The organism is Campylobacter concisus (genome assembly GCF_002913545.1).
Lineage (GTDB): Bacteria > Campylobacterota > Campylobacteria > Campylobacterales > Campylobacteraceae > Campylobacter_A > Campylobacter_A concisus_AV.
This window is the reverse complement of sequence record NZ_PPBR01000124.1, coordinates 1-57,671: the sequence shown is the minus strand read 5'-3', so window position 1 is coordinate 57,671 and position 57,671 is coordinate 1. Positions and strand designations below refer to the sequence as shown.

Annotated in this window: 60 protein-coding genes (1 of these 60 running past the window's edge); 41 read left to right on the top strand and 19 right to left on the bottom strand. The window is 39.0% G+C overall.

The genetic code is table 11. The features are described 5' to 3' along the window. The 4 genes from ppa to aspS all read right to left on the bottom strand — a co-directional run. A protein-coding gene (gene ppa, locus CYP05_RS08895) for an inorganic diphosphatase (protein ID WP_103642667.1) crosses the window boundary here: on the bottom strand, positions 1-123 show its start. 396 nt of this gene lie to the left of the window's left edge; 123 of the gene's 519 nt are visible here — the first part of the coding sequence; it begins with the start codon at positions 121-123; its stop codon lies beyond the left edge, outside the window. 69 nt (positions 124-192) lie between these two features. Then, complete coding sequence (locus tag CYP05_RS08890; RefSeq protein WP_103642666.1) at positions 193-531, bottom strand: NirD/YgiW/YdeI family stress tolerance protein; 339 nt, start codon at positions 529-531, stop codon at positions 193-195. Positions 532-637: 106 nt separating this feature from the next. Next, positions 638-1,207, bottom strand: a complete 570-nt coding sequence (locus CYP05_RS08885) for an adenylate kinase (RefSeq protein ID WP_004317610.1) — start codon at positions 1,205-1,207, stop codon at positions 638-640. Between the two features lie 184 nt (positions 1,208-1,391). Further along, a complete protein-coding gene (gene aspS / locus CYP05_RS08880; RefSeq protein ID WP_103642665.1) occupies positions 1,392-3,149 on the bottom strand; it encodes an aspartate--tRNA ligase in 1,758 nt (585 codons plus the stop codon). A gap of 92 nt (positions 3,150-3,241) precedes the next feature. Between aspS and CYP05_RS08875 the strand changes: the two genes are divergently transcribed. The 13 genes from CYP05_RS08875 (at position 3,242) to mrdA (ending at position 14,842) form a co-directional block, all read left to right on the top strand. Then, positions 3,242-4,117, top strand: coding sequence for an NAD(+) kinase (locus tag CYP05_RS08875; RefSeq protein ID WP_103642664.1), 876 nt, complete (start codon positions 3,242-3,244; stop codon positions 4,115-4,117). After that, positions 4,110-5,630, top strand: a complete 1,521-nt coding sequence (locus CYP05_RS08870) for an AAA family ATPase (protein ID WP_181001200.1) — start codon at positions 4,110-4,112, stop codon at positions 5,628-5,630. The genes CYP05_RS08875 and CYP05_RS08870 overlap by 8 nt, the downstream gene beginning before the upstream one ends. An 88-nt stretch (positions 5,631-5,718) precedes the next feature. After that, entirely contained in the window at positions 5,719-6,975 is a 1,257-nt protein-coding gene (locus tag CYP05_RS08865; RefSeq protein ID WP_103642663.1) for a diguanylate cyclase, read from the top strand. Further along, entirely contained in the window at positions 6,972-7,757 is a 786-nt protein-coding gene (locus tag CYP05_RS08860) for a TatD family hydrolase (RefSeq protein ID WP_103568613.1), read from the top strand. Before CYP05_RS08865 ends, CYP05_RS08860 begins: the two co-directional genes overlap by 4 nt. 65 nt (positions 7,758-7,822) lie before the next feature. Further along, the gene (locus tag CYP05_RS08855) at positions 7,823-9,034 is read left to right on the top strand and encodes a lytic transglycosylase domain-containing protein (protein ID WP_103642662.1); all 1,212 of its coding nucleotides are present in this window, start codon (positions 7,823-7,825) and stop codon (positions 9,032-9,034) included. Continuing rightward, complete coding sequence (locus CYP05_RS08850) at positions 9,021-9,881, top strand: septal ring lytic transglycosylase RlpA family protein (protein WP_009294185.1); 861 nt, start codon at positions 9,021-9,023, stop codon at positions 9,879-9,881. Before CYP05_RS08855 ends, CYP05_RS08850 begins: the two co-directional genes overlap by 14 nt. A 15-nt stretch (positions 9,882-9,896) precedes the next feature. Further along, complete coding sequence (gene hisB / locus CYP05_RS08845; RefSeq protein ID WP_181001203.1) at positions 9,897-10,472, top strand: imidazoleglycerol-phosphate dehydratase HisB; 576 nt, start codon at positions 9,897-9,899, stop codon at positions 10,470-10,472. Then, positions 10,469-10,957: a KdsC family phosphatase gene (locus tag CYP05_RS08840; RefSeq protein ID WP_103642660.1), complete on the top strand. Its 489-nt coding sequence runs from the start codon at positions 10,469-10,471 to the stop codon at positions 10,955-10,957. The genes hisB and CYP05_RS08840 overlap by 4 nt, the downstream gene beginning before the upstream one ends. Further along, on the top strand, positions 10,948-11,475 hold the full coding sequence (gene lptC / locus CYP05_RS08835; RefSeq protein WP_103642659.1) for an LPS export ABC transporter periplasmic protein LptC: 528 nt from the start codon (positions 10,948-10,950) through the stop codon (positions 11,473-11,475). Before CYP05_RS08840 ends, lptC begins: the two co-directional genes overlap by 10 nt. Next, positions 11,448-11,924: a lipopolysaccharide transport periplasmic protein LptA gene (lptA, locus tag CYP05_RS08830; protein ID WP_103615407.1), complete on the top strand. Its 477-nt coding sequence runs from the start codon at positions 11,448-11,450 to the stop codon at positions 11,922-11,924. The genes lptC and lptA overlap by 28 nt, the downstream gene beginning before the upstream one ends. After that, complete coding sequence (yihA, locus tag CYP05_RS08825; protein WP_103642658.1) at positions 11,921-12,532, top strand: ribosome biogenesis GTP-binding protein YihA/YsxC; 612 nt, start codon at positions 11,921-11,923, stop codon at positions 12,530-12,532. The genes lptA and yihA overlap by 4 nt, the downstream gene beginning before the upstream one ends. Before the next feature lies 1 nt (position 12,533). Beyond that, positions 12,534-13,025 (top strand): hypothetical protein, encoded by a 492-nt coding sequence (locus CYP05_RS08820; protein WP_103642723.1) that lies wholly within the window; start codon positions 12,534-12,536, stop codon positions 13,023-13,025. Next, entirely contained in the window at positions 13,022-14,842 is a 1,821-nt protein-coding gene (gene mrdA, locus CYP05_RS08815; protein ID WP_103596699.1) for a penicillin-binding protein 2, read from the top strand. The genes CYP05_RS08820 and mrdA overlap by 4 nt, the downstream gene beginning before the upstream one ends. A 760-nt stretch (positions 14,843-15,602) precedes the next feature. Here mrdA and lon read toward each other — a convergent pair. Together lon and CYP05_RS08805 are read right to left on the bottom strand one after the other, a co-directional pair. After that, positions 15,603-18,020 carry an endopeptidase La gene (gene lon, locus CYP05_RS08810; RefSeq protein ID WP_103638760.1) on the bottom strand — a complete coding sequence of 806 codons (2,418 nt, stop codon included), beginning with the start codon at positions 18,018-18,020 and terminating at the stop codon, positions 15,603-15,605. A gap of 8 nt (positions 18,021-18,028) precedes the next feature. Beyond that, positions 18,029-18,676 carry an outer membrane protein assembly factor BamD gene (locus CYP05_RS08805; protein WP_103642657.1) on the bottom strand — a complete coding sequence of 216 codons (648 nt, stop codon included), beginning with the start codon at positions 18,674-18,676 and terminating at the stop codon, positions 18,029-18,031. A gap of 112 nt (positions 18,677-18,788) precedes the next feature. On the opposite strand from CYP05_RS08805, the gene fliW reads away from it, so the two are divergent. From fliW to hpf, 6 genes are all read left to right on the top strand, one after another. After that, on the top strand, positions 18,789-19,190 hold the full coding sequence (fliW, locus tag CYP05_RS08800) for a flagellar assembly protein FliW (protein ID WP_103587027.1): 402 nt from the start codon (positions 18,789-18,791) through the stop codon (positions 19,188-19,190). A 360-nt stretch (positions 19,191-19,550) separates the two neighbouring features. Further along, positions 19,551-23,387, top strand: a complete 3,837-nt coding sequence (locus CYP05_RS08795; RefSeq protein WP_258031552.1) for a hypothetical protein — start codon at positions 19,551-19,553, stop codon at positions 23,385-23,387. After that, positions 23,381-24,022: a type II secretion system protein gene (locus CYP05_RS08790; RefSeq protein ID WP_103642655.1), complete on the top strand. Its 642-nt coding sequence runs from the start codon at positions 23,381-23,383 to the stop codon at positions 24,020-24,022. Before CYP05_RS08795 ends, CYP05_RS08790 begins: the two co-directional genes overlap by 7 nt. Further along, a complete protein-coding gene (locus CYP05_RS08785; protein WP_103642654.1) occupies positions 24,019-24,987 on the top strand; it encodes a prepilin-type N-terminal cleavage/methylation domain-containing protein in 969 nt (322 codons plus the stop codon). The genes CYP05_RS08790 and CYP05_RS08785 overlap by 4 nt, the downstream gene beginning before the upstream one ends. Further along, positions 24,987-25,421, top strand: coding sequence for a hypothetical protein (locus tag CYP05_RS08780; RefSeq protein WP_021084452.1), 435 nt, complete (start codon positions 24,987-24,989; stop codon positions 25,419-25,421). The genes CYP05_RS08785 and CYP05_RS08780 overlap by 1 nt, the downstream gene beginning before the upstream one ends. Positions 25,422-25,501: 80 nt before the next feature. Then, the gene (hpf, locus tag CYP05_RS08775; RefSeq protein ID WP_004317788.1) at positions 25,502-26,029 is read left to right on the top strand and encodes a ribosome hibernation-promoting factor, HPF/YfiA family; all 528 of its coding nucleotides are present in this window, start codon (positions 25,502-25,504) and stop codon (positions 26,027-26,029) included. A 426-nt stretch (positions 26,030-26,455) separates the two neighbouring features. Here hpf and rpsR read toward each other — a convergent pair whose 3' ends face one another. The 6 genes from rpsR to CYP05_RS08745 form a co-directional block, all read right to left on the bottom strand. Next, positions 26,456-26,716: a 30S ribosomal protein S18 gene (gene rpsR / locus CYP05_RS08770; protein ID WP_004317775.1), complete on the bottom strand. Its 261-nt coding sequence runs from the start codon at positions 26,714-26,716 to the stop codon at positions 26,456-26,458. 16 nt (positions 26,717-26,732) lie between these two features. Next, positions 26,733-27,260, bottom strand: coding sequence for a single-stranded DNA-binding protein (locus tag CYP05_RS08765; RefSeq protein ID WP_103642653.1), 528 nt, complete (start codon positions 27,258-27,260; stop codon positions 26,733-26,735). Positions 27,261-27,273: 13 nt separating this feature from the next. Next, positions 27,274-27,693, bottom strand: coding sequence for a 30S ribosomal protein S6 (gene rpsF / locus CYP05_RS08760; RefSeq protein ID WP_004317779.1), 420 nt, complete (start codon positions 27,691-27,693; stop codon positions 27,274-27,276). Positions 27,694-27,770: 77 nt separating this feature from the next. Next, positions 27,771-28,769, bottom strand: coding sequence for a DNA polymerase III subunit delta (gene holA / locus CYP05_RS08755; protein WP_103642652.1), 999 nt, complete (start codon positions 28,767-28,769; stop codon positions 27,771-27,773). Next, positions 28,762-30,681: an RNB domain-containing ribonuclease gene (locus CYP05_RS08750; protein WP_103642651.1), complete on the bottom strand. Its 1,920-nt coding sequence runs from the start codon at positions 30,679-30,681 to the stop codon at positions 28,762-28,764. Before CYP05_RS08750 ends, holA begins: the two co-directional genes overlap by 8 nt. Then, a complete protein-coding gene (locus CYP05_RS08745; protein WP_103642650.1) occupies positions 30,678-31,496 on the bottom strand; it encodes an HDOD domain-containing protein in 819 nt (272 codons plus the stop codon). Before CYP05_RS08745 ends, CYP05_RS08750 begins: the two co-directional genes overlap by 4 nt. Before the next feature lie 143 nt (positions 31,497-31,639). Here CYP05_RS08745 and ilvC point away from each other — a divergent pair, with 143 nt between their 5' ends. The 4 genes from ilvC to ruvX are packed head-to-tail and all read left to right on the top strand — an operon-like array spanning position 31,640 to position 35,261. Further along, the gene (ilvC, locus tag CYP05_RS08740; protein ID WP_103642649.1) at positions 31,640-32,662 is read left to right on the top strand and encodes a ketol-acid reductoisomerase; all 1,023 of its coding nucleotides are present in this window, start codon (positions 31,640-31,642) and stop codon (positions 32,660-32,662) included. 3 nt (positions 32,663-32,665) lie between these two features. Then, positions 32,666-34,114: a divergent polysaccharide deacetylase family protein gene (locus tag CYP05_RS08735; RefSeq protein WP_103642648.1), complete on the top strand. Its 1,449-nt coding sequence runs from the start codon at positions 32,666-32,668 to the stop codon at positions 34,112-34,114. After that, positions 34,111-34,881, top strand: a complete 771-nt coding sequence (locus CYP05_RS08730) for a DNA-processing protein DprA (RefSeq protein WP_103607183.1) — start codon at positions 34,111-34,113, stop codon at positions 34,879-34,881. The genes CYP05_RS08735 and CYP05_RS08730 overlap by 4 nt, the downstream gene beginning before the upstream one ends. Next, a complete protein-coding gene (gene ruvX, locus CYP05_RS08725) occupies positions 34,878-35,261 on the top strand; it encodes a Holliday junction resolvase RuvX (protein WP_103642647.1) in 384 nt (127 codons plus the stop codon). Before CYP05_RS08730 ends, ruvX begins: the two co-directional genes overlap by 4 nt. Here the strand turns inward: ruvX and CYP05_RS08720 are convergent. The 6 genes from CYP05_RS08720 to CYP05_RS08690 all read right to left on the bottom strand — a co-directional run bounded on the left by CYP05_RS08720 (position 35,256) and on the right by CYP05_RS08690 (position 40,269). Further along, positions 35,256-36,050: a hypothetical protein gene (locus CYP05_RS08720; protein WP_103642646.1), complete on the bottom strand. Its 795-nt coding sequence runs from the start codon at positions 36,048-36,050 to the stop codon at positions 35,256-35,258. The genes ruvX and CYP05_RS08720 overlap by 6 nt on opposite strands. Further along, complete coding sequence (queA, locus tag CYP05_RS08715) at positions 36,047-37,069, bottom strand: tRNA preQ1(34) S-adenosylmethionine ribosyltransferase-isomerase QueA (RefSeq protein WP_103642722.1); 1,023 nt, start codon at positions 37,067-37,069, stop codon at positions 36,047-36,049. Before queA ends, CYP05_RS08720 begins: the two co-directional genes overlap by 4 nt. Further along, on the bottom strand, positions 37,062-37,817 hold the full coding sequence (tatC, locus tag CYP05_RS08710; RefSeq protein ID WP_103642645.1) for a twin-arginine translocase subunit TatC: 756 nt from the start codon (positions 37,815-37,817) through the stop codon (positions 37,062-37,064). The genes queA and tatC overlap by 8 nt, the downstream gene beginning before the upstream one ends. Then, the gene (gene tatB / locus CYP05_RS08705) at positions 37,817-38,215 is read right to left on the bottom strand and encodes a Sec-independent protein translocase protein TatB (protein WP_012140063.1); all 399 of its coding nucleotides are present in this window, start codon (positions 38,213-38,215) and stop codon (positions 37,817-37,819) included. Before tatB ends, tatC begins: the two co-directional genes overlap by 1 nt. A gap of 67 nt (positions 38,216-38,282) precedes the next feature. Beyond that, positions 38,283-39,329, bottom strand: a complete 1,047-nt coding sequence (hemW, locus tag CYP05_RS08695; protein WP_103642644.1) for a radical SAM family heme chaperone HemW — start codon at positions 39,327-39,329, stop codon at positions 38,283-38,285. A gap of 55 nt (positions 39,330-39,384) precedes the next feature. Further along, complete coding sequence (locus CYP05_RS08690) at positions 39,385-40,269, bottom strand: helix-turn-helix domain-containing protein (RefSeq protein ID WP_103642643.1); 885 nt, start codon at positions 40,267-40,269, stop codon at positions 39,385-39,387. Between the two features lie 107 nt (positions 40,270-40,376). Between CYP05_RS08690 and CYP05_RS08685 the strand changes: the two genes are divergently transcribed. The 18 genes from CYP05_RS08685 to CYP05_RS08605 all read left to right on the top strand — a co-directional run bounded on the left by CYP05_RS08685 (position 40,377) and on the right by CYP05_RS08605 (position 55,179). Next, positions 40,377-42,335, top strand: coding sequence for a TonB-dependent receptor domain-containing protein (locus CYP05_RS08685; RefSeq protein WP_103642642.1), 1,959 nt, complete (start codon positions 40,377-40,379; stop codon positions 42,333-42,335). Position 42,336: 1 nt separating this feature from the next. Beyond that, the gene (locus tag CYP05_RS08680; protein WP_103642641.1) at positions 42,337-43,428 is read left to right on the top strand and encodes a PepSY-associated TM helix domain-containing protein; all 1,092 of its coding nucleotides are present in this window, start codon (positions 42,337-42,339) and stop codon (positions 43,426-43,428) included. Between the two features lie 65 nt (positions 43,429-43,493). Then, positions 43,494-43,958 (top strand): RNA pyrophosphohydrolase, encoded by a 465-nt coding sequence (locus tag CYP05_RS08675; protein WP_009294160.1) that lies wholly within the window; start codon positions 43,494-43,496, stop codon positions 43,956-43,958. Next, entirely contained in the window at positions 43,958-45,157 is a 1,200-nt protein-coding gene (locus CYP05_RS08670; protein WP_002939482.1) for an aspartate kinase, read from the top strand. Before CYP05_RS08675 ends, CYP05_RS08670 begins: the two co-directional genes overlap by 1 nt. Beyond that, positions 45,157-45,696 carry a HobA family DNA replication regulator gene (locus CYP05_RS08665; protein WP_004317778.1) on the top strand — a complete coding sequence of 180 codons (540 nt, stop codon included), beginning with the start codon at positions 45,157-45,159 and terminating at the stop codon, positions 45,694-45,696. Before CYP05_RS08670 ends, CYP05_RS08665 begins: the two co-directional genes overlap by 1 nt. Beyond that, complete coding sequence (locus CYP05_RS08660; protein WP_103642640.1) at positions 45,697-46,317, top strand: DNA polymerase III subunit delta'; 621 nt, start codon at positions 45,697-45,699, stop codon at positions 46,315-46,317. Next, positions 46,314-47,453: a dihydropteroate synthase gene (gene folP, locus CYP05_RS08655; RefSeq protein ID WP_103642639.1), complete on the top strand. Its 1,140-nt coding sequence runs from the start codon at positions 46,314-46,316 to the stop codon at positions 47,451-47,453. Before CYP05_RS08660 ends, folP begins: the two co-directional genes overlap by 4 nt. Positions 47,454-47,477: 24 nt before the next feature. Then, on the top strand, positions 47,478-48,338 hold the full coding sequence (locus CYP05_RS08650; protein ID WP_103642638.1) for an NADAR family protein: 861 nt from the start codon (positions 47,478-47,480) through the stop codon (positions 48,336-48,338). A gap of 41 nt (positions 48,339-48,379) precedes the next feature. Further along, the gene (ligA, locus tag CYP05_RS08645) at positions 48,380-50,323 is read left to right on the top strand and encodes an NAD-dependent DNA ligase LigA (RefSeq protein WP_103642637.1); all 1,944 of its coding nucleotides are present in this window, start codon (positions 48,380-48,382) and stop codon (positions 50,321-50,323) included. After that, positions 50,313-51,026 carry a 23S rRNA (cytidine-2'-O)-methyltransferase TlyA gene (gene tlyA, locus CYP05_RS08640; protein ID WP_103642636.1) on the top strand — a complete coding sequence of 238 codons (714 nt, stop codon included), beginning with the start codon at positions 50,313-50,315 and terminating at the stop codon, positions 51,024-51,026. The genes ligA and tlyA overlap by 11 nt, the downstream gene beginning before the upstream one ends. Next, entirely contained in the window at positions 50,992-51,885 is an 894-nt protein-coding gene (locus tag CYP05_RS08635) for a bifunctional riboflavin kinase/FAD synthetase (RefSeq protein WP_103642635.1), read from the top strand. Before tlyA ends, CYP05_RS08635 begins: the two co-directional genes overlap by 35 nt. Further along, positions 51,882-52,586, top strand: a complete 705-nt coding sequence (gene cmoA, locus CYP05_RS08630) for a carboxy-S-adenosyl-L-methionine synthase CmoA (RefSeq protein WP_103642634.1) — start codon at positions 51,882-51,884, stop codon at positions 52,584-52,586. Before CYP05_RS08635 ends, cmoA begins: the two co-directional genes overlap by 4 nt. Before the next feature lie 90 nt (positions 52,587-52,676). Then, complete coding sequence (locus tag CYP05_RS10030; protein WP_181001199.1) at positions 52,677-53,009, top strand: hypothetical protein; 333 nt, start codon at positions 52,677-52,679, stop codon at positions 53,007-53,009. Positions 53,010-53,043: 34 nt separating this feature from the next. Then, positions 53,044-53,319 (top strand): hypothetical protein, encoded by a 276-nt coding sequence (locus CYP05_RS10025; protein ID WP_181001198.1) that lies wholly within the window; start codon positions 53,044-53,046, stop codon positions 53,317-53,319. A gap of 10 nt (positions 53,320-53,329) precedes the next feature. Further along, positions 53,330-53,974 (top strand): hypothetical protein, encoded by a 645-nt coding sequence (locus CYP05_RS08620; protein WP_103642633.1) that lies wholly within the window; start codon positions 53,330-53,332, stop codon positions 53,972-53,974. A 4-nt stretch (positions 53,975-53,978) separates the two neighbouring features. Continuing rightward, positions 53,979-54,398 (top strand): hypothetical protein, encoded by a 420-nt coding sequence (locus CYP05_RS08615; RefSeq protein ID WP_103642632.1) that lies wholly within the window; start codon positions 53,979-53,981, stop codon positions 54,396-54,398. Continuing rightward, entirely contained in the window at positions 54,398-54,676 is a 279-nt protein-coding gene (locus CYP05_RS08610) for a hypothetical protein (protein WP_103642631.1), read from the top strand. Before CYP05_RS08615 ends, CYP05_RS08610 begins: the two co-directional genes overlap by 1 nt. Next, entirely contained in the window at positions 54,676-55,179 is a 504-nt protein-coding gene (locus CYP05_RS08605; RefSeq protein WP_103642630.1) for a toxin-antitoxin system YwqK family antitoxin, read from the top strand. Before CYP05_RS08610 ends, CYP05_RS08605 begins: the two co-directional genes overlap by 1 nt. Before the next feature lie 91 nt (positions 55,180-55,270). On the opposite strand, the gene fdhF is transcribed toward CYP05_RS08605, so the two are convergent. Next, complete coding sequence (fdhF, locus tag CYP05_RS10295; protein WP_346311065.1) at positions 55,271-57,547, bottom strand: formate dehydrogenase subunit alpha; 2,277 nt, start codon at positions 57,545-57,547, stop codon at positions 55,271-55,273. Positions 57,548-57,671: the final 124 nt, after the last annotated feature.

The following is a 57,671-nucleotide window of genomic DNA, read 5'->3' as shown; positions in this document are numbered from 1 at the left end:
ATCAACTACGACTGCACCGCTATCTTTGTCGATCTCGTATTTGATATTTGAGCCATAAGGTATTTCGATTACGGCATTGATTTTGTCTGGGTTTGAGCCAAATTTGATCTTTGAAACGTTCATATATTTGTCCTTTTTATTAGAAATTTTCGTGATTTTAGTATTTTTTGCATTAAATACTCGTAAATTTAACTACTTTACAACCTCTACGCTATCTACGTCGATCTTCGTTTTTGTAAGCTCTTTATCCACCTCTCCTCTTATCCTTAAAGGCGTATCTTCGTTAGATGTTACATTGCCCCACTTGTTATTGTTAATCTCAACAATGATAGTGTCGCCATTTTTATCAATAAATTCATATTTGTCTGATTTTATTTGTGACTTTATCTTGCCCTCAAGCACGACTTTGGCATCGTCATTTAGTTTTAAAGCCTCTTTTACGCTTATAACATTTTCGCTTTTGTGATTTGAGACAAAGCCTCCAGCCATTGCGATGCTAACAGCCAGTGAAGCGATGAAGATTTTTTTCATTTTTATCCTTTTTTGGTTGGTTGTTAAATTTAAAGGATATTACATTTTTGGTGTTAATAAATGGTAAGTTTTAAGACCTTGCACCTTTTGATGCAAGGTCTGTGAATTATATAAGTTTAGCTAGTAAATTTTTGATGTCAGCTACGATCTCGTCGATGCCACGCTCGCCATTTACCACGTGAAGTAGCTCTTTTTCGCTGTAAAATTTGCGGATAGGTTTGATCGGATCAAGATAGACTTTCATGCGGTTGTTAAAGACTTCGTTGTTATCGTCAGCGCCTCTTGCACGGCCAAGCACTCTAGCTCTTGCCACATCTTCGCTGACATCCACTTCGATGACGCCTTTTAGAGAAATTTCATCTTGCTCGCTTAAGACTTTGTCAAGCTCGGTCATTTGCTCAACGCTTCTTGGGTAGCCGTCGATTATGATGTTTGATTTATTTGAGCTTTTGATGGCTGAGACGATAGCATTTACGACAACGTCAAGTGGGACCAAATTTCCTTTTGAGATAAAGCCGTCTATTAGTTTGCCAAGCTCGCTACCACTTGCGACTTCAGCTCTTAAAAGATCGCCAGTTGAAAAGTGTGCAAATTTCTCATCATGCTGTGCAATGATAGATGCGTCTGTTGTTTTGCCGCTGCCTGGAGCGCCGATGATTAAAAATAAATTCTTCATTTTTTCCCTTTTTTATATTTTTTGAGCGCCTTTGAATGAGTTTGAAAATTTCACCCAGCAGCAGACTATATGTCTAGCTTTGGGATGAAATTTTCTGCACAACATCCAAAATCATCTCAAAAATTTAAATTTTTAAAATAACTCAAATTTAGACACCTAAAAGTCTAAATTTATTGCAAAAATTTTAATTCTTTTGCTCTTTTTCTCTTATCCTTAGTCCTAGCTCCCTAAGCTGTTCGTTGCTAGCGTAGCTTGGTGCCTTTGTGAGTGGGCACTGAGCGCGCTGTGTTTTAGGGAAGGCTATGACGTCGCGGATCGAGCTTGCTTTATTCACAAGCATATTTAGTCTGTCAAAGCCGATCGCGATACCACCGTGTGGAGGCGCACCAAATGTCAAGGCATCAAGCAAGAAGCCAAATTTCTCACGCTGCTCGGCTTCATCTATGCCAAGAAGCTTAAAGACTTTTTGTTGGATGTCGTTTTTGTGAATTCTTATACTTCCGCCGCCAAGCTCAAAGCCGTTTAAGACGACGTCGTGAGCGATAGAGAGGATATCTTCAAGATCAGGCTCGTCTATATTTTTTGGCATTGTAAATGGGTGGTGCATCGCAGAGTAGCTGCCATCGTCATTTTGCTCAAACATTGGGAAGTCAAGCACCCATAAAAACTCAAGTCTATCTTGATCGATGATGCCCATTTGCTCAGCTAAGAAAATTCTAAATCGTCCCATATAATCAAGCACGATTTTTTTCTTGCCAGCACCAAAGAATACGACATCGCCAACCTTTAGCTCACATCTTGAGACTATCTCGTCAAGATCGCTTTGCTCGAAAAATTTGCAAAGCGGACCTTTTAAACCATCTTCTTTCATCTGGAAGTAGCCAAGGCCTTGCGCGCCAAATTTACGTACAAATTCCTCAAATCTATTCATCTCGCGCTTACTAAAGATATTATCGCCATTTGGCACTTTTAGCGCTTTTATGCGGTTTTTCTTCTTATCTTTTGCGATAGAGCTAAAAATTTCATTGCTTGAGCGCTCGAAAATATCGATCACATCGATCATTTTTAGATCATATCTAAGATCAGGCTTGTCTGAGCCGTAAGTCTCAGTCGCCTCTTTGTAGCTCATGCGTCTAAATGGCGTTTTGATATCGTGTCCGCAGGCTTTAAAGATATCTTTTAGCATCGTTTCAGCCATATTTATGATATCTTCTTGCTCGACAAAGCTCATTTCGATATCTATTTGAGTAAATTCTGGTTGGCGATCAGCCCTTAAGTCCTCGTCGCGGAAGCATTTTGCTATCTGAAAATACTTATCAAAGCCAGAACACATTAAAAGTTGTTTAAATAGCTGTGGGCTTTGCGGAAGCGCATAAAATTGACCTGGATATACGCGGCTTGGCACTAGGTAGTCTCTCGCACCTTCTGGAGTTGCGCGTGTTAAAACTGGAGTTTCAAACTCGATAAAGCCCATTTTATCTAGGCTATTTCTAGCTGCGATCGCAGCACGAGAACGAATTTTAAAGATATTTTGCAAGCGCTCGCTTCTAAGGTCTAAAAAGCGGTATTTTAGCCTGATGTCCTCATTTACGCTCTCATCGCCTATCATAAATGGTAGTGGCTCGCTTGGATTTTCGATGATTAGCTCGCTTACTATCACCTCTATCTCGCCAGTTTTTAGCTTTGGATTGGTTAGTCCTTCGCCTCTAGCTCTTACTTTTCCTTTTGCTTTTAAGACATATTCATCTCTTACTTTTGCAGCCACGTCGTGTGCTTCTTTGCTGTCAGCAGGGTCACAAACTAATTGTATAAGCCCGCTAACGTCTCTTAAGTCGATGAAAACAACGCCGCCGTGGTCTCTATATGTGTTTGCCCAGCCACAAAGTATTACTTCTTTGCCGATATCAGCTTTACTAAGATCGGTGCAATAATGACTTCGCATAAAATGCTCCTTTGCAATGTTTTTTAGGCAATTATAATCGCTTTTTTCTTTTGAAAAGCTTTGTTAAAATAAAATATGTTACAATCATTTCTATGAAAAATGAACAAAAATTTAATACCACAAACGCCAAAAAAGTGGGACTTATCGCGAAAGATTATCCATTATTTAAGCAGGATTTAGCAAAGCTAGAAAAAATTTTAAAAAAGTATAACGCAGAAATTTTGCTTGAAAAAAACTGCGCAAAGCAGGTAGAAAAAAGTGGCTTTGAGCTGATAAAACTAGCCAAAGAGTGCGAATTTCTTATCACACTTGGTGGAGATGGCACGATCATCTCAACTTGCAGAAAGCTAGCTCACATCTCGCCACTAATCCTTGGCATACACGCTGGCAAGCTCGGCTTTTTGACAGATATAACGATAAATGAGAGTGAGAAGTTTTTTAAAGACTTTTTTGATGATAAATTTGAGGTAGAGACGCCTTTTATGCTTGATGTTACGCTTCATAAAAATGATGGCAAATGTGATCAAAAGATAGCATTTAACGACGCAGTCATCGTTAGTAAAAATGGTGGCTCGATGACGCATATCGAGGCACTTTTAAATGAAAAGTATTTTAACTCATATTTTGGAGACGGCGTCATAGTGGCGACACCTGCAGGAACTACGGCATATAATATGAGTGCAAATGGTCCTATCATATATCCACTAAGCGAGGTCTTTGCGCTAACTCCCATCTGCTCGCACTCGCTCACGCAGCGTCCAGTCGTGCTTACGAAAAACCACACGGTTAAATTTAGAACAAATAGCGACGCCATTTTAGTCATAGACGGACAAGACCGCTTTGATATGAGTAAAATTTCAGCCGTTAGCATGAGTCTGAGCGAGAAAAAAGCGAGGCTGATACGCCATATCGGTAGGGATTATTTTCAAATTTTAAAAGAGAAACTTCACTGGGGTTATAATGATTGATCGAATTTTGATTAAGGATTATCTAAATTTTAAAAATGTCGAGCTAAATTTCAAAGAGGGTCTTAGCGTATTTACGGGCGTTAGTGGCGCTGGCAAGTCGGTGCTGATGGGCGCGATAATGGCTGTTTTTGGGCTAAAAGATAGCGAGGCAAGGCTGATAGAAGCTGACGTGGAGCATAAATTTGAGCTTGATGAGTTTGGCATAGAAAACGAAGAGGTCAATATTTTCAAGCTTTTAAAAGACAAGAGCACGAGATATTTTATAAACCAACAAGCCATCTCAAAGAAAAATTTAGCCCAAGTGGCGCGCGAGCACATCAAATATCTCTCGGCAAAAGAGGCAAATGAATTTGAAAACGAGAAATTTCTAAATTTGCTTGATAGGCTTGAAATTTCAAAAAATGAGAAATTTAAAGAGATAAAGCAGGAATTTGAAGAGGCGTTTTTAGAATTTTCTAAAATTTCAAAAGAGCTAGCCACTATAAAAGAGGAAGAGAAAAAGGTCGAGGAGCTAAAGGAGCTTGCTAGCTTTGAGATCGAGAAGATAAGAAGTGTCGGGCCTAAAAAAGGCGAGTTTGAAGAGCTTATGGAGACTAAAAAAAGGCTTAGTAAAAAAGACAAGATAAATGAAGCGTGGGCTAGGGCTGAGCGGATATTTGAGCTAGAGCACAGCGTAAATGAGGCGCTAAGTATCAGCGACCTTGACAACGGCTTTTTTGAAGATGCGATGAATGAGCTAAGGGTCGCAAGAGATAGCCTAAATATGGAGGAGCTTGACGATATCGACGTAGAGAGCGTGCTTGATAGGATAGAAGCTCTTAATGCCATCATCAGGCGCTACGGCAGCGAGGAGGAGGCGTTAGAAGCGCTTGCTAAAAAGGAAAAAGAGCTTGCCAGATATGAAAATTTAAGCTTTGAAAAGAGCGAGCTAGAGAAGAAATTTGAAACTTTAAGCAAAAAGGCAAATGAGCTAGCCAGCACTTTAAGCAAGGCAAGGAGCGTAAATTTAAAAGAGCTTGAGGCGATGATAAATTTATACCTAAAAGAGCTTTATATGCCAGATATCACGCTGAGTATTGAGGCTAAAAAGCTTGATATCTTAGGCGCTGATGAAATTTGTCTAAATTTAAACGAGACCTCGCTTAAAAATTTAAGCTCAGGCGAGCTAAACCGCTTAAGGCTGGCTTTTATAGCTGCCTCTAGTGAGATCACAAAAACTGGCGGTGATGTCATCATTTTAGACGAAATAGATGCAAATTTAAGTGGAAAAGAGGCGATGAGTATCGCAAATGTCTTGCTTAAGCTTGCAAATTTCTATCAAATTTTTGCCATTTCGCACCAGCCTCAGCTTAGCTCAAAAGCAAATTCGCACTTTTTAGTAGAGCGTCACGGCGCGAGCTCAGTCGTAAGAGAGCTTGACAAAGAGGAGCGTGTAAATGAGCTTGCGCGTATGATAAGCGGCGAGCATATCAGCGAAGAGGCGATAAATTTCGCCAAAGGACTTTTAAAATAGCTTGAAATTTAAGTTTTAAATTTAAGCTTTGTGATTAGGTTTATTTGTTAAAATCCGAGCTAGTTTAATAAAAAATCGCAGGAATAATATGGAAAGAATTCTAGTAGTTGATGATAATAAGGCACTTGCGAAGCTAATCGTCATGCAGATGGAAAAGAGCATTGAGGATATGGCGATCGACGTTGCTTATGATTTTGCCGAAGCCCAAATGCTAATTAGCGAGCACGGCAAAGATTATTTTATGACTATCTTGGATCTAAATTTACCTGATGCACCAAATGGCGAGATCGTTGATTATGTCCTTGCTCAAGGGCTCTGTGCTATCGTTTTAACTGGTAGCATCGATGATAAGACGAAAGAATTTTTTATAAACAAAGACATAGTTGATTACGTCTATAAGGGCAACATGGATGATATCAACTATATCTTTCAAATGATAAACAGACTAAGCAAAAATAGACAATACAAAGTTCTAGTCGTTGAGGACTCACTGCCTTTTAGAAATATGATAAAAAAAATCTTAACTAGCCTTCAGTTCAAGGTTTTAGCAGCGGCTCACGGCGAAGAGGCGATGAGCTATTTTGCTGATAATCCTGATATAAATTTAATCATAACTGACTATAGAATGCCTGTTAAAGATGGTTTAGAGGTCTTAAAAGAGGTTAGAAAAGAGAAAGATAAAAACCACCTTGGCGTGATCGTGATGACCTCGCCTAGCGAAAAGACTGATGCTTCGATATTTTTAAAAAATGGAGCTAGCGACTTTATAGCAAAGCCATTTTCAAAAGAAGAGCTCATTTGCCGTGTAAATAATACCATTGAGGCGATGGAAAATATAAATAAGATAGCAAATTTTGCCAACCGCGACTTTTTAACTGGCGCTTACAATAGAAGATATTTCTACCAAGATATAGAAGAGTACGTCCAAGCAGCTGAAGAGCTTGATGAGCCTTATGCGTTTGCTATGCTTGATATAGATCACCTTAAAAAGATAAATGACACATACGGACATGATGGTGGCGACAAGATACTAAAATCACTCGCAAAGATACTAATTGACAATACAAAAGGAAGAGATGTAGTCGCTAGGTTTGGTGGTGAGGAGTTTTGTGTCGTTCTTAAAAAGATAGCAAAAGAGGAGGCAATTAAATTTTTTGTAAATTTAAGAGCAAAAGTGGCTGAAAATGAGGTGATCATAAAAGACAAAACCATAAAAGTGACCGTTTCTATCGGGGTTTCTTTTGGGAAAGGTCACTGCGAGATAGATGATATGCTTGAAGCTTGCGACTCAGCGCTTTATGTCGCTAAAGAAAATGGTAGAAATAGGGTAGAAATAGCTTTATGATTATAGATACGCATTGTCATTTGGATAGCAAAGTTTATGATTTTGACCTAGAGCAAATTTTATCTGAAGCCAGAAATTTAGGGCTAAAAGGCTTTATTATCCCTGGAGCTGATATTAATGATTTACCAAAAGCGGCTAAAATAGCGCACGAAAAAAATGATATTTTCTTTGCCGTTGGAGTTCATCCTTATGATAAAGAGAATTTTAATATAGAGACTTTAAGAGAATTTGCCAAAGATAAAAAGTGCGTGGCTATCGGTGAATGTGGGCTTGACTACTACCGCTTGCCAAAAGATGAAGAAGAAAAGATAAGAGAAAAGCAAGATCAAAAACGTGTTTTTCTAGCTCAACTTGATTTGGCAGTTGAGTTAAAAAAACCCGTTATCCTCCATATCAGAGAGGCTAATGAGGACTCTTTTAACATCTTAAAAGAGTATGCGCCAAAGCTTGAAGCTGGGGCAGTTTTGCATTGTTATAATGCCTCGCCACTTCTTTTGGAGCTTTGCAAATTTGGGAATTTTTACTTTGGCATAGGTGGCGTTTTGACATTTAAAAACGCTAAGAATTTAGTTGAAATTCTGCCAAAAATTCCTTTTGATAGGGTATTGATAGAGACTGACGCCCCTTATCTCACGCCAGAACCAAATCGTGGTAAGAGAAATGAGCCGGCGTTTACGACATTTGTTGCTAAAAAGATAGCTGAAATTTTAAACCTTGAATTTGAAGTAGTTTGTAAAATGACTTCAGATAATGCCAAAAGGTTATTTAAGTGCTTTGCCTAAATTTTGGGCATTGTGCTTGCTTAAGATGCTAGCATCATTAAGCTTTGACACGAAAAAGGATAGAAATGAAAGCAATGCTTAAGATATTTTTATTATTTGCATGTAGCACCTTGCTACTAGCAAACGCCCCTGAGAAGAGCTCTTACGACACTCAGGTTAAAATTTTAAAGGAGCTAGACATCGATGCTAGCTTTATGAAAACTTCTCACTATGCAAAGATGAGACAAGGCATACAAAACTCACAGGTAAGAACATTTACAGATGCCTTGAAAAATGGCTATATGTATATACCAATGATTAAAGAGCAGATCAAAAAGTCAGGTGTGCCTGAGTCGTTTTTCTATCTAGCGATGATAGAGTCAGGCTTTTCAAATCACACTGTCTCAAACGCTAAAGCTACTGGTATGTGGCAGTTTATGGAGCAAACGGCAAAAATTCATGGCCTAAAAGTAGGGCAATACACCGACGAGAGAAAAGATCCGGTTGAATCAACTGTCGCAGCTACAAACTATCTAAGATCACTTAAAAATCAATTTGGCAAGTGGTATCTTGCAGCATTAGCTTATAATTGTGGTGATGGAACGCTTAGAAGAGCAATACAAAAAGCCGGCACAGATGATTTAGTAACCCTGATTGATTCAGAAAAGAAGTATCTTCCACCTGAAACTAGAAATTTCATCATTAAAATTTTAAGAGCGGCATATATAGCAAAAGATGCGGACTTTTTGATATCTAAAGAGTCGTCTTTACTAAACATAAATGGCGGATTAAGACTTACGAAAGTAAAAGTGCCAGGCGGTACAAATTTAGCTCAGATAGGCGACAGCATCGGTCTTAGCACAAAAAAGATGAAAAGCAATAACCCACATTTAAAATTTGTATTTACACCTCCAACTTTAAAAGATTATTACGTTTATATCCCTGAAAATAAAAAGCAGCTTTTCTCTGAAAATTTCAAACCATTTAATGGCAAAAACAACTTCTATGCCTACACAGTTAAAAAGGGTGAGACGCTACTTTCTATCTCTAAAAAAACTGGCGTTAGCCACAGAGCGATCAAGGACTACAACGAGCTTAGCACAAACGCAGTAAGCTATAATCAAAAACTAATAATCCCTTTTTCTACTCAAAATAAATCTCACAACTACGTAGTTCAAACAGGCGATACAATCGCATCTTTATCAAAGAAATTTAATGTAAGCGAAAAAGATATAAAAGATGCAAATTCTTTGGCTAGTTCAAATTTAAATGTCGGAGCAAATATTGTCATACCGTAAGAGCCTAAATTTCTACTTAGGACTAAGTTTTACACTTCTAATCACTGGTTGTTCTTGGAGCGGGGCTCCATTTACTCCAAGTGGCCCAACTAACGTAAGAGGCAACAACTCCGCCTCAGTTCAAAAAGCAACAATGAGACCATACACGATAAACGGCAAAACATACTATCCGACCGTCGTAAGTGTCGGCGATAAAGCCAGCGGAACGGCAAGTTGGTATGGTCCAAATTTTCACGGCAAAACGACCTCAAATGGCGAAGTTTATAATATGTACAATATGACTGCGGCGCATAAGACTTTGCCGATGAATACAATACTTAAAGTAACAAATTTAAGAAATCAAAAAAGTGTCATCGTGCGTGTAAATGACAGAGGACCTTTTGTGGCTGACAGGGTGCTTGACCTCTCAAAAGCAGCTGCGATGAAGCTTGATGTCATCGGCACCGGCACAGCTCCAGTTAGTATGGAGGTTATCGGCTTTAATGAAGACATCAATGCCGTTACAACCGCTAGCGCGCAACCAACAAAACCAACAAGCACTGGCATAAAAGTGCCAAATCCAGTCTCTCCAACGGCCCCAGTTGGCGGCATCGTGATCTCATCAGAGCAACGCGTTGTGGGTGGAGATTTTATGGTACAAATTGGCTCGTTTAAAAACCTTGAAGGCGCAAACAGATACCAAAGAGAGCATAAAAGCATAGATGGTTATAGATCAGTCGTTAAGACATTTACGATAGATGGCTCAACCATTTATAGGGTATTTTTAAATGGCTTTAGAAGCGAGGACGAGGCTAGAGATTACGCAAGAAGCGGCAAATTTCAAGGCGCATTTATAGTAAGAGGTTAGGGCGTGAGAGAGGAAATTTTAGAACTAACTAGAAACACAAAAGAGACGCAAATCTCAATGAAGCTCAAAATTTACGGCTCTGGGGTTGCAAAGATAAGCACAGGCATTGGCTTTTTGGACCACATGCTTGAAGCTTTTACAAAGCACTCTTTGCTTGATCTTGAAATTTCATGCAAGGGCGACACGCATGTGGATTTTCACCACAGTGTCGAGGATGTTGGCATAGTTTTGGGGCAGCTTTTAAAAGAAGCTTTGTATCCATTAAGCGGTGTTGAGAGGTTTGGCGAGGCGAGCGTCGTTATGGATGAGGCGGCTGTTTTTTGCTCGCTAGATCTTAGCAACAGAGCTTACCTTGTATATGAAAATTTTAATGAAAATGCCAAGGTTGGCGAGTTTGACACTGAGCTTGTAGAAGAGTTTTTTAGAGCAGTTGCTATAAATTCAGCTATCACTCTTCATCTAAATCAAATTCGTGGCAAAAATACTCACCACATCATTGAAGCAACGTTTAAATCATTTGCCGTAGCACTCCGCAGAGCGCTTGCTAAAAATGCAAGGATCGGCACTCCAAGCACAAAAGGCGTTTTATGATAGAGATTATTTTTTTAGATGTTGATGGGTGCCTAACTGATGGCAAGATCATCTATAATGCAAATGGCGAAGAGCTTAAATTTTTTGATGTAAAAGATGGCTACGCGATAGAGAGCTGGCTAAAGCTTAGTAAGAAAGTGGCTATCATCACTGGTAGAAAGTCAGCTATCGTTGAGCGAAGAGCTGAGGATCTAAAGATAAATCACGTCTATCAAGGCGTTGGAGATAAATTTGAGGTAGCAAGCGAGATACTAAAATTTGAAGGGCTTAGCTTTAAAAATGCAGCGGCCATTGGCGATGACTATAACGACTATAAAATTTTAGACGCAGTTGCATGGAGCTTTAAGCCAAAAGATGCCATTAAAGAGCTTGATGTAAAGACAAAGCTAAAGCACAAAGGCGGCAATGGCGCTGTTAGAGAGATGATCGAGATGATCATAAAATCAGAAAATTTATACGACGAGTGGTCTAAGCGTTGGTTGTAAAAATTTTCTACTTCGTCGTGGCTATTTTTAGTGCTGTGATGATATTTTTAGCGGCTCAAGACCCATATCTAGCAAACGTGCTAAAGGTTGATACAAAGATATCAAATATGCAGGTAAATGACGTGGTTGATTATGAGATAAACTCGACCAAGATAAGCGGAGTTTATGAGAGTGACGAGCTAAACAGATATAGCGACAGGGATGAATTTTTAGACTTTAAAGCGAGAATTTTAAGGGGAAATTTAAGACATTTTCTAAGCTCAGACAAGGCTATCTCGCAAAACGATGAGATAACCTTTCAAAAAAATGCAAACTATGAAAATAATGATAGTTTGAAATTTAAAAGCGATGAAGTTATATATAACACAAAGACAAAAATAGTAAGATCAGAAGCAAATTTCACCATCACTAGAAATGGCGACAAAGCACTAGGCGATAGCGGAAGCTACGATCTTGGTAAAAAACAAACGCAGATAAAAGGGTTAAGGGCATGGGTAGAAGAAAAGCAGCGATTTTAGCGATGATTTTGGGCTTTACATTTTTAAATGCAGAGCAGGTTGAGATCACTTCAAACGATTTTTTTGCTGATGAAAACAAGCAGATCAGCGAATTCGTAGGCAATGTAAATATCAAAAAAGGCTCATACGATGAGCTAAAGGCAAACAAAGTCGTTGTGCATTTTGATAAAAAGCGCCAGCCAGTAAAATATGTAGCCACAGGCAACGCTAGAGCTAAAATTTTCATGAAAGATAAGCACTATGAAGGCAAGGGCGATACGCTCACATACGAGCCTGCAAAGCAGACATACACAGTAACTGGCAACGGCTATTTGCACGAGGTAGAGACCGATAAAAATGTCTATGGTGATAAGATAGTGGTCAATCAAAAAGATGGCACATATAGCGTAAATAGCGACGAGAAAAAGCCAGTTAAATTTATCTTTCAGATCGAGGATAAAACCAAGTGATAAGAGCCTTGAGCGCTAAATTTATCACTTCAAGCCCAAGTATCAAGGAGGCTCCGAGCTTTGTAACGAGCGAGGTGGTCTTTTTGGGCAGGTCAAATGTGGGTAAAAGTAGTCTCATAAACGCACTTGTTAATCAAAAAAATTTAGCCAAAAGCTCATCAACTCCTGGCAAAACGCAGCTTATAAATTTCTTTGAGGCTGAGTTTTGTGAGGAAAAGGAAGAGAGCCAAAAAGAGAAATTTAAACTCATCTTGGTAGATCTACCAGGCTTTGGCTACGCAAAAGTTGCAAAGTCAAAACACGACGAGTGGCGTAAAAATTTAGATGAGTTTTTGAAATTTAGAAGCGACATCAGACTTTTTATACATCTAATAGACGCTAGGCACTTTGACCTAGACATCGACGTGAATGTGGATTCTTACCTAAAAAGCTTTTTAAGAGCTGATCAGAAAATCTTAAATTTATACACAAAAAGCGACAAGCTAAATCAAAGCCAAAAGAGTGCGATAATGAAATTTGACCCAAGTGGGATTTTGGTCTCGACACTCAGCAAAAGCGGCATCGACAAGGCACGGGAAGCTATCATAAACCACGCTCTTGGTAGGTAAAATGCAAACCATAAGCAGCTTAGATATTAAAATTTTTAAAGGCTTTTGGTGGGCTATTTTTTTGCTCTCTTACGAGATTGCAACTACGCAGTTTGGTTTCTTGCCACCACTTATTGGCATCTTTTTTACATATATGATTTTGGAGTATTCAAGAAAACAAAAGCAGTATGATGAGTTTAAACCCTCATGGTATTTTTCGCTCGTTTTCTTGGTCTTTGCCGAGCAAATTCATGGCTTTTATCTCTTTTCAACGATCATTGCATTTTTGCTATTTTACAACTTCGTGTTAGACTGGCTCTATACGACGATGAAGTGGCGAAACTGCCTGCTCATCATCTTTGTCGCCTCTGGCTATGTGCTAACCTTTCTTGTAAATAATCTTTTTGCCTACGTCTTAAACGAGCCAAATTTGACTTTTAGCGCAGAGTATCTCTTTTTTATAGCGCTTGAAAGTGTGCTTGCTGTCGTGCTTTTTCGGGATAAAGTGCTATGAGGATGCGTATCGTTTTTGGCGTGATTGCTCTTTTTTGGATCATGCTTTTGGGGCGGATTTACCACCTAAGTGTAAATTCAAACACTTATTACAACGAGATCGCCGAGCAAAATGCGATAAAAACTATATACATCCCGCCAGTTAGAGGCATCATCTTTGATGCACACGACAAGCCTATGGCGGTCAATCGTCTTGGCTTTTCTATCTATGTAAAGCCACACCTTAGCGCAAACAAAAAGGTGAAAATTTTAGACGATGAGCTAGCCTATATCGGCTCGCTATTTGGCGATCTAAACGTCACCAAGCTTAAAAATGAATATATCAAAAACGACTCAGCCTACAACCAAGACTTTATAAACGTGGTCGAATTTGTTGATTATGATAAATTTTTGCCATTTTTTGCACCTCTTTCTTTGCGTGAAAATTTAGAGATAAGACCCGCTTCAAAGCGCCACTATCCATACAATGATCTAGCTTCTCACATCATCGGCTACGTCGGTAGGGCAAATCAAAAAGATATGGAAAACGACCCTTTGACAAAGCTTACAAACTATATCGGTAGAAGCGGAGTAGAGCGCTTTTACAACCCGATCTTGCAAGGAATTCAGGGTTTTAAAAAGATCAAGGTAAATGCGCTAAATGAGGAGATCGAGCAGGTGAGTTATCAAGCGCCACAAAGTCAAAACATAAAGCTTGCCGTTGATCTTGAGCTTCAGCAGTTTGTCGCTGACGTCTTTGGTAAGGACGCAGGAAGCGTCATAGTTATGAGCTTAAAAGATGGCGCCATCATCGCAGCAGGAAGCTTTCCTGAGTATGATCTAAATCCTTTTGTGCTTGGAATTTCTCAGGCTGAGTGGGAAGAGCTTGTAAAAAACGTCGATCACCCATTTACAAATAAGCTGATAAACGGCCTCTATCCGCCAGGATCCGTCGTAAAAATGGGTATGGCGCTTGCCTTTTTAGACAATGGCATGAGCAAATATGATAGCTTTTTTTGTAGTGGCTCGTATGAGCTTGGAGGGCGTAAATTTCGCTGCTGGAACTCGCATGGTCATGGCACGGTTAATATGAACACAGCCATTAGAGAGAGCTGCGATGACTATTTTTACAAGGGTAGCCAAAAGATCGGCATAGACGCCATTGTGCCGATACTTGAGCGCATGGGCTTTGGTAGAAAAACAGAGGTTGATTTGCCAAATGAATTTGTGGGGACGCTACCAAGCAGGGAGTGGAAGATGAGGAAGTATGGCAAGGCGTGGTTTCAAGGTGAGACGCTCATCACCTCTATCGGACAGGGAAATTTTCTAGTCACGCCTATGCAGGTGGCTAAATACACAGCAGGCCTTGCAACTGGGCTAAATGTGACGCCACATTTTTTAAAGAGCATCGATGGCAAGGATGTTGATTTTACGCCAACAGATGATGCTTTTACGCCGTTTGAGAAGTCGCAGCTACCTGCCATTAGGCATGCGATGTATGAGGTGGCAAATCACCCAAGAGGCACGGCAAATAGGCACTTTGTGGGGAGTCTTGTAAAGGTTGCGGCAAAGACTGGAACAGCTCAAGTCGTTGGTATCTCGCAAACTGAAAAGAAACGTATGAAAGAAGAAGATATGGCGTATTTGCAAAGATCTCACGCGTGGATGACGACCTATGCGCCTTTTGAGGATCCACAATATGTCATCACAATGGTTGTCGAGCACGGCGGTCACGGTGGTAGCGCTGCTGGACCAAAAATCTCTCAAATTTATAACAAGCTAGTTGAAATGGGATATATAAAGCTAGATAAAGTCCAGACTGAGAAAGAGAAGAAATAGATTTTTTGAGTATATAGAGGCAAGCCCTATGATTTTGAAGCTTATATTTAAATATGAGGAAGTTTTTGAGTATATTCTTTTTTAAAGTTTGATTTTCAAGCTACAAGCAGAATGTAATGCAAGTTTTTTATCTTTTATTAACAAAAAATATAAAGTTTGCAAATTTTAAATTTTCATTCTCGCGCAAGAATTGACTACTATAGTTTGACTTCGCTCATTGCTTAGTTCAAATTTTAGAGCCGAAATTACTCGTTCATGAAATTTTAAAATTTGTTAGAAATTTCTTAAAACAATACGCATGTCGTGCAAAGCACTAATGCAACACCTCTAACATTTGAGGGCTTTTACTTAAACTTCGTATTATAACTGTAATCAGACGAGGGATTTAAGAAAGATGGATAAGTGACAGACTTTTTGTCTGCTACTTTATTGCGAGCATATGAAGCAAAATTTAAGCCCCATTGACTCCCTTTGAATAAAATAAATTTACAAATTCAATAAAGCCTTCTTGCAAATTTTTAAACTTTCGTTCTCTCGCAAGAATTGACTACTAAAATTTGGCTTCGCTTACAGCTTAGCTCAAATTTTAGAGCCGAAATTACTCGTTCATGAAATTTTAAAATTTACTAGAAATTTTTGCGTTATATTGTTTAATTTATTAACTACTTATATGTGCCATATGGCGTTTTTTTGGATTTTAGGATCGTCAAAATTTATAAATTTCTCTAGCCCTAAGTGAGATGTAGGGCTAGAGTAGGGATTATTTTTTAGCTACAAGAGCGTTTTTTAGCACATCATCGATCGTATCAACAGCGATGATCTTCATATCAGCTTTTACTTCGGCTGGGATATCGACAAGGTCGCGATCATAGTTTTTACGAGGTATCAGAGCTGTTTTGATGCCAGCTTTGTGAGCGGCGATCAGTTTCTCTTTTAGTCCGCCGATAGGTAAAACTCTGCCAGTTAGTGTGATCTCGCCAGTCATTGCGATGTCGTGTTTGACCTTTGTGTCAGTTAGTATCGATGCGATCGCTGTCGCCATTGTGATACCAGCGCTTGGACCATCCTTTGGCACAGCACCTTCTGGCACATGCAAGTGAAGGTCGTAGCGTCTATAAACATCGCTAGCTTCGAGCTTGTGCTTGTCATCGTCAAATTTTGGCACGATAGCCATCGGCACTTTTAGCTTTTTATTATCTATCAGTACTTTTACGACGCTAAATGCGATCTGAGCGCTCTCTTTCATCACGTCGCCTAGCTGACCAGTGATCTGCATATTGCCTTTACCTTGGATCCTGATAGCCTCGATCCTTAGCACGTCGCCACCGACACTTGTCCACGCGAGACCATTTACCAAGCCGATCTGGTCTTTTTTATCCGCTGGCTCGATCTCATAGACCTTTTTCTCTAAAAACTCTTTTAAATTTTTAGCCGTGACGCTGATCTTACCTTCATTCTTTTTGGTGAGGATATTTTTAGCGACTTTTCTTAGTATATCAGCGATCCTGCGGCGTAAATTTCGCACGCCACTCTCTCTTGTGTAGTCGCTAATTATTAGCTCAAGTGCCTCTTTGCTGATGCTTACATCGCTTGGTTTTAGGCCGTGCTTTTTAAGCTCTTGAGGCAAGAGATATTTTTTAGCGATCTCAAATTTCTCTTGTGGGGTGTATGAGCTAAGCTCGATAAATTCCATCCTGTCGCGAAGTGCGGCTGGTATCATACTTACGTCATTTGCTGTGGCGATGAAGATGATCTTGCTAAGATCGATGTTGAAATTTAGGTAGTAGTCTCTAAATTTATTATTTTGCTCTGGGTCTAAAATCTCAAGTAAAACAGCGGTCGGGTCGCCTCTATAGCTTCTGCCAACCTTGTCGATCTCGTCTAAAACAACCACTGGGTTCATCTGCTTGGCTTCTATGAGCCCTTGCACGATACGACCTGGCATAGCGCCTATATAGGTGCGGCGGTGACCTCTTAGCTCGTTTACATCCTCAAGTCCGCCAAGAGCGATCCTGACTAGCTCACGCTTTAGCGCCTTTGCGATCGAGTTTGCAAGACTTGTTTTACCTACACCTGGAGGGCCTGCAAAGCATAAAATAGCGCCGTTATTTACCTTTTCGCCAACACCTCTAAGCTCCAAAAGCTCACGCAATGCAAAATACTCCTCTATGCGCTCTTTTGGCTTCTCTAAGCTGTAGTGGTCGGCATTTAGGTGCTTGCTCACTTCGGTGATAGATGACTTTTTCTTAGCTATGTTTTCAAATGGAATTTCCAAAACCCAGTCAAGGTAGCTTTGCAAAGTGTTCGCGTCTGCTGAGTCTGGGTGCATGCGAGAAAGTTTGTCTATTTGCTTTTTGATCTCTTTGTAGGCGTCCTCAGCCATAAATTTCTTCTTCGCATCAAGCTTTTTGCGGTACTCCTCAAGCTCTTCTTCTCGGCTCGTATCCGCCCCAAGCTCAGCTTGAATTTGCTTTAGCTGTTCTTTTAAAAAGTACTCTTTGTTCGTCTTGTCGATCTTTGAATGAACCTTATTTTTGATCTCTTTTTGAAGCTTGTTTGCCTCGATCTCTTCGATGACGTAGTCGATGAGCTTTAGTAGGCGCTGCTCTAAATTTTCTTCAACAAAAAAGCTATAAGCGATCTGTTTTTTTAGACGAAGCGCACTTGAGACTAAGTCGCAAACTCTGATCGCCTCAGCGCTCTCTTCGATCGTTTTTAAAAGATCAGGCGGGAAAAAGTGGCTAAACTGCGAAAGCTCTCTTACTTTTTCTCTTAAAACTACGATGAGAGCGTCAGTTTTGACCTGCGATGGGCGCTTTACGTGGAGCATATCGACGATGCCACGGAGTGGGTTTATGCCTGATTGTTTTAAAATTTTACCTTTGTCGATGCCCTGAAATAGCACTTTTACGCGTCCATCAGGTAGCGGCACACGGCGCATTATCGTGCCGATCACGCCTGCGTCATATATGCCGTCAAAGTCTCTAGCGCCGTCTTGCTGGGGCTTTGTAGGCACGACAAGGATCGGTGTCTCTCCTTGTATGGCAAGCTCAAGCGCTTTTAAATTTTCTTCATCGCTTAAAAAAAGCGGCGTTATCATAAATGGATATAAAAATAGCTCGTCCTCAACTATGATAGGGATCTCAGTAGGGAAGCCTTTGTTTTCGTTTATTTGCAAAATTTCTCCTATTCAAACAGTTTTCTATACCATGCCACGTCAGGTTTGATAAGGTCTGAGTTTTTAAACGGCGACTCTTCTAGCTTTTGCTCGTAAATTTTAGCCGAAACGTCACGGCCAGTTCTCTTGTAAAGATCTGCTATTTGCATATCTAAGAAGTAAAGAGCAAGTTTAAATTTGATAAGCATAGTCTCGATAAGCGGCTTATACTCGGTATTTGGATACATATAAAGAAATTTCTCGATCTCAGTTACGCTATCCTCCATTAGCTTTTGGTTGCGGTTTGGCTTGGTAAATGAGTCAAAATTTGCTTTTATCTTTAGATATTGAGCAAATTCTGTTTTTGGGCCGTTATCGCCGTATCTTTTGATGTATTCATCAAGATAGTGATTCGCCATTAGATACTCTTCGTCATTTGCGTGAGCTTGGGCAAGGATGAGTAAAATTTGCTCCAAAAGTGGGCTTGCAACGTGCTCGCTAGCCATTGAAACGTAGTGTTTATCAGCTGACTCCAGATCGCCATCTTTTATGTCAGCGATAACTTGAGCGTACCACTCGTCTGGAGTTAGATTGTAAAGTTCGGTGTATTTTTCAGCACAACCACTAAAAAGCCCTAAAAGAGCTACGACTGCTAGAAATTTAGAAAATTTTTTCATGCTTTTCCTTAAAAATTTTAAATTCGCTTATTTTACATTTTTTGGCATTATTTTTGTATAAATTTTTTAAAACTATGCTAAAATAAGGTAATTTTACAAAACAGGAGTTAGTATGATTTTTAGTGTTAAAAGCCCTATTTTAGGCTTTGAGCATATCAAGACGATGGAACTGATTGAACTCGATAAATTTTTTGTTAAGCTAGCGAGCAAAGATGACGAAACATCTTTTACAATGATAAATCCTTTCGCGTTAAGAAGTTATGAATTTGACATCCCAAGCTACTACGAAGAGCTTATGGATATCAAAGAGAGTTCACAACTTAGAATTTACAACATCATCGTAGTTGCCCTCCCTCTTGAGAAATCAACCGTGAATTTCGTGGCTCCTATCGTTTGCAATATGGACAATATGACCTTGTCTCAAGTGGTTTTAGATGTTACAAAATATCCACAATACGGGCAAGCTGAAATGATAGAAAATTTTATACAGAAAGCAATAAGCAAGGACATTTAGAAATTTTGAATCTAATTACATTGAAGTTATTGTAATTTGAAATTTTTTTGTTTTATTTTTTTATCTTGTATTTATATCTTTGGTGATGAAGTATATCCAATAGATTATTTATTTATATCACATAGTGATGTATGCTCTTTTGCTGATGTTTGTAATGCTGGTTATGAATGCTCGATAGACAAAGATGGTTATAAGCATTGCATAAAAAAGGATACTTCTACTACTGAATCTATGTATTATGTTGCTAATGACGATTATGGCAATCCAGTAAGAGCACGTATATATAGATATAATGATGATAGTGAAAGTATTGTACTGAAAAAGAGAGAAGAAGCTAGTTTTAAAAGAATTATAGGCGATATGGATGTCATTGGGGCTAGTGTAATTATACCAAAGATAGATGGTTATAATTTTTTGCCTCAAAAAAACATAGGCGGCAAAAATAAATTCTCGCAAACTTCTCAAATTGTAGAGAAAAGATTTGTTAATGAAGAACCTAGTTTAGGAACAACTAAATTCCCAAACTCATCTAGTGCAAAATTTAAATTTGAAGAAAAAAGTCAATATGAAAGGGAACACATAGATGGGAGCAAAATAAAATATGCGAGATTATATTGGGGAGGTAGCTTATATAAAGAATGGAATATAAAAACAAACTATTTTGCAACTATCTTTGAAGACACATATGGTTATTCAAGAGTAAATTTTAAGACTCCAAAAGGAACATTTGTAGTACAAGCAGATAAAGATGATATCAAATGGATTGGATCTTTTTCTCAAGGTGATCCAACTATAATGACGCATGATAGTTGGACAAAAGATGCAAGTCCTAATATAAGTGGAAGAGGCGGATATTACTATATTTATCAAGCAAGTGCCAACGTAACAAAAGAGGTGAGGGATAGCCTTGGTACTTCAAGTCAAAATAGAACATTTAGTGTTGGTAATATAGCGGCTAGTATTATAAAGTTAGAAAAAGAAACAAATAAATCCATAACATTTCCTGCTTTTACTACACCTATTGAAATGGTAACTAAAAAATTTAACTCACCTTATGGAGCTATACTTTACGGAGATGGCAAATGGAATTCGTCTTTTAGTGCTTCTCAGTTTGGTGGTTGGAGTTTAGTTATAGTTTATGATATGGGTGAAGATGGTGAAGTAAAAGGAGTCGAGCCAAGAGCAGTAAATATATATGATGGTATGGCAAATATCTATCCTGGCGGTATTGGAGTTAGCCAAGTAAATTTAAAATTTGATGGTTTTTACACTCCACCAAGCGGAGATATTAGATCAACCTTGGCTCTTTTTAGCTTTGGAGGTAGACAAGAAGTGAAAGGTGATGATATAGCAATAAAGCAGGATGGTACTTTTAAAAGTGTTTGGTCTCCGCTAAATTTACAAAACACAAAAGATAATCAGTTTAACTCTTCTATTGCCAGATTTAATAATCCAGCAGATAGTAGCAAAATTTATAATGGACAGATGGATCTTGATTTATTTGACATTTCAGACAATATGTCGCATAGACAAAAAGATGTAGAGGTGCGGTTTCAAGTTACCAGTGAACGTGATCAGGATGGTAACTTCCAGGGAGAGAGACAAAATATTGGTATGGTTGCCTTTTCTACCTTGCTCTATAATCCTAAAGTGTGCTACACAGAAAAGTTTGAGGTTAGTAGAGATAAAGGTGCTAGCTGGATACCTGTAAAGTTAAAGGGCAGTTCTGGAGAAGCAACTATCGTAAAAAAAGGCTCCTTGGTAAGGACTACCGTAACAGTTGAAAATGGAGGTAGCGAGGATGCTTATGGCTCTATCTTAAGAGTAAATTTAAAACCTGAATTTATGAGCTACAAGGACACTTCTACTAGTTTAAGAACTAGTAAAGTGATAATATCTGATGGGAGCCCAAATTCAGAAAACTGGACTACGCTTACTAGCGATACTAATGAAAATCTATTTAGAATTGATAGCCATACTTTAGAATATAAAATAGGAAAAAACGCAAGTCATGCAGTAGGTGGAGAGCTAACGCATGATCATAAAAACTATGCAAGAGTTCAGTACATAGGCGTGATAGAAAAAGAGTATAAAAAGACAAGATATGAGGCTAAATTTCAAAATAGTGATGCAGGTTTGAAGTTTGATGATAGGATAAGCGAATGTACTCCAACGTCACCTAATCTAAAGATCGTAGAGGAAGAAGAAAATGACTTCTATCCACGAAGTAAAAAAGATGATAATTCAAATGGGGATTATAAAAACAGGCTTTTTACAAAGATAGCAGAAAAACCTTTTAGTATATACATCACAAACTATAGCGAGATAGATGGAAAGGCAAAAGCACCCGACTCGCCTACTGATGTGGATCTTAAACTTGTAGAGAACTGTAGTAGTGAAAATTCTGTATTAGGGCATCCTGTAACACTTCATTTTGCAAGTAAAGACACTGAAGAAGTAAAGGTAACCGTGCCAAGACCTTACAGAAAGCTTCATGTTAAGCTAAAGTATCATAGTAAACCAAAAAATCAAGATGTGGTAAAGTGTGAAGTCTTTGATGCATTTGCTGTAAGACCAGCTATGTTTCAGCTATATGATAAGTCAGGTAGCGGTGGAGTATATAATGGTAGTAGCGTACTTGTGGGAGGGAAAGACTATAAAGATATAACCTTGGCTGCTTACAATTACAATAAAGATAAAGATAAGGCAACTCTTGCAAATGGATATACAAATACCTTAATCGCAGGTAGCTCTGCAACAGGTGTAAATCGTTATACAGAAAATAATGTATCAATCTTGCCTGTGGATAAGGCAGGGTGCATAATCACCGAAGATACAAAAAAGAGACTAAGTGAAGACAATAAACTAAAAATAGCCTTTGATAATCCAGCAAAAGCGGTAGGCACTATAACTAATTTAAAAACAAATAAAGAGGGATTTTCTTTCTCTGATATCGGAAATGCTAAATTTTATGTTGTGGATAAAAGTTATACAAGCATAGATAAAAAAACTCCACCACAAGATAGTGACTGTGTACTTGATAAGAGTGATAATGATGAAAACACCGAAGGCAAGGTCGGTTGTGATATAGAATTTGGTGAGAAAAAATTTGGTTTTGAGCCAAATGATCTTGAAGTAAGCGAGTTTAAAATTTTGCCAAGAGGCATTAGCTACATCGCAAATGAAAGCAGTGCAAGCTTTACTCCTATCTTGAGCTTTAAAGTAAAAGCTAGACTTTTTGATGATAATCCTGCACTTTTATATAAAGACGGTTGTTACTCAAACAATACACGCTTTAAGATAAAAGTAGGAGAAATGATAAATGGCTATACTGACAACAATGGCACTTTACTAAAAAACGATACAGATGGGTTAGCTAAGCTAAATAGTGAAATTTTGTTTTTTGGCAATCTTTATGCTAGTAAAGTCGAAAAAGTACATCCAACTTCTTTGCACGAAGGGCTCTTTGAAGTCAAAAAAGAAGCGTTTAAAGGCGGCTACGCTGATGTAAATTTAAAATTTAATTTCAAACGCGAAAAAAATATGGCTAAAAATCCTTTTGAGGTAACAAGCGATACTTTCACGTTTGAAAGTTTAGTCGATGCAAATAAAACAAAAAACAATGGCAACTACAAAAAGCCAACCACAAAAACATCGGCAAAATTTTACTACGCTAGGACATACGCGCCTTACTATGAGGGGCCAAACACTGGCTTTAAGGCAAAAATTTACTACGGAGTGTATTGCAATGGTTGCGACGAGAGTAAATTTATGTTACAAAAACCTGGATCAAGCGCTCGCTGGGAGGAGTTTGCGGGTATGCACTCATGGTATGTAAATCCTCTGCACGATGCTAGTTATGGCAATGTCGATAGTTACAGCTTTTCAAATCACACTACACGAGATACAGCCAAAGAGACAGCACTTAGTGACGGCGTCAGTTACATTTATATAAAAAATGACCGAGCGGTTACAGATATAGCTAAGATGCATACAGAAAACTGGCTCATATATAATGAATTTGATAAAGATGCAGCGACAAATGATTTCACAGTGAGATTTCTCGTGCCAAATGGCGACTGGGCTGGCAAGACCCTAAAAAGTGGCTCTAGTAAAGGTGACGTGGGAAATGTCGTAGGCGGCGAAAATAACTTTAACGATCTAAGTGATAAGACAAATAGGAGAATTTCTTGGTAAAAAGAGGCTTTTCTCTTATAGAGCTTATCCTCTCGATAGTCGTTGTGGCGATCATCAGCACGTCTATACCGCTTGTACTAAAGACCACATCTGAGCTAAATCAAAAGGCAGTTACGCAAGAGAGCTTGATGAATGCTAAGACCTATATGGGGCTTATCTTAAAAGCTCCTTTTAGTAATAGGATCATAAAAATCTCAAACGTTAGTGCTAGCGCTGAGACGGCTTACTTTTTTCCTATCATATTAAAGCCAGGTGATAAAAGAAACGAATTTTATAAGATAAATAAAATAACAGGCGATGGACATAGGGTTTTTGCTTACGAAAATTCACCAGATCTAGCAGGTGATACGGCAGTGAGATCTGTGGATTACTATGGCAGAATATTGGATAAAAATTTAAACACAACAAATCAAAATAGAGACTATATAGTTGGCTCAGACTATAATGTAATTGTGAATGAGAGCAATGGCTGGTTTAAACCAAATTTGGCGCTAGATAACAGCGATGTAAAAGAGATAGTAGTAACTGCAACTTCATACAAAAATGACACAAAACAAGAGACGACATCGGTACTAAGAGCTTACGCTTTTAACCTAGGTGAGGGCGGCTCGCTAAATACGAAAGCGTGGAAATGAAAAGAGCCTTTACTCTCCTTGAGCTTGTAGTCGTCATCGTCGTACTTGGTATCATCGCTATGATGAGCTTTAATGCCATAATGAACATCTACTCAAACTACTTTCAAACAAGGACAGTAAATGAGCTCGAGACGCAAACGGAGATCGCACTGGAGCAAATTTCAAAGAGGCTAGAGCACCGCATAAAGCCAAGCGTGATCGCTAGAAAAACTGATGGAGCTTTTTTGGCGCTAAATGATAGCGGGGTAAATTTAAATGCCGAGTATGAAATTTTAGAATTTATCCCCTATGCGTATGAGATTTTTAATGACGTTATATCTCTTGATGCTAATGACCATGTCATAGAGCAGGGCGGAAAGGCAGGCAGATATAGTGGCTATGCGGATCTTGCTAAGAGCTCGCCAGCAACTGGTCTAATAAGTCCTGGAAGCAATTTCACTACTGGAGTGGTCGAGACCATAAAAGATCTAACATGTAGAGATGAGATAAGAAATGCCACTTGTGTGGATTTTGCAAAAAAGGATGGTGGCGTTGTAGCGATATTTTCTGATGTTTATTACAATGTGCAAAGCTCTTTTGGCTATAGCAACGGAACTGTGCCTGTCAGTCTAGACATAGCAAAAGTTGGAGTAAAAAGCACTGATGGCGATACTCTAGAAATTTCTGGTTTTGGTGGCAAGCAAATTTCAGAGCAATATCATCTAGCCTACACAGCAAATGCCATAGTGCCAGAGCAAAGCGCTGATCCAAAAGATACAGCAAATGGCGTCTTTGATCTAAATTTATACTACGACTATCGTCCATGGATGGGAGAAAAATATAAACCAAACGGCGAAAAAGCAACCCTTGCCAAAAACGTTACGAGGTTTGTTTTTACTGAAAAAAATGGTGTCATCGTGCTAAAACTTTGCATGAGAGCAAAAAACTCAGAGATAACCATCTGTAAGTCAAAGGCGGTTTATTGATGAGGCGAGGATTTACGCTCATTGCAGCGATATTTTTTGTGGTGATCGCAAGCTCTATTTGTATGCTGGCTCTTTCGATCGCTAGCACTTCAGTTAAGCAAAATAGCGAAATTTATCTAAGAGAGCAAAGCGAGCTAGTAGCCCGTGCAGCGACAGAATACGCCATGCTAGCTATCATAAGCAATGACTTTTATAAAACTGGAGCAGTTTGCCTTGGCGACGAGCATAATCCGATAGCTGGCGAATTTGGTGATCTCTTTACCTTTAAAGTATATGTAAAATACTTTGGCGATATGGGCATTTGTTCTGGTGACGCAGTGGCTGCTACTGGAGCCAATCAAGGCACGATAATGCTCGATGTCTTTGTCAGTTCAAAACCAGGAAAAGCCTCAAATCCTATAAATTTTCACAAACGAACTCTTCAGAAACTTTAAAATTTTATAAAGATTTTACTTTAATTTGCTTTTAGTTTCGTCGTGTTATAATTATCTTACTTTCTATAAAGGAGATTGCGATGAACATAAGCATTGTAGGAAAACAATTTGAGCTAACAGAACCCATCAAAAACTACATCCAAGACGCTTTTGACACCCTTGGCAAGTACAACCTTGACATCATCTCAGCAAGATGCGTAGTAGGAGCAGACGAAAAGCAAGGTAAAAAGGGCTTTAATGCAGAGTTTTCTCTAAATATGGCACACAAAGACACGATAGTCGTTCGCCAAAAAGATAAAGATCTCTATGCGGCGATAGATCTTGCTATCGAAAAGGCTTCAAAAGTTTTAAGAAGAGAGCACGATAAGAAATTTACAGTAAAAGGCAAGGCTGATGATAAAGAATTTCGCTCGAGAATAGGCGAAGAAAAGATTGAAGGTGTTGAGGAGATCGTGCCTATGGAGCTTGAAATTTACAAACCTCTTGAGGTAGAAGAAGCGCTTGATAAACTAAAATCAAGCGATAAACAATTTTACGTATTTAACGATGTCGATGCCAAAATGCGCGTCATTTACAAAAGAACAGACGGAACTTTTGGTCTTTACTAAAACTATGGGGCGCTTTGCCCCTAAATTTATTATCCATTTTTAACTCTTGCTTTAAATTCCAAATTTTATTTTGTGTTCTCTAGTGTTTTGTGTGGTAGAATTTTCATGATCAAATTCTAAATTTAACTTGCTAAATAATATAAAATTGAGTGCCAAATTTAAAAAATATTTTGTTGTTTAAAAATGGTGCATAAATTTAAAAATTAGCGAGTGAAATTTATAAAAACACTCTAAAAAACTTGATGAAAATTAATATGTAAATTTAAAGAATAGACAACGTTTAGATAAATTTGGTTACTTAGGTGATTTTAAAATGCTTATAAATTTAAGAATTTGATGAGTAAATTTTATAAAGGATTAGAAATAATAAAAATTAAGAGATAAATTTAAAAGATTTTAGCCCAAAATAGGGCTAAAATTTATGGATTATAGACCTTCAAAAGGGTTTGAAACTACGTCTTTGCGATCAACTATATAAGGTATGATAGCTGCGTGGCGAGCTCTCTTGATAGCTTTTTCTACCATCTCTTGATATCTTTTTGATGTGCCAGTTAGGCGTCTTGGCATGATTTTAAATCTCTCTGACAAGCAATACTTCAAAAGTGAAGTATCTTTGTAGTCTATAAAATCAATCTTTGCTTCTGTAAATTTGCAATATTTGCGTGAATATTTTCTTTTTTCTGCCATTTTTTATCCTTTAAAATTAAAACGGTATTTCTTCGTTGTTGAAGCTATCAGCATCAACGTCTATATCAGGAACTTCTGAATAACTCTCTTGCTTTCTTTGCGGCGCAGCTTGTGGTCTAGCTTCTTGTTGGCGGTTATATTGGTTACTTTGATATCCGCCTTGTTGTCCGTAGCCACCGCTATTTTGGCTATTCATAGAGTATCCGCCTTGTTGCGTTTGGTTATTTGAGCTAAGCATTTCCATGCTTTCAACGGCGATAGAGTGTTTTGAACGATTTTGTCCGTTATTGTCGGTCCACTGATCAAATTTGAGTCTTCCTTCGATAAGCAGCTTCGATCCCTTATTGAGATATTGGTTTGCTATCTCTGCACTCTTGCCAAAAAATGATATATCAATAAAGCAAGTCTCATCTCTTCTTTCCCCATTTGAGGTGATTTTGCGTGTCACAGCTATACTAGAATTTCCTATGGCAACGCCGCTAGTAGTATATCTAAGCTCTATATCTCTGGTTAAATTTCCAACTAATACTACTTTATTGAACATTTTTTATCCTTGATTATTCTTCTGTAAATGTTTGCTCGTCTACTTTTTCAGCTCTTGGCTCGCGTGGTGCTCTTGGCTCGCGAGGTTCTTTTTTTATAGTTTGCTTGATACCTTTGCAAAGTCTTTCCCAAGCTGCGATTTCGCGTTTGTTTTCATATTTAACGCTTAAAAATCTTATGATATCTTCTGTGATTCTTACGTTTCTTGTAAGCTCTGCAAGAAGTGCTGGTGGAGCTTTGTAGTAGATAACAAAATATGTTCCACGCTCATATTTTTTGATGGTATAAGCTAGCTTTCTAGTGCCCATCTCAACGACAGTAGCGATCTCGCCGCCGTTTTTTGTTATGACTTCTTTTACGAAATCAACCTTAGCTTTAACTTCCTCTTCCGTCAATGTCGGCTTAAGAATAAATAAAAGCTCGTAATGTTTCATTTTTTCTCCTTATGGATATTTAGCTCACTTTGTGAGCAAGGATTTTGCATTAAGCAAGGGTGGATTTTAGCTTAAATTTACTTAATATTTGCTGTTGATATGAGGTGCTGCAGATTTAAAATGGTCGATAAAATGAAAATTTCTTTATCCATTTTTGTATTTGTTTTTAGCTCTAGCTCGGCTAAATTTAGCGTTTTAAATATCTCTAAATAGGCATTTAAACTTAACTTTAAGCTATTTGCTTTTAGTAAATTTGCCACATTTACTGGCGGTTGGTAGCCGATCGCTTCGTCTAAATTTAAGCGTCCATTTATCTTGATGTAAGAGTAAATTTTAAACAGCCTAAAAAATGCTTTATAAAGTGAGTTTAGAAGTAAAATTTCATTAAAATTTGGATCTTCCAAGTAGGTAAAAAAGTCGTTTTTTATATCTTTTAGAGCCATAAATTTATTAAAAAAATCATCAAAATTTATCCCGCCAAGTCCAAAAACCAGCCTTTTGACATCGTCTTGTTCGATGTGAGCGTTTAGGCTCTTTAGCTTTGTTAGCTCGCTTGCTGCAAGGTATAAATTTTCATTATGTGTAAAATAAAGCTCATAAAGTGCATTTTTGGTTATGTTTAGGCCTATTTTAGCTGAGCTTTTAGCTAGTAAATTTATCGCTTCATCTGGGTTTGATGGCTTGAAAAATCTAGCAAAATTTGCCCCAAATGCCTTTTGCGTATCAAAAACTAGCTTCATATCAGCCTCATAAAGCTCAAACAAAAAGTAGTTGTCCTGGCTTTTTGAGCAAAGCGAGATGAGCTCTTTTAGCTCTTTTGCTGGGATCTTTTTGTTGCTTTTTATATAGAGGATATTTTTACCGCCAAAAAGCGACTGCTCGCTTAGGTGAGAGCTAGCTTGCACGTAGTTGTACTCGTCAAAATAAAGACTTAATAAATTTGCATCTTCGCTTGAGTAAAAGCTCAAAATTTCCTTGCCAAAAAGCTCGATCTGAAACTCGTCCGCGCCAAAAAGCAAGAAGTAGTTGCTTAAATTTGCATTTGCTAAATTTAGCTCCAAATCTTTTCTATACATCGATCTTTCTTACCACTTTTGCAAAAATTTTAGCGCTTGCGATGTCGGCTTCTGTGATCTTTACGACAAGCTTTTGAAGTAAATTTGCGCTGTATCCAGTGATGAAAATCCTAGCTCCAACAAAATAATCATCAAGCTTAGCGACCAAGACATTTTGGTTTTCGCTCACGTAGCAGCGCACCTCTTTGCCGATGTTTGCAGCTGCCCAGCGTGCAAATTTCCTATCCATAAAGTCGTAGGCCACCTTGTCGGCCTCTCTTTCAAGCTCGCTTAAGGTTGCGCAGGTGCTTTGGATGTTTAAAAGTAAGAAGTTGTAAAGCTTCTCATCTTTTGAAATTTTAGCCTTTAAAAGTCTGTGTAAAATAAGGTCAGAATAGCGTCTAATAGGGCTTGTAAAGTGCGTGTATCTATCAAATCCAAGTCCAAAGTGTCCTAAATTTTCACTTGAATACTCAGCTTTTTTTTGAGACTTGATGATGAGCTTGTCTATCTCCTCGCGGTTGCCAAGTTCATCGGCTTTTAGCTGTATCTTTCTTATTAAAATTGCAAGATCGTTTTCATAAGTAAAGTCAAGCCCCAGAAGTTGCAGGTCCTCAAGCAAGGTATCTATCTTTTTAAAATCAGGCGAAGCGTGGTTTCTAAAAACACCTTTTGTGATGAGCTTTGCGGCAGCTTTATTTGCTAAAAGCATACAGTCCTCGACTAATCTGTGCGAGTCGGAGTCACTCTCAAACCTAGTTTGAGAAATTTGACCCTCTTCATCAAGGCTCATTCTAAGCTCTTTTGTCCTGAAGTCAAATGCGTGCAAAAGCCTTTTTTTACGAAGCTTTGTGGTTAGTTTAAAAAGTGGCTTGATCCATGAAATTTCACACTCTCTTTTGCCCTCTAAAATTTCATCGATCTCATCGTAGTTAAAGCGCCTTTTTGAAAGGATTATCGCTTCAAAAAGCTCCTCTTTTTTTACCTCATTATTCGCATCAAGTGAAATTTTAAAACAAAATGCAAGGCGCGGTACGTCTGGCTTTAGTGAGCAAATATTTTCACTGAGCGCGCGCGGCAACATCGGTACTGAGATGTGCGGAAAGTAGATAGAAAAGCCTCTTTTTTTAGCCTCGCTATCAATGGCGCTGTAAGCAGTCACATACTCGCTTACATCAGCGATTGCTACGTAAATTTCACGCTTTTTCTCATCGAAATATATGGCGTCATCAAAGTCTTTGGCATCGACTGGATCGATCGTGCAAAACTCTAAATTTCTTAGATCAACTCTATTTGGATACATGCTAGCATCGACTTCGTCACCAAAAGCCTTTGCCTCAAGCTCACAAGCCTCGCTAAATTTATCGTTTTTATTATAAATAGCAAGCGAAATTTTTTCATCACTTAGCGGATCGTCTAAATTTCCTAAAACCTCGACTATCTCGTTGTTTAGGTTGTTTATCTTAAGCAGCGTCCCAAGAGGAAGCATCTTTAGGCTTTTTTGCGTCGCTTTTAAGGTAGTGCTTAGTCCAGTTTTTAAGTTTACCCCTAAAATAGCTACTCCAAAGCGTTTTGTATAGACCACGCTTGTCTCATTTGCAAGCTTTAGGCTCATCACTATCTTAGCGCTTTGGCGTTTTTTCTTAAGTGGCAAAAGCTTTGCTAGCACGATATCGCCAAGGTGAGAGTTGTTTAAATTTTTATTTTCGACGATGATATCTTGCTTGAAGCGCTTGTCAAATGGCATGATAAAGCCAGTTGCGTTTTGGTTGATGTCTAGCTTACCGCAGACATAGCCGTTGTTTAGGTAAAATTTATCTTTATGTAAGCTTACGGCACCAAGGTTTAGGAGATTACGTAAGACCTCTTTATCTTCGTTTGATATCTCTTTTTCTTTGATGCCAACTAGAAGTGATGTTAAAAATTCTTTCACAAATTGTCTTTGACTTTGCTAACGGCCATTAAAAATGTATCTCTATCAAAGCCATATTCGTTTATAAGAAGTGTTGCATTATTTATGCTTACATCGTCAAGCTGGTTAAAGATATTAACCGCTGTTTTTACTACCTTTAGAGCCCTTGCGTACTCTTTTATGTGATCAGGTGCCTCTTCAGGATTATTTGAATAAAGTATTGAATTAATAAGTTCTGTCTCAAGGTTCCATTGTTCAAAAATTTTAGCAGTAACCTCTTCATTTGTCATATCAAAAATCTCTGTTTCTAATAAAGCTAGATCAACAGAGCCTGTTATTTTTTTTATTTTTTCTTTAAATTCTATATCCTGGTTGTTTTCAACTAATTCATGAGCAAGCACTATCTTTCCAACTTCTAGCATAAATGAGGCTGGAGAGAGGACTTCTAGTTTTTTAGGATTAATTTTGGAATACCAATGATACATTAATGTATTTTGCATTATAGATATATTTAAGAAGTCTTGTCCTGTGATACTATAAGGTTCTAAATTGATAGAAAAACTTTTTCTGATAGCACTTGATAATGCAAAGCCGCGGATAGTAGCCATACCAAAAAGTGAAATGGCTCTCGCGATAGTCGTGATCTCTTGAGAGAAACCGTAAAGCGGTGAGTTTGCAGAACGTAAGATGTTTGCTGTTAACATCGGATCCTTTTCGACCACTTTTGTAAGGTCGTTTATCGAGCTGTTTTCGTCAGCGTGTATACGTTGAATTTGTATAACAGTGTCATCTAGCGGAGGTAATGTCTTGATTTTTTTTAGAATAGATTCATTCATTGAGATGTCTCTTTGTATTAATTTTTTGCGTATTTTAGCAAAATAAATTATCAAAAAACTTAAAATTAAGTTTATATCAGTTTCAGCAACGTTTTTGTTGCTAAAATGTATAATTTCGCCAAATTTTAACAACAGGAGAAACAATGGCTATAAATGTTTATTATGATAAAGACTGCGATTTAAGCCTTATTCAGAGTAAAAAAGTAGCAATCATCGGCTTTGGTTCACAAGGTCACGCACACGCTGAAAATTTAAGAGACAATGGCGTAAGTGTCGTAATCGGTCTTGCAAAAGGTGGCAAAAGCTGGGCAAAAGCTGAGGCTAAGGGCTTTGAAGTAAAAACTGTAAGCGAAGCTACAAAAGGCGCTGATGTAGTTATGATCCTAACACCAGATGAGCTTCAAGCTGAAATTTATAAAAATGAGATCGAGCCAAATTTAAAAGATCACGCTGCTATCGCATTTGGACATGGTTTTAATGTTCATTTTGGACAGATCAAAGCTCCTGCAAACATAGACGTCATCATGATCGCTCCAAAAGCTCCAGGACACACAGTTAGAAGCGAATTTTTAAGAGGTGGTGGCATACCTGATCTTATCGCTGTTGAGCAAAATGCAAGTGGAAAGGCTAAAGAGATCGCTCTAAGCTATGCTTGCGGTATAGGTGGTGGTAGAACTGGCATCATTGAGACAACATTTAAAGATGAAACTGAAACAGATTTATTTGGCGAGCAAGCTGTGCTTTGCGGTGGTCTTTGCGCACTTGTAAATGCTGGATTTGACACTCTTGTAGAAGCTGGTTATGAGCCTGAGATGGCGTATTTTGAGTGCTTGCACGAGCTAAAACTAATCGTTGATCTAATGTATCAAGGCGGCATGGCTGATATGCGATACTCTATCTCAAACACAGCTGAATATGGCGACTACGTAAGTGGCGTAAGAGTAGTTGGCGAAGAGAGCAGAAAAGCCATGAAAGAAGTTTTAAGAGAAATTCAAAATGGTAAATTTGCAAAAGACTTCATCCTAGAGAGAAAAGCAGGATATGTTAGAATGAACGCTGAGCGCGGTATAGCTGAGAGAAGCTTGCTAAATAAAACTGGCAAAAAACTTCGCGCAATGATGCCTTGGATAACTAACGGCAAACTTATAGATCAAAGCAAAAACTAAGCCTTGAGCGAAAAAAAGACTACAAAGAAGCGTCCTGCAAAAAAGAGTGCAGGTCGCTCTCATAATAAAATTTTCCTTGGTATCGGCGTCATTGCTGCTATTTTGATAGTGGCACTTATCGCAGCTCTTAGCATCAAAAACAAAGATGTTGAGCAGATAAGCAAAGTAAATGAGCTAAAGAGCGAGAAGCAAATTTCAAAAAAAGCTGAGCAAAAAGTTGCCAGCAATGATAAAAAACAAGAGTATGAGAAGAGAAAATACCCTCTAAAATTTGATGAAGATGAAAATTTAAGTAAAATTTTTACCGACCCTAAACATAAAAGCGAACTTGCTCTAAAGCCAAAAACTGAGCCAAAAGAGCAAAAAAAGATAACTCCTGAGATAAAAACTGAAGTAAAAGTAGAAACTAAAAAAGAAGAGCCAAAAAAAGAGCAAAACGATACGAAAAATTTACTTGCAAATTTATATAAAAATATGCAAAGTAGCGTAGATGCAAACCATGAAGCAAAGAGTGAAGAAAAGCCTGAGCAAAAGGTTGAGCAAAAGGTTGAGCAGGTTATCGAGCCATTTTATGCAGGCAAAAATGAGACAAAAACAGAGCAAAACAAAAGTGTTGAAGCAAATTTAAGCATAAAAGAAAATTTAAAGCATATTGAAATTTTAAAACCAGAACCTGCTAAAAAAAGCGGGATTGAGCCTAGCAAAAAAGATAAGAAGCAAATTTACAGCGAAAAACCGCAAAAAGAGAGCGCGAAAAAAGATGACTTTGCAGTTGTGCCATTTACTCCAAATAGCAGCGTAAAAGGGCGTGCAAAGCTAGTGCTAATAATCGATGATGTGGCGACATTTGAGCACGCTAGCATGGTAAAATCAATCGGTCTTAAGATAACGCCGTCCATTTTCCCAGCGACAAAAACCCATCCAGATACGCCAAACATCGCTAGAACGTTTGAGTTTTATATGATACATCTGCCGATGCAGGCAAAGCACTTTGATAGTCCAGAGATAGGCACTCTAACGATCAACGAGAGCTTTGAGAGCATGCATGAAAAGATAAAAAAGATACGCAAAGACTTCCCGCGCGCAAAATATACAAACAACCACACAGGATCACGATTTACTAGTGATTATGACGCGATGGATAAGGCATATAGAGCGCTGATAGAGCAGGGCTTTATCTTTGTTGATAGCAAGACTATCGCTCAAACAGCCGTGGCAAGGGCTGCTAAAAAGTATAATCAGCCTTACATTTCAAGAGATATATTTTTAGATGATGATCCATCAGCTGGTGCGGTTAGGCGAGAGCTTATAGCTGCTGTAAATTTAGCCAAAAAAAGGGGCTACGCGATCGCCATCGGACATCCAAAGAAAAACACGATCGCAGTGATAAAAGCTAGCAAAAACAATATCTTAAAAGATGTAGAAGTTGTTTATCTAAAAGATATTTTATGAAGCTTGAAATCATCCCAGAGGCGCTAAATAGGCTAAAAAATCCCCCAAAAGAGCTAAATTTCATAGGTGACACCTCGCTTCTTAGCATGCCAAAAGTCGCAGTCGTTGGCTCAAGAAAGGCAAGCGTTTATACAAAAGAGTGTGTCACGGCACTTTGTGCAGCGCTAAAGAGCGCAAATGTCTGCGTGGTAAGTGGTGGAGCTATCGGCGTGGATATCACGGCGCACAAGGCTGCCATGCCACGAACTATCGGCGTTTTTGCAAATGGGCTTGACATCATCTATCCAGCGCAAAATAAAGCAGCGATAAGAGAAATTTATGAAAAAGGCTTGGCTCTAAGCGAGTATGACGAGGGCGAGCCGCCGATCGCGTATAGGTTTTTAGAGAGAAACCGCATAGTTGTGGGGCTCGCGCAAGCTCTTGTGGTGGCACAAGCTGATCTAAGAAGTGGCTCGATGCAAAGTGCGAGGCTTGCAAATGAGCTTAAAATCCCTCTCTTTGTCCTGCCTCAGCGCATAAATGAGAGTAGTGGGACAAATGCTCTGCTAGCTAGTAAAAAAGCCGAGCTTATCGATGATTACGTTAAATTTGCCTCACTTTTTGGCGAGGTAAAAGTGCAAGAAAAAGTTGATGATGAGATCTTGAAATTTTGTAAAAATGGCGTTAGCCTTGATGAAGCATTGGCTAAATTTGGCGAGATCATCTATGAGTATGAGCTTGACGGGCTAGTTGAAATTTCAAATTTAAGAGTAATAAGCGCGCTATGAGAGAGAAATTTATGGCGATCGATGTTGGACTAAAGCGCATAGGGCTTGCTTTTGGCTTTGGCGAGGTCGTGACACCCCTTGAGCCAGTGCTTAGAAAAAATAGAAATCAAGCCGCAAGAGATGTAAGCCAAAAAGTAAATGAATACGCTCCAAATACGTTAGTAGTTGGCGTGCCAATCGGCGGCAGTAGCGAGGACGAGATGAGAAGGCGCATAGAACATTTTGTCTCGCTTCTTGACGTGCAGGCTAATATCGTCTATCAAGACGAAGCCTTTAGCAGCAGTGAGGCAATTGAAATTTATACAAACACAAAGCGAGATGGCAGGCTTGATAGCGTTTCAGCCACTATTATTTTAAAGAGATACCTAAAAATTTTATAAATTCCTAGCCACTATCTCCAAAGTCTCGTGCAAACTATCGCTAGTAAATGGCTGCCTAAGCGTAGTCATCTTCTCGCTTTTGATGCTTTTGGCTTCATCCTTACTGATGATGACGATGTAGAAATTCTTAAGCTTTTGATAAGTTAGTATCTCGTCAAGCCTTGCTTTGTCGCTTAGATACTCCTTTTGCACAAAGATTATGTCTGGCTTGAAAATGGCATCTTTTATATGTAAATTTAAACTCTCAAAGCTCTTTTGCCTATTGAGCTTTAGCCCATGAAAGCTTAGTTCATGGCTTATAATTGAAAATATATCTTTATCTTCACAAGCTATTATTGCATTTTTACCAGACAAGTTAGATATTTTTGAATTGCGTTTTTTGAAAGTGCCACTTTTTGGCAATGGAATATTTATATTTATACAAAAGCCATCGACTATTTGATTTATATGAGCGTTTAGTTCACTTAATAAAACATCTGCTTCATTTATGAGTTTTTTGTTTTGTTTTAATGGCACTGTTGTGCATTTTATATATATGTCAAAATGCACTGAAGTTAAACTATAATTAACTATATTAAAAATTATTGAAAGTTTTGAGTTGGTGACTTCTTTTAAATAATATCTGCTTAAATTTTTGATCGCGCCTATTAGCTTATGCGCTTCAAAGCTTAGATAGCGTGGGTAGTTTGGGTTGTAGTTAAAGACGATGGCGTTGTTTCTAGCTGTTGCGTCCTTAAAAAGTGCCTCTAAAAAAAGCTCCATTTGTGCGACAAAATCGACGTTTTTCATATCACAAGCATCCCATCGCCATAAGAGTAAAATCTATACTTTTCGCTAACTGCCGTTTCATAAATCCTCATCGTCTCTTCAAGCCCTATAAAGCTAGTAACTAGCATGATCAGCGTTGATTTTGGCAGATGAAAATTTGTTAAAAGGTAGTTTTGTCTGATTGGTCTATTATTTAAATTTAAAAATAGCTTGCAAAAGCCGCTTGTCTGCTTGCTTCTAGCAAACTCCTCCACGCATCTAGTAACCGTCGTGCCAACGCCAAGGATGGGCTTATCTGAGTTTATGATCTCTTGAGCTTTTTGGCTTAGCTCGTAAAACTCAGAGTGCATTTTGTGATCATTTATGTTGTGGCACTCCACGCCTTTAAATGTCCCAGCACCCACGTGAAGCGTGATGTAGGCGACCTCGTGCTTTGATTTTATCTGCTCTAGCATCTGCTCGCTAAAGTGCAGACTAGCTGTCGGAGCCGCAACTGCGCCGCTATTTTTGGCAAATATACTTTGATACCAGCTCTCGTCATCCTTTGTATCAGCTCTTTTTATGTATGGCGGAAGTGGGATATGGCCGATCTTTTCAAGCTCGCTAAAAAGTCGCGCCGTATCTAAAATAACTCCATCTTTGATGAAATTTACCACCCTTGAGCCATCATCATTTAGCTCAAGCACATTTACATTTATGCTATCAGCAAAATTTAAAACGCTACCGACACTTACTCTGCCCCTTATATAGACGCTAAATTTATTATCATTAAGCGGTTGATTTAGCATCACTTCGCAAGCTCCGCCGCTTTGTTTGTGTCCTAAAATGCGGGCTTTAACTACCTTTGTATTGTTAAAAATGACCGCCGCGTCCTCTGGGATGAGATTGGCTAGATCTTTAAATTTATAGTGCTTTATCTCTTTTGTTTTTTTAATATAAACAAGCAGTCTTGCCTCTTCTTTTGGCAAAACTGGCTCTTTTGCGATGAGCTCGTTAGGCAAAAAGTAGTCGTAGCTTGAGATATCGTTTATATCACTCATCGCCTGCGTCGCTGTCTGTATCGCTATCTTGTTCATCGTCTTCGCTTTTGCCAGCTCTTTTGGCGACTATGATAGAAATTCCATAAAGTCCGATGAGTGGCAGTGCCATTAAAATTTGACTTATAACATCTGGCGGTGTCACGATGGCAGCGAAGATGAAGATGACGACTACTGCGTATCTGAAGTAGTCTTTTAGCATCTTGTCATCGACAAGGCCGATCTTTGCTAAGAAAAATGTAATGACTGGTAGCTCAAATGAAATTCCAAAGCCGATCAGCAGTTTTGTAAAAAAGCCCACGTACTCGCCTATGCTTGGCAGTGCCGTAAAGAGCTGGCCGCCAAAATTTACCAAAAATGTAAAGCCAAGCGGGATGACCACGTAGTAGCAAAACGCCGCCCCGCACGCAAACATAAATGAGGCTGAAAGCACAAATGGGATCACATATTTTTTTTCATTGTCATAAAGTCCAGGTGCGACAAATAGCCAAAATTGCCAAAAAATGATAGGCAAAGCAAGCACCAAACCAGCAAAAAAGGCGACCTTCATCGCAGTGAAAAATGGCTCTTGAATTTGCGTAAAGATGATGTTCGAGCCAGCTGGCAAGACCTGTTTTAGCGGCTCGCTCATCCATGCAAGCAGTGGATTCCAAAATGTAAAACAGATGCCAAAACAGACAAAAACGCTTACTATGCTTATAAAAAGCCTCTTTCTAAGTTCGATTAAATGGGGTCTTAGCTCTTCAAACATCACGCCTCTTTTTTATCGTTTAAGATCGCATCTTTAACTAAATTTGTTGGATTTTGTATATTTTCTACCGTTTTTTTCGTGTCGCTTACGACGTTTTGAATGCTCTCAGTGACGTCGCTTGCGCTTTTTTTGATCTCGTCAAGCTCTTCAAAAGTGAGTTTTTTACGCACGCTTTGAGCGCTTTGGGTTATGCTCTCTTTATATTTTTGAGCGTCCTCTTTTAGCTCGGCTATCTTCATCTCTTGATCAAATGTTGATTTTGCGTCATTTATGCCTTTTTTAAACATCTTTAGAAATTTAGCGATCTGCACCATAGCGCTTGGCAGCTTGTCAGGGCCCAAAACTAGCACGGCGATCACGGCGATGACCAAGATCTCAGAAAAACTCATTCCAAACATTTTTGCCTCTGTTAAATTTTATTTAAGCTTTGTATTTTATCTTGACTTTGCTCAAATTTTTATAAATTTAGCCCTCGATAAAGAGTGCGATCTCGTCGCTGAGTAAGAAATTTGGGTTGTAAAATTTGCCATTTTTAAAGAGTAGTTTTTCATTTTCTACAAGTAAATTTGCTCTTTTTTTCTGAGCTTCATTTAAGCGCCCAGCCTCCACGCCTACGATGCTTCTAAGCCCTAAAAATATATGCTCTCTTGCTAGCTCGCTTTGGCTTAAAATTTCTTTTTCTCTATGCGTTGGCTGCGTGATGTAGGCGTCTATGCTACTTTTGGCGTAGTATCTGGTGCCATCCACAAAGCCCACGCTAAAAGCCCCCACGCCAAGGTAGTTTTTGCCCTGCCAGTAGCCAAGATTGTGCCTGCAAATTTCTCCAAAATTTGAAATTTCATACTGCCTAAAACCAGCTCTTTGGGTCTGCTCTATCATAAATTTAGCCAAAGTGTCGCTATCCTTTTTATAGCTTTTTTTACCAGCAAATGGAGTGTTTTCTTCAAGTGTGAGCGAGTAGGCGCTTAGATGTGTGATAGCAAGGCTTTTTAAGCTTTCAACCTCAGCCAAAAGGCGCTTTTTGGTATCAAATTTAGTGTCATAGATGAGGTCTAAATTTATATTTTTAAAGCCAGCTGCATGGGCATTTTCAACCGCTTTAAAAATTTGCTCTCTGCTATGAATGCGCCCTAGAAATTTAAGCTTATCTTCAAAAAAGCTTTGAGCGCCAAAGCTTATGCGGTTTGCACCTAAATTTTTTACATGCTTTAGCCATGCTAAATTTGCAGAATTTGGATTTGCCTCAAAGGTGATCTCAGTTTTAGGTGTGCAAAGTGGAGCTAAAATGCTAAAAATCTCATCATAAAATTTAGCATTTACCGCGCTTGGCGTGCCACCACCAAAAAATATGGTTGAAATTTCTTTTACATTTTGGCTTTTTAGCTGGAAATCTAGATCAAGGCAAAGCGCTTTAAAATATGCGCTAACCTTGCTAAATTCGTCATCGCTTGAGCCAAAGGCGCAGTATGGACACTTGCTCTCGCAAAATGGCACGTGGATATAAACTTGCAAATTTCTCTCTTTTTTAAATTTTGGCGATTATAAGAAATTTGGCATTTAGCGCAGTTTAAAAGTAGCTTTTTTGCCTTATTAGCTCGCTTGGTAAAAAGCCAAAAGTGCCTTTAAAAATTTTTGCAAAATGAGCTGCATTTGTGTAGCCAACGATGCTGGAAGCCTCTTTTATGCTGATATCATTTTGTTTTAAAAGGGCAAATGCAAGCTTTAGCCGCTCTTTTGCTAAAAGCTGATAGATCGTATCTTTGAAAAAGAGTTTGAAATTTTTCTTAAGCCAAAAGTCATTAGTGCCGCAAAGATGCGCTAGCTCCTTGATGCTTGGGGGATTTTGCATGTGAGTAAGTAAGATTTTCTTAGCCTTTAAAAGCACTTTTTCTTCGTCACTGCTAAAATAAATTTTCTCATCTTTTAAAGCTTTACTCTTATAGATAAGCTCCAAAATTTTTGACTCTATAAAGATCTCTCTCATCATACCATCATATAAATTTGTCGTCTCAAGCTCGTTTAAAACGCAAATTTGAGCCTTATCTTTTTTGTATTTTATAAGATCAAATTTCTCTTCAAATTTTAGCTCACTAAAAATTTCAAGCTTATTTGCGTAGTGTTCTTCAAAAAGCAAGGTTTTAGTTTTATAAAATTTATTTTGATATTCAAAAACGCCTTTTAAGCTATCATTTACTAGCCCTATGCAAAACTCATCCCTGCTTAAAAGATACTCTTTTTTATCAAGTTTAAAGCAAAGGTTATCTTTTGCTTCGTTAAACATCAAAAAAAGATATTTTTTATCTCCCTGGCTCTCTCTTTTGATGATTTCGTTGCATAAAATCTCGCTTTTTAGGTAGCTGATGCCATTATTTTGTTTGAAAAATTCTACATTTATCCGCTTGTTGCTTTGTGATATTTTGCTAATGCCATATCTTTTATCTAAATTTATCATTTTATCCCTTGAGCGTTAAATTTTATCCCTCTAGCGTTATGTCTGATATTGATAACGATTATTTAATTTTAGTAAAATGCGATTTAAATTTTAATAAGGAGTTTTTTGTGAGAAGTCTATTAAAAATTTCTGTTTGTGCGGCAGTTTTTATAAATTTACCGCTTTTTGCAAATGAAGATAAGGTTCTGCCAGAGGTCAAAGTAGTGAGCGCAACTGGCTTTGAGCAAAATATAAAAGACGCCCCTGCAACGCTTAGCGTCATCACTCAAGATGCGCTAGAAAAGAGAAATCACAAGGATGTTGAAAGCATGGTCAAAGACGTGCCAAGCCTTTTTGGAGCTACACTTGGTGCGGCAAATAGGCGAGGCATCTCTATAAGGGGGCTTTCGCAAAGATATACAAAGATCTTAGTAAATGGCATACCAGTGCCAGGAGATAACGCTTACAAAGGTCTAAGAAGCGTTGGAGGCTCATATAGTTTCATCCCGCCAGCAAGTGCGATAAGCCGCATCGAAGTGATACGAGGTCCTATGAGCTCACTTTATGGTAGTGACGCGTTGGGCGGCGTGATAAACATCATAACAGATGAGTTTAGTAACGACTTTCATGCAAATCTTGGCTCAAGCTATAAATTTGCAAGAAATAAAAACATAAGCGGCGAGTTTTACAACAGCCTCTATCTGCACTCTGGGCTAATAGACGATCTTTTAAGTATCTCAGTTTATGGAAAAAATTTAAACAAGTCAGAGGATAAAATCTCATACGCAAACAGAGAGCAAAAAGATAGAAATTTTGGCACGAAGCTCTTTTTTAGACCAAATGAAAACAACGACATCACGCTTGAGCTTGCAAGAAGCGATTTGAAGTATAAAAGAAGCAAAGGCAAAACTTTAGCCTCTGGCACAAATAATAGCTCAGTCGATCTTGAGCGCATAAAAGGCGATATGATAAATTTAAGCCACGAAGCAAGGCTTGATGATATCTTGCTTCAAAGCTACCTCTCTTACGGCAAGATAAAAGAGATCGCGCAACAAAATTTAACGCTAAAAACACTAAATTTTGACACAAAAGGTTCATATTTTACTGACAATAACGCCTTTACTTTAGGACTAAACGCCAAAAAAGAAAAGCTTGATGAAATGGCAACCACTGCAGATGCTGCAAATGTAAAAAGATATGACGTTTCGCTTTACGGCGAGGATGATTATCACCTTACAAAAGACTTTATCTTAAGTACTGGAGTTCGTTACAACTACGATGAGAACTATGGCTCGCACGTTTCACCAAGAATTTATGGTATCTATAGCTTCAATGACTTTTTTGCTCTAAAAGGCGGAGTTAGCACAGGATACACGACGCCTGATATCAAGCAACGCACGCAAGATCTTGCTATGCCGTTTGCTGGAGGGCTTGGAGCACAGCTTGGTAGAAGCGACCTTAAGCCAGAGACGAGCGTGAGCTATGAATTTGGCGGCGTTTATAACGACAATGAAGGCTTTGAAGCGTCGCTAACTGGCTTTTATACAAGCTTTAAAGATATGCTAGGCACCAAGCGTATCTGCACTCCAAGACCTGGCAACCCTTGCACGCATAAAGGTAAAATTTACCGACGTGGGATTTGGGAGAGTGTAAATGTCGGCAAGGCTGAAATTTACGGAGTTGAGCTAACAAATGAGTGGCAAGTCACAAACGCTCTTAGGCTAAATCAAAGCTATGTTTATACAAGATCAAAACAAAAAGATGGAACGGAGATAGGCAAAAGCTTAAACAACTATCCGCTTCATACATTTAAATTTGGAGCGAACTACGAGCTAAACAGATGGCTAAATTTCTGGTCTCAGATAAATTATTATGGTAGGAGCAAAGACTCACTTAGCTACGATGATGACATCAAACCTTACGTGATCGCTGATCTTGGCATAAACTACAACGTAACTAAAAATTTCAGCCTAAATCTAAGCGTTTATAACCTCTTTAATGAGTACTTTACGACAAGATCTGGCAGATACGACATCTTGATAGCTGACGGACAAAAGATCGAGCTTGGGTTTAACCTAAAGTTTTAAAATGATAAAAATTTTGAAAAAATTTCATCTTATCTTGGCTTTTATCTTTGCCTTGCCGCTTCTTGTGCTTAGCATTAGTGGAGCGATCATCTCGTATCACGATGAGATAATTGATATCTTTAGCAAAGATGAGGTTGTGGCTGGCAAAAAGCCTTTAGAGATAGATGAAATTTTAAAAATTTTTAGCACAAGCGAGCCAAATTTGAATCTTAGCTACCTAAAGATAAGAGCAGAGGCAAACAAGGCTTACGTCATAAGCGGAACTAGTGAAAACGGCGAGTTTGAGTCGTTTTTTGTCGATCCTTATACTGGGGAAATTTCTGGAAAAAATAGCGCAGAGAAATTTATAGGACTGGTTTTAAATTTGCATAAAAACTTAGCCCTCTCTCTTTTTAAAAATGAAAATTTGAGTAAATTTGCAAGCGAGCTAATAGCACTCTCTACACTTGCGCTACTTTTTATCTTGATAAGTGGGGCGGCGATATATTTTTGGAGATTTAGAAGCAGGGTAGGGGAGGTATTTAAACTAAATTTAAAAGCAAAGAAATTTGCATTTTTATACTCACTTCACGGCTTTTTTGGTATCTATCTTGGCGCTGTTTTAAGCGTGATTTGCATTAGTGGGCTTTACTTTTCTTATGAGAGCTTTGCTAAGGTTATAAATCAAATTTGTGGCGAAGAAAAGGTCTTTAAAAAGCCAAATTTTACAAACAAAAATGGCTTTAGCTTAAGCGATGAGCAAAAGGTGGCAAACCTTAAAAAGGCTTATGAAATTTTTATCTCTAAATTTGGAGACGAGTTTGATGCTTTAAATTTTATAGCAAATAGCGGTGGCATCAAATTTATGCTCTTTTACCTGCCAAAGGGGGCTAATGAGAGAGATGGCGTTAGGCTTTTAGTAGATACTAAAAGCGAGCAAATTTCAAAAAACGCTATGCCAAAGTCATTTGAAATTTATAAATTTATGCTTGATCTGCACGCTGGATATATCTTTGGTGAGCTTGGTAAATTTATATTTTGTCTAGCATCATGCGGTGTGGTTTTGCTACTTTTTAGTGGAGGTGTGATTTATTACAAACGGCGTAAAAACTAACTCTTATTTATCTATCTCTTAACTCTTTTTCGTTATCATCTCAAATAAAATTTTTTGGAAAAAACATGCAAAAAAAATATAGACCAAATGTAGCAGCTGTCATTTTGTCTAGCTCTTACCCTTTTAAATGCGAAATTTTAGTCGCAAAAAGGGTTGATATGGACGATATCTGGCAGTTTCCTCAAGGTGGCATAGATGAAGGCGAAAGTCCAAAACAAGCGCTAAAAAGGGAGCTTAAAGAGGAGATCGGAACTGATAAATTTGACTTCTTAGAAGAGTATCCTGAGTGGCTTAGCTACGACTTTCCAGCTAATGCATCAAAGAGATTTTATCCATTTGATGGGCAGACGCAAAAGTATTTTCTGGTTAGACTAAAAAATGGTGCGAGCATAAATTTAAAGACTGAGCATCCAGAGTTTAGCGAGTATAAATTTGTAGATATCAACAAGGCTTTAGAGGGGATAAATCACTTCAAAAAGCCTATTTATGACAAAGTTTTGAGTTATTTTAAAGAGAAAGGATATTTTTGATGTTAATCGTTCAAAAATTTGGCGGAACTAGCGTAGGCACGCTTGAGCGCATCGAAGCTGTGGCAAATAGGGTCATAGAGACTAAAAACAGCGGCGCAGACGTGGTTGTGGTAGTTTCTGCGATGAGTGGAGTTACAAATCAATTGGTTGAATATAGTGAGTATTTCTCAAAGCACCCAGACGGCGTTGCTACTGATATGCTTTTAAGCTCTGGAGAGCAAGTAACCACCGCACTTTTGACGATTGCACTTAATGCAAAAGGCTATGCGTGCGTAGGGCTAACTGGCGCAATGGCTGGGATAATAACAGATGAAATTCACACAAAAGCTAGGATAGAAAAGATAGACACCACTAGGCTAAAAGCTGAGCTAAAAGCCGGCAGGATCGTCGTCGTAGCAGGCTTTCAAGGCATAGATGACAAAGGCGATATCACCACTCTTGGCAGAGGCGGAAGCGACCTTAGCGCGGTTGCATTAGCTGGCGCGCTTGAAGCTGATCTGTGTGAAATTTTTACCGACGTTGATGGCGTTTATACGACTGATCCAAGGATAGAAAAAAAGGCAAAAAAGCTAGAAAAGATAAGCTATGACGAGATGCTTGAGCTTGCCTCTGCTGGGGCAAAAGTGCTTCAAAATCGCTCAGTCGAGCTAGCAAAAAAACTAAATGTCAAACTAATCACAAGAAGCAGTTTTAACCACAACGAAGGTACATTAATAGCAAAGGAAGATAATATGGAAGCGGTTTTAGTAAGCGGTATAGCACTAGATAAAAATCAAGCAAGAGTAACTTTAAGAGGCGTAGTCGATAAGCCTGGCATCGCAGCTGAAATTTTCACAGCTCTAGCTCATCAAAATATAAATGTAGATATGATCATCCAAAACGTAGGACACGATGGCACGACAAATTTAGGTTTTACAGTGCCACAAAACGAGCTTGACCTAGCAAAAGAGACTATGCAAAAGCTCTCAGCTGCAAAACATGTCGAGTATGACGATGCGATCGTGAAAGTCTCAGTCATTGGCGTGGGTATGAAGAGCCACAGCGGCGTAGCATGTCTAGCATTTGAGACGCTTGCAAAAGAGGGGATAAATATCCAGATGATCTCAACAAGTGAGATAAAAATTTCAATGATCGTTGATCAAAAATATGGCGAGCTCGCAGTTCGCGTGCTTCACGATGCGTATAAGTTAGATAAATAATGCAAGATTTTATCCAATGGACGCTTGAGACTATAAGAAGCGAAAGATATATGAGCTGGATGGAGGAGAAGCGCGTCGAATGGACGCCCTTACTCGCATCTAGGCTTAAATTTTTGCTTGATAGCAAGGCTTTTATAGTCATCTGCGACGATGAGCGAGAGTGGTTTGAAAACTATCTTTTAAGAAATATCAATCGCACAAAAAGCGAGCGTCCGTTTTTGCCATTTTTTAGCCTAAGATCGCTCTATCCAGCCTTTGACAGCGTCGAGACAAACGAGCAAAAGCAGCTTTTAAAAGATATGCTAAGTCTTGCCTTTCCAAATGGCTACATCTTTTTTTACATCGGCAAGAGCATAGATAAGCGTGCAAATTTAGCCAAAACTGATGAAAACAGCTATATGTGGCTCTTTGACGAGCAGGCGCAAAACAGCTTCACGCTAAGCTCGAGCGATGAAAATTTAGACATCAAACTTCTAAATTTATATAAACTTTTCGACAAGAGCATAGATGCCGTGCTCTTTGCAAAGGTGATGCTCTAAATGCTTAATAAAATCGTCATAACAAGCGATTTTGAAAAATTAAAAGTCAAGCTTGAAACCGAGTTTGGCGTAAATAATCTAAGATTTTTTATAAGCGATGATTTTTTGCTAGAAAATGCAAAAGAGGTCATCGCTGAAGCTTACATCGCCGAAAAAGATGAGAAAATTTTAGTCATAGAGGCGAAGTCTTTTCGCACTGAGGCTCAAAACGCACTTTTAAAGATAATCGAAGAGCCTCCAAGAAACATCAAATTTATAATAGTAACGCAGAGCAAAAATTTGCTTCTACCAACGATAAGATCGAGGATGCTCATAGAAAATAAGCTCACCAAAAAGCCAAAAATGAGTGTGGAGCTAAATTTAAAATCGCTCAGCCTAAAAGAGCTAACAAGCTTTATCGATCAAAAGATAGCAGAGGAGCAGGCGCAAAAATTTGGCAAAAACGAGCTAAAAGAGCTTGTGGGCGCTATCGTGACAAAGGCGGTTGATAGTGGGTATAAATTTAGCGGCGAGGAGATGGAGTATTTTTTCTCGCTCATAAAGCTTGCCGATCTAAACGCCAAGTCTCACGCCGTTTTAACGCCACTCTTGCTTACTATCTTTGAGAAAGGACGACGTTGAAATTTTATAAGATAAATAACAAAAGCGACTTTGATCAAATTTGCAAGGCTGTCTCGCCAAGCCCTGCTGGTGCGAAACTCATGCACGAAAAGAGCGAGATAAATTTTATCTTTATCGATGAGATAAAGACCCCAGCGGCAAATATCCTAAAGCAAGACGCTCTAAGTGTCGACGCCGAGCTGGTGACGCATAATGATACGATCTTGGGTCGTGAGAGCCTAAACAAAGCCTTGCTAATGGCGACAAACGCGCAGCTTAGGCAGCTAGCTAAAAAAGAGAAGCTACAAGACTTTGGGCTTAAAAAGCTTGCCGTCTTTTTAGAGACTAAATTTATAAAGCCCGCAAAGCCTCTTATAATGGGCGTTGCAAATATAAATTCAGATAGTTTTAACGAGCAAAGCCGCATAAATACGCAAAATGGCATAGCAAAAATAGAAGCGATGATCAAAGCAGGTGCAGACTACATCGACCTTGGCGGCGTTAGCTCAAGGCCAGGGAGCGAGTATTGCGGACGCGAGGAGGAGTTTAGGCGCATAAAAGATATCGTGGAGGAAATTTATAGGCTAAATTTACACGAAAAGGCGAAATTTAGCCTTGATAGCTTTGATGAGTATTGCTTAGAATTTGCGCTAAACCACGGCTTTAAGATGATAAATGACATCACGGCAAATGCAAATTTAGCCACGCTTGCTGCAAGATACGATGCCCAGTTTTGCATGATGCATATGCAAGGTGATCCTGCCACCATGCAGATTGCGCCAAAGTATAACGACCTTATCGGCGAAATAACGGACTTTTTCGAGCAAAAGATAGCCCTTGCAAGGGAACTTGGCGCTAAAAAGATAGTGCTTGATGTGGGCATTGGCTTTGGCAAGACGGCTGAGCAAAATTTGCTGCTTATTAAGCATTTGGAGCATTTTTTGAAATTTGACTGCCCGCTACTTGTTGGTGCTAGCCGCAAATCAGTGATAAATCACTACTATAAAAGCGAGGTCAAGGACCGCTTACCAGGCTCGCTTTATCTGCATCTAAAAGCCTTCGAAAACGGCGCGCAGATCATTAGAACGCACGACGTGGCAGAGCACAAGCAGCTTTTTGATATGCACGAGGCGATGAACCAAGCCACGCTTTGGTAGGGCGCTTGGCTAAAAAGAGGCTAGATGAAAAATTTACTTCCACCGCCTTGGATAAAATTTCCCCAGATTAGCCCCTTTTCTATCGGCTGGAGAATGGGCGCTGGCGAGGGTTATAAGTTTAAATTTAATGACTGGCTAAAATCGCTAAGCCAAGATGAACGTAGAGAGTATCAGCAGCTCTTTGCTGAGCCTGCGACGTGGCTTGGCTACTGGGATGAGAGACTTGGTGATGATGAGAGCACACTTTTTACTTATAATGATTTCGTGCTAGATCTTTGGGAGCGCGAGCCAAGATATGATCTAGCGTGGCTAAAAAAGCGCTACAACGCAGGTGTTGCTGGCAAGTTTTTATTATTTTGGGGTCATCAAAAGGGCGCAAGTATAAGTGCCAGCTGCCTAAGCCAGTGGTACGCTGCTAGCTTTTGGGAAGATGAGGTGAGATACGCTTGCGCCGAGCAATATATGATGGCTAAAAAGGCTGAGTGTTTTGGCGATAAAGAGGCTTTAGAGCAAATTTTATCCGCCAAAGATCCAGCGCAGATGAAGGCACTTGGCAGGCAGGTGCGTGGCTTTGATGCCAAGGTCTGGGACGAGATAAAATTTAGCGTTGTGTTAAATGCGAGCTATTTAAAATTTAGCCAAAATGCCAAGCTGCGAGAATTTTTACTCTCGACAAAGGATAAAATTTTGGTTGAGGCAAGCCCTGTTGATAAAATTTGGGGCATAGGTTTGGCCGCAAGTGATGAAAATGCGCACAATCCTATGAAGTGGCGAGGGCAAAATTTGCTTGGCTTTGCGCTGATGAGGGCGAGGGACGAGATAGCAAAGGTCTATAAAAATGTCCATTTATGCGATGAAAATGAGCTAAATTTGGATCATTTATAAAGTATGTTTAAGATAAAATGCGGTGTAAATTTGGAGCGAAAATGACAAAACAAGAGTACGAACGAGCGGTAAATACGCTAAATGCGTGGGCAAAGGCCTACTACGACGAGGACGAGCCACTTGCAAGCGATGAGGAGTATGACGCGCTATATCACGCGGTGCTTGAATATGAGAGGGCAAATCCAAGTGAAATTTCGCTATTTTCGCCGACTAAGCGAGTGGGTGGGGGCGTAAAAGAGGGCTTTAGCAAGGCAAGCCACATAAAGCGCATGTGGAGCATGGAGGATATCTTTAGCCTTGGCGAGCTTGATGCGTGGCTAAAGCGTGGCGACAAAGAGAACTTAACCTTTGTCGCTGAGCCAAAATTTGACGGAGCGAGCCTAAATTTACTCTATGAAAACGGCGTTTTAGTTAGGGCGATAACCAGAGGCGACGGCGTTACAGGCGAAGATGTGACGCAAAATGCAAGGACCATTAGCTCGGTGCCAAAGAGCATTAACTACAAAGGGCTCATTGAAATCAGGGGTGAAGTCGTCATAAGAAAAGATGACTTTGAGCTGCTAAACGCAGAGCGCGCAAAAAATGGCGAGGCGCCACTTTCAAACCCTAGAAACGCAGCCGCTGGAAGCCTTAGACAGCTCGATAGTGCGGTTACTGCAAAAAGAAAGCTACTTTTCATACCTTGGGGCGTGGGCGAGCAGAGCCTTGGGCTAAAAGATCACAGCGAAGTGATGAAATTTGTGCGTGATCTTGGCTTTGAGAGAGATGATTTTTTCAAAATTTTAAAAAAAGATGAGCTTGAGACTGCCTATAACGAGCTACTAGCCAGCCGCGAGGCAAAGAGCGTGATGATGGATGGCATGGTGATACGAGTAAATGACCTTGCGCGCTGTGAAGAGCTAGGCTACACAGTCAAATTTCCAAAATTTATGGTGGCGTTTAAATTCCCAGCCATTGAGAAGGTGACTAGGCTAAGAGATGTCGCACTTCAGGTTGGCAGAAGTGGCGTAGTAACGCCTGTTGGTGTGCTTGATGAGGTAAATATAGATGGAGCTAATGTAAAATCCGCCACCCTTCATAACTTTGACGAGATAGAGCGCCTTGGCGTCATGAAAAACGACTATATCGGCATCATCCGCTCAGGAGATGTGATACCAAAGATCACAAAGGTTTTTAAAGATAGGCGAGATGGCAGCGAGCAAGCGATTGATAGGCCTAAATTTTGCCCAGTTTGCGGCTCGCACCTGCTTGATGAAGGGGTCTTTGTGAAGTGCCAAAATTTAAGCTGCAGGGCAAGAGTGGTGGGCTCAATAATCCACTATGCATCGAAAAAATGCCTAAATATAGACGGCCTTGGCGATGCGATCGTAAATTTGCTATTTGACAAGGGGCTGATTGCTTGCATAAAAGACATCTACGGCCTTAAATTTGATGATCTCATGGCGCTTGAGGGCTTTAAAGAGAAAAAGGTAAATAACCTTTTAAATGCGATAGAGGCTAGCAAAGGTGCGGAGCTATCGCGCTTTATCACGGGTCTTGGCTGCGAGCACATCGGCGAAGTGGCGGCTAAAAAGCTAGCAAGTAGCTTTGGACTAAGCTGGCTTGATGCTAGTTTTGAGGAGCTTGTCTCGCTTGAGGGCTTTGGCGCGGAGATGGCAAATAGCCTAATTGATTTTGCCGAGGTAAATAGAGATGAAATTTTAGCACTTAGCGAGATCGTGCAGCCAAGCGTGACGCAGGTGCAGAGCATCTCAAACGCGCTAAGTGGCAAAACGGTCGTGATAACTGGCACGCTAAGTCGCCCAAGAGATGAGATAAAGGCGGAGCTTGAGAGCTTTGGCGCAAAGGTTTCTGGCTCAGTTTCTAAAAAAACGGACTTTGTGCTAGCTGGCGAGGAGGCTGGCAGTAAGCTAGAAAAAGCAAACGAGCTAGGCGTGCTGGTGATCGATGAGAGCGAATATGAGAGGTTAAAACTTGAGGTTTGATAACTACGTCGCAAGCGTTTTAAATATAAGTAGAAACAAGGCGAGCGAGCTTATAAAATCTGGCAAGGTGCTTGCAGATGGCGAAATTTGCACCAAGGTTTCAAGCGAGGTTATCGAGGCTAAAATTTCACTACTTGATGAAATTTACGTTGGGCGAGGCGCTTTGAAGCTAAAGAGCTTTTTGGAGGCGATGAAATTTGATCTAGCTGGCAAAAACACACTTGATATCGGCAGCTCAACTGGTGGCTTTATGCAAATTTTACTTGAGCGTGGCGTAAAAAGCGTGACTGGCGTCGATGTGGGCACTGATCAGCTGGACACCAGCCTAAGAGGCGATGAGCGAGTAAAAATTTATGAGAAAACTGATGTCAGGGAGTTTGCAAAAGAGAATTTAAACAAATTTGATCTGATAACCTGCGACGTGAGCTTTATCTCTTTGTCTGAAATTTTACCAGCCATTTGCGAGCTAGCAAGCGAGAATTCGCTCATCATCACGCTTTTTAAACCGCAGTTTGAAGTGGGCGTTGGCGTAAAACGCAACAAAAAAGGCGTTGTCACTGACGCTAAGGCTGTAAATTTAGCTATGAAGCGTTTTGAAGTGCTAGCAAGTAGCTTGAAATTTGAACTGATAGCTTGCAAAGAGTGCGAGGTCAAGGGAAAGGAAGGAAATGCCGAATTTTTCTACGCTTTTAACAAAAGATAACATCACTGCCGTTGCGATCGGGCACTTTGACGGCGTGCACAGGGGGCACAGGCAGCTTCTAAAGCAGCTTGGCGAGTTTGGCGGACTTGTCGTCATCGACAAAAATAAGGCAAACATAACGCCAAAGCTAAAGCGAGCCGAGTACTCAAATTATCCTTGCTTCTTGTATGATTTTGAGAGTATAAAAGGGCTTAGCGGCGAGGAATTTATCGCACTTTTGAAGAGGGATTTTAAAAATTTAAAAAAGATCGTTGTTGGGTTTGATTTTAGATTTGGCAGAAACAGAGCGTGGGACAAGCACGATCTGAAGAGGATTTTTGATGGTGAGGTGGTCGTCGTTGATGAGGTTTGCTATGACGGTATGGGCGTGCATAGCTCCTCCATCAGAGAGCTGATACGCCAAGGCAACATCGATGAGGCAAATAGGCTAATAGGCAGGGAGTACTCGATCGAGGGCAACGTGATAAAAGGGCAGGGCATCGGCGCAAAAGAGCTGGTTGCCACGCTAAATTTAGATATAAAAAGCTATCTTTTGCCGCGCGAGGGCGTCTATGCGACAAGAACGAGGATGGGCTCATACACCTATGGCTCGGTCACTTTTATAGGCAACAGACTTAGCACGGATGGAAATTTTAGCGTTGAGACGCACATCCTAGACGAGGTAGCGCCAAAAGTGACGAAGCACGTTGCTGTTTGCTTCATAAAACGTTTGCGCGATAATAAGAAATTTAATTCTCTTAGCGAGCTAAAAGAGCAGATAAAGCGCGATATAAACGAGGCTAGGCAGTGTGTGGGCGTGTGCGATCTCTTTTTTGGAGAGACGATGAGATACTTTGACGGATATGGAGCTGGTATATGAGAGATGAAATTTTTAAAGAGCCTATAAGCAAGCAGTTTGAATTTGATGACTTTGTGGCGAGCGTTTTTGATGATATGATCTCACGCTCGGTGCCGTTTTACGACGTTAGCTCAAATTTAAACGCAAAGTTGCTGGCTAAAATTTTGCCAAAATCAGCAAAAGTGTGCGACCTTGGCTGCTCTACGGCAAATAGCCTGCTTTTGCTAAATAACCTTAGAAACGATCTCGTGTTAAGCGGTGTGGATAACTCTGAGGCGATGCTAGCAAATGCTAAAAATAAGGCAAAAGCTTATGGGGCTGATATAGAGTTTATTTTGGGTGACATCTTAGAGTGCGAGCTAGAGGGCTTTGACGCTGTTTTGGCAAACTACACTTTGCAGTTTATCAGACCGCCAAAAAGAGCAAATTTGGTGCAAAAAATTTATAACGGACTAAATGAAAATGGCGTCTTTTTGTTTAGTGAAAAGATCATCTTTGAAGATAAAAAGCTCACTAAAAGCGTCATAGAAATTTACGAGGACTACAAGCAGGCGCAAGGCTACTCACGCTACGAGATCGCCCAAAAAAGGGAGGCGCTTGAAAATGTGCTTGTGCCATACACTGAAGAAGAAAATAGAAACTTAGCCCTAAATGCTGGCTTTAAGCGTGTTGAGAGCACGTTTAAATGGGGAAATTTCATGAGCTTCATTGCATTTAAGTAAAATTTTCATTTAAAAAGTGGTTATTTTTGTAAATTTAAGCTAAATCATATATATATATATAGTTACACATAAAAAATAAGGATATTTTTTATGGAACTAATACTGCAACGCATTATAGATGAAGCGAGTGAAAATTTTGGTAAAGAATTTTTAGAACACTATCTGTCTGGTAGCTTTGGCTCTATGAGCAAAAGCGAAACGGAAATTCTTATATTTCATCTACTTTCAAAACATTTTGAAATTTCATCAAACTATGAAATATCAAATTTATTAAAAATAAGTGAAACAAAGGTAAAGAATTTAACTTTAAATGCGCATTTGAGGTATCCAAGACAAAGTGGAGATGAAATAGTTAGAGAAACTCTTGTGGATATTGCTAAAAAATTTAGTGCCATCTATGATGAGCAAAAATGGGGAAGTTAAAATTCATATACAAAGTAGTGTTCAAAAGCGCGAAATGATAAATGCGATAAATAAGCTTGGTTCATTTGCTGATTATGGCTTAAATAATGAAATTCTAAAAATCAGAATAAATACTTTATTTTCTCTATTTGAAAAGTTTCTAGATAAAGAAAAATTTAAAGACACTGTTCAGATTTATCTCAAAGATAAAAAACTAAATGAAAAACAGTTTTTTGATGCACTTAATAATAGCCAAAGATTTATAGAAATGATAAAAAGATCTGATATAAAAATTAGTGATGTGATAAATACAATATTAAATTTTATTTAAAGGAGTTATTGTGAAGACTATAGGAAAAATTTTAGTCTTATCTGTTCTTGGTATGGTTGTACTTGTTACTGTTGTGTATATGTTTGGTTTAAACCAGCCTACTATACGTTACGGCAGCAGTATAGTTGAGGGGTATACTGTTTTTCAGATAGAAATGCCATCTGAAAAAGGCACAGTAGATGATGTTATTGTAAATGATGGTAATTGCCAAATAGAAAGGTTTAAAAAAGCAGACCAACGTAAATTGAGAGCTTATGCAGAGAAATATCCTGACCTTGTTGTGAATAGCGAGCAACATAGCAATTTTATAGAAAAGATGAATGGGTATGTTTTTGATAAGCTAAATGGCAAGTATGATCTATTTAACGGAGGAGCACAGATATCAGATACAGCTACTGGAAGTAATAGTAAGTATTTAGTCGTACTTAATGCTAAAAACGGGGAAAAGGTTCCTTTTTTTGACATAAAATATAAAACAAAGGAAGCTGATGAATTTTTTGATTTATTAAGTGATGATTCAAGAGCTTTATATGTCGATGTTTTCCCATCCAATAGCGTGCAAATTGTTGTTAAATGCTACAAAGATGAGCTGAAAAAAATGGTGGTCAAGACAAGTAATGGCGACTTTGATTATGATTTAAGCAAAATAAGATAAAGCCATGAAAAAAAATAGAATAATTTTATTACTAGTATGCATATTAAGTATAGTTTTGGTATGTTGCACAGATGGTGAAAATTCAAATAAAAATTCTCAAGTAAAAGATAAAATACAAGAGAGCTCAAATAAAGTAAAAGAGAAAATAGAGCAAGTTTTAAATAAGATAGAAGTGCCTGAGATTAAATTTATTCAAGGCGAAGATTGGATTTTTAAAACTCCTATATATAAAATAGCTATAACCGCGAAAGAAGATAATACAGTTATAAACGATGTTGTTGTTAATCGTGGAAATTGTATAGTAGATAAATATCGTGGTATTAACTCAAAAAAAGCACAAGAGTATGCCAATAAATATCCACAAAATGTGAAAATTGCATCCGAAAACAGCAGAATGAGGGTAGTTTATTCCATGATATTGTAATGGTTGATAAGAATAAAGGAATACTTCTTGTAGATACAAAAAATAATGAAAAAATCATAGCAAGGAGTAATATTTACAAGGCTGATAAAGAGAATATAGCTTATTTGCAAAATTTAAATGATGAGTCAAGAAGCTTATATATTGATGTATTTCCCTTAAAATTAGATTTTGCTGGAAAATATGAGCTAACAATCAATTGTGATATAGGTGATATCTTGGAGGTTGTTTTAAAAACAAATGGTGGTGATTTTAAATACACACCAACTAGGAGATATTAGTGAAAAAGACCGTTTTACTAATATCTATTACAATACTTTCACCGATGGCTACAGATAAAATTTGTGAGACTAAGCTCGACATGATTGAGAGCTGCTTATTGAAAGAGTATGAAAATGAGCGTTTAAAGGCTGACATCCCATACAAAAACAATAAAATAAATGGAGTTGTAAGAGAATACTTCTTGTCAAGTGGTAGATTGAATATAGAAAAGCATGTGACAGATGATGTTTTAAATGGAGAATTGAAAGTTTGGTATGAAAATGGACAGCTTATGGAAGCCATTAATTATAACAATGGTAAAGTATTGGATGGTCACTATAAAATATTTTACGATAATGGAAAATTAAAAAGCGAAACTTGGTTCAAAGATAATTATAAAACTGAAGAAAAATACTACAAGAAAGATGGTAAATTAAGCGTTACTATGAATTATAAAGATGGTAAATTTTTAGGCGGTCTTTGCGAAAGAGATAATATAAAAATCCCAGCAAACACTAAATGATTTTGTTGAATACTTATTGGAACAATTATCTACAATGTGCGAAAATGACTTCTTATTCTAGTTTAAATTTAGCGGGAGTTACCCGCTAAATTTACTCATTTATCGCTGCGTTTCCGTGGTGGTGGAAGTCATCGTAGATGATCTTTGAAGTTTGGAATTTCTCGCGTTTTAGCTCGCGAACTCGTAAAAATTCCTCTTCATCGATCTTTTTGATCTGGATAGCTGCTTTAAATGTCGGAGTCTTACTGATGTAGTCCCAACCGCTGCTTGTTAGCTCGTTGCAAGAGCTCTCCCAGTAGTGGAAAGTCATCTGGATGATGCCATCAGGCACGATGTCAGTTACTTCAGCTTTTACGACGATGTAGCCGTATCTACTCCAAGCTTTGATAAAGTCGCCTTGTTTTAGTCCGTATCTTTCTGCAAGCGCTGGGCTCATCTCAGCGATAGGTCCGATGCTATCTCCGCCCTCTTCGATCGCACGTGAGCGTCTTGTCATGGTGCCAACTGTGTATTGATAAACTTTTCTTGTAGTTAAAAGCTGTATCGGATACTCAGCGTCAGTCTTCTCATCGACTGAACCAGCCATGATAGGATACTCAGGCGACATATTCATCTTCTTAGCAAACTCAAGTTTTGCGCTCTCGATCTCATCAGCTTTATCCACAAAGAGGCATGGTACAAAGCGACCTTTGCCATCAGGTGTAAAGAATTTCTTATCAAGATAGAGGCTTTGACCACCCATATCATCTTCAGTTGGGCATGGCCAGTGAAGTCCGTGATATTTTTTAAGCCTATAGTAACTCATACCGCCGTAGCGTCTAGGGTCGCATTTTCTAACTTCTTCCCAAATCTCTTCTGGAGAGTTAAAGTTAAAGCCCTCTGTTGCGCCCAAACGACGTGCGATCTCGCAAACGATCCACCAGTCTTGTCTAGCATCACCTGGAGGTGTGATGACAGCTTCGTTGTGCTGGACACGGCGCTCTGCATTTGTGTAAAGACCCTCTTTTTCGCTACTTGCAACGCCAGGGAGAACGACGTCAGCTTTTAGCGAAGTCTCAGTTAAAAATAGATCTTGAACCACGTAGAAATCAACATTTGCAATGCCTTTTAAGAAGTGGTTTGTATTTGGCTCAGAGATGACTGGGTTTTCGCCGATAGTCCAGAAGAAATGAACTCTGCCATCAAGGATCGCATCAGGTACTTCAGTTTTATGGATACCTATTTTTGAGTTTAAAAATCCAGGTTCTAGGTGCCATATTTTCTCAAACCAAGCTCTTTGCTCTGGGTCGGTGACTGAGCCAAGATTTGGGAAAATGTTTGGTAAAACGCCCATGTCGCAGCAGCCTTGAACGTTCTCTTGACCTCTAAGCGGCAAGTCGCCTGTGCCAAGCTCGCAGATATTACCAGTGATCAAGAATAAATTTGATACATCACAAACTCCGCCAACACCGTGGTTGAAGTGAGTTACGCCCATGCCGTGAGTGATGACGGCTGGTTTTGTGGTGGCATACATTCTAGCAGCTGCTCTGATATCCTCTGGATTTAGCCTTGTGTATTTAGCTACGACCTCTGGGGCATAGTCTTTTACAGCTTCTTTAACGTACTCGATGCCTATTGTGTGATCTCTTACAAATTCCTCATTTACAAGGCCTTCTTCAATGATAGTGTAAAGAAGTGCGTTAATAACTGGAATGTTGTGCTCTGGCTCTAGTTGTAAGTGGATGTCTGCTCTACTTGCAAACTCAGTCTTGATAGGGTCGATAACGATCAGTTTTGCACCGCGGTTTAGTGCTCTTTGGATGTGCATAGCTGCGATTGGGTGGCCATTTTCTGGGTTTGAGCCTATCATTAATATACAGTTACTATAAGTGCCAATCTCTGTAAAGCTATTTGTGGCAGCTCCGTTTCCGATTGTTTTAGCAAGTCCTGCTACTGTCGGAGCGTGTCAAATTCTAGCGCAGTGATCGACGTTATTTGTACCAATTACAGCGCGCATTAGCTTTTGAGCGACGTAGTTGTCCTCTAATGTACAGCGTGCTGAGAAATTTCCTGCTAATGCGTCTGGACCATATTTTGCCTTGGTTTCTTTCATTTTTTCTACGACAAGATCAAGCGCCTCGTCCCAGCTTGCCTCTTCAAATTCACCATCTTTTGAAAAGACTCCGTTTTTCTTTCTAATAAGCGGCTTTGTAAGTCTGTCTGGACTTGCAACGTAGTCCCAGCCATAAAAGCCCTTTAAACATAAATTTCCTTGATTGACTGGATTGTCTTCGACGCCAGTAGCGGCACGAACGACGTTGTTTTCCACGTGCAAGGTTACTTGACAGCCTGTCCCGCAATAAGGACAGATGACTTTGCCTTCTTTCATCACTTTCTCCTTCTAATTATGCATTTTCTGCATATTTATTTTGAGTAATATTACTAGTGCGAAACTTAATCTTTTATGAAAAATTCTTTATTTAAAAAATAAATTTTAATTTTAAGTTATATTT

Bases quoted from the DNA above. Each gene is read 5' to 3' on its own strand.
- holA (WP_103642652.1), bottom strand. From the start codon at position 28,769: ATGTATAGAAAAGATTTGGAGCTAAATTTAGCAAATGCAAATTTAAGC.
- CYP05_RS08635 (WP_103642635.1), top strand. From the start codon at position 50,992: ATGCCGAATTTTTCTACGCTTTTAACAAAAGATAACATCACTGCCGTT.
- CYP05_RS08615 (WP_103642632.1), top strand. From the start codon at position 53,979: ATGAAAAAAAATAGAATAATTTTATTACTAGTATGCATATTAAGTATA.
- CYP05_RS10025 (WP_181001198.1), top strand. From the start codon at position 53,044: ATGATAAATGCGATAAATAAGCTTGGTTCATTTGCTGATTATGGCTTA.
- hpf (WP_004317788.1), top strand. From the start codon at position 25,502: ATGAACATAAGCATTGTAGGAAAACAATTTGAGCTAACAGAACCCATC.
- CYP05_RS08670 (WP_002939482.1), top strand. From the start codon at position 43,958: ATGTTAATCGTTCAAAAATTTGGCGGAACTAGCGTAGGCACGCTTGAG.
- CYP05_RS08730 (WP_103607183.1), top strand. From the start codon at position 34,111: ATGAAGCTTGAAATCATCCCAGAGGCGCTAAATAGGCTAAAAAATCCC.
- CYP05_RS08870 (WP_181001200.1), top strand. From the start codon at position 4,110: ATGATTGATCGAATTTTGATTAAGGATTATCTAAATTTTAAAAATGTC.
- CYP05_RS08820 (WP_103642723.1), top strand. From the start codon at position 12,534: ATGCAAACCATAAGCAGCTTAGATATTAAAATTTTTAAAGGCTTTTGG.
- CYP05_RS08660 (WP_103642640.1), top strand. From the start codon at position 45,697: ATGCTTAATAAAATCGTCATAACAAGCGATTTTGAAAAATTAAAAGTC.
- CYP05_RS08840 (WP_103642660.1), top strand. From the start codon at position 10,469: ATGATAGAGATTATTTTTTTAGATGTTGATGGGTGCCTAACTGATGGC.
- CYP05_RS08875 (WP_103642664.1), top strand. From the start codon at position 3,242: ATGAAAAATGAACAAAAATTTAATACCACAAACGCCAAAAAAGTGGGA.
- fliW (WP_103587027.1), top strand. From the start codon at position 18,789: ATGATTTTTAGTGTTAAAAGCCCTATTTTAGGCTTTGAGCATATCAAG.
- CYP05_RS08665 (WP_004317778.1), top strand. From the start codon at position 45,157: ATGCAAGATTTTATCCAATGGACGCTTGAGACTATAAGAAGCGAAAGA.
- tatB (WP_012140063.1), bottom strand. From the start codon at position 38,215: ATGTTTGGAATGAGTTTTTCTGAGATCTTGGTCATCGCCGTGATCGCC.
- CYP05_RS08680 (WP_103642641.1), top strand. From the start codon at position 42,337: ATGATAAAAATTTTGAAAAAATTTCATCTTATCTTGGCTTTTATCTTT.
- lptA (WP_103615407.1), top strand. From the start codon at position 11,448: ATGGGTAGAAGAAAAGCAGCGATTTTAGCGATGATTTTGGGCTTTACA.
- ligA (WP_103642637.1), top strand. From the start codon at position 48,380: ATGACAAAACAAGAGTACGAACGAGCGGTAAATACGCTAAATGCGTGG.
- CYP05_RS08795 (WP_258031552.1), top strand. From the start codon at position 19,551: ATGGATGTCATTGGGGCTAGTGTAATTATACCAAAGATAGATGGTTAT.
- CYP05_RS08785 (WP_103642654.1), top strand. From the start codon at position 24,019: ATGAAAAGAGCCTTTACTCTCCTTGAGCTTGTAGTCGTCATCGTCGTA.
- CYP05_RS08885 (WP_004317610.1), bottom strand. From the start codon at position 1,207: ATGAAGAATTTATTTTTAATCATCGGCGCTCCAGGCAGCGGCAAAACA.
- CYP05_RS08805 (WP_103642657.1), bottom strand. From the start codon at position 18,676: ATGAAAAAATTTTCTAAATTTCTAGCAGTCGTAGCTCTTTTAGGGCTT.
- rpsR (WP_004317775.1), bottom strand. From the start codon at position 26,716: ATGGCAGAAAAAAGAAAATATTCACGCAAATATTGCAAATTTACAGAA.
- CYP05_RS08610 (WP_103642631.1), top strand. From the start codon at position 54,398: ATGGTTGATAAGAATAAAGGAATACTTCTTGTAGATACAAAAAATAAT.
- CYP05_RS08765 (WP_103642653.1), bottom strand. From the start codon at position 27,260: ATGTTCAATAAAGTAGTATTAGTTGGAAATTTAACCAGAGATATAGAG.
- ruvX (WP_103642647.1), top strand. From the start codon at position 34,878: ATGAGAGAGAAATTTATGGCGATCGATGTTGGACTAAAGCGCATAGGG.
- CYP05_RS08690 (WP_103642643.1), bottom strand. From the start codon at position 40,269: ATGATAAATTTAGATAAAAGATATGGCATTAGCAAAATATCACAAAGC.
- rpsF (WP_004317779.1), bottom strand. From the start codon at position 27,693: ATGAAACATTACGAGCTTTTATTTATTCTTAAGCCGACATTGACGGAA.
- aspS (WP_103642665.1), bottom strand. From the start codon at position 3,149: ATGCGAAGTCATTATTGCACCGATCTTAGTAAAGCTGATATCGGCAAA.
- CYP05_RS08675 (WP_009294160.1), top strand. From the start codon at position 43,494: ATGCAAAAAAAATATAGACCAAATGTAGCAGCTGTCATTTTGTCTAGC.
- ilvC (WP_103642649.1), top strand. From the start codon at position 31,640: ATGGCTATAAATGTTTATTATGATAAAGACTGCGATTTAAGCCTTATT.
- tatC (WP_103642645.1), bottom strand. From the start codon at position 37,817: ATGTTTGAAGAGCTAAGACCCCATTTAATCGAACTTAGAAAGAGGCTT.
- CYP05_RS08720 (WP_103642646.1), bottom strand. From the start codon at position 36,050: ATGAAAAACGTCGATTTTGTCGCACAAATGGAGCTTTTTTTAGAGGCA.
- CYP05_RS08780 (WP_021084452.1), top strand. From the start codon at position 24,987: ATGAGGCGAGGATTTACGCTCATTGCAGCGATATTTTTTGTGGTGATC.
- CYP05_RS08855 (WP_103642662.1), top strand. From the start codon at position 7,823: ATGAAAGCAATGCTTAAGATATTTTTATTATTTGCATGTAGCACCTTG.
- CYP05_RS08650 (WP_103642638.1), top strand. From the start codon at position 47,478: ATGAAAAATTTACTTCCACCGCCTTGGATAAAATTTCCCCAGATTAGC.
- CYP05_RS10030 (WP_181001199.1), top strand. From the start codon at position 52,677: ATGGAACTAATACTGCAACGCATTATAGATGAAGCGAGTGAAAATTTT.
- cmoA (WP_103642634.1), top strand. From the start codon at position 51,882: ATGAGAGATGAAATTTTTAAAGAGCCTATAAGCAAGCAGTTTGAATTT.
- mrdA (WP_103596699.1), top strand. From the start codon at position 13,022: ATGAGGATGCGTATCGTTTTTGGCGTGATTGCTCTTTTTTGGATCATG.
- queA (WP_103642722.1), bottom strand. From the start codon at position 37,069: ATGAGTGATATAAACGATATCTCAAGCTACGACTACTTTTTGCCTAAC.
- CYP05_RS08860 (WP_103568613.1), top strand. From the start codon at position 6,972: ATGATTATAGATACGCATTGTCATTTGGATAGCAAAGTTTATGATTTT.
- CYP05_RS08745 (WP_103642650.1), bottom strand. From the start codon at position 31,496: ATGAATGAATCTATTCTAAAAAAAATCAAGACATTACCTCCGCTAGAT.
- CYP05_RS08865 (WP_103642663.1), top strand. From the start codon at position 5,719: ATGGAAAGAATTCTAGTAGTTGATGATAATAAGGCACTTGCGAAGCTA.
- CYP05_RS08890 (WP_103642666.1), bottom strand. From the start codon at position 531: ATGAAAAAAATCTTCATCGCTTCACTGGCTGTTAGCATCGCAATGGCT.